56 protein-coding genes and 2 rRNA genes are annotated in these 52,184 nt (G+C 45.3%); 14 read left to right on the top strand and 44 right to left on the bottom strand.

Annotated elements, in window-relative coordinates:
• The first annotated feature begins 184 nt into the window (after window positions 1-184).
• The 4 genes from VLG36_01540 to prmC all read left to right on the top strand — a co-directional run bounded on the left by VLG36_01540 (window position 185) and on the right by prmC (window position 2,803).
• A complete protein-coding gene (locus VLG36_01540; GenBank protein ID HSW77464.1) occupies window positions 185-505 on the top strand; it encodes a type B 50S ribosomal protein L31 in 321 nt (106 codons plus the stop codon).
• A gap of 80 nt (window positions 506-585) precedes the next feature.
• Complete coding sequence (locus VLG36_01535; protein HSW77463.1) at window positions 586-912, top strand: hypothetical protein; 327 nt, start codon at window positions 586-588, stop codon at window positions 910-912.
• A gap of 3 nt (window positions 913-915) precedes the next feature.
• Window positions 916-1,986: a peptide chain release factor 1 gene (gene prfA / locus VLG36_01530; protein HSW77462.1), complete on the top strand. Its 1,071-nt coding sequence runs from the start codon at window positions 916-918 to the stop codon at window positions 1,984-1,986.
• Window positions 1,949-2,803 (top strand): peptide chain release factor N(5)-glutamine methyltransferase, encoded by an 855-nt coding sequence (gene prmC / locus VLG36_01525; GenBank protein ID HSW77461.1) that lies wholly within the window; start codon window positions 1,949-1,951, stop codon window positions 2,801-2,803. Before prfA ends, prmC begins: the two co-directional genes overlap by 38 nt.
• Here the strand turns inward: prmC and VLG36_01520 are convergent.
• Genes VLG36_01520 through VLG36_01510 form a run of 3 tightly spaced genes read right to left on the bottom strand, consistent with a single transcriptional unit; the run spans window position 2,800 to window position 6,531 of the window.
• Window positions 2,800-4,029, bottom strand: coding sequence for a trypsin-like peptidase domain-containing protein (locus VLG36_01520; GenBank protein HSW77460.1), 1,230 nt, complete (start codon window positions 4,027-4,029; stop codon window positions 2,800-2,802). The two genes, prmC and VLG36_01520, sit on opposite strands and share 4 nt — an antisense overlap.
• A 36-nt stretch (window positions 4,030-4,065) precedes the next feature.
• Window positions 4,066-4,845 carry a hypothetical protein gene (locus VLG36_01515; protein ID HSW77459.1) on the bottom strand — a complete coding sequence of 260 codons (780 nt, stop codon included), beginning with the start codon at window positions 4,843-4,845 and terminating at the stop codon, window positions 4,066-4,068.
• A gap of 24 nt (window positions 4,846-4,869) precedes the next feature.
• A complete protein-coding gene (locus VLG36_01510) occupies window positions 4,870-6,531 on the bottom strand; it encodes an LCP family protein (GenBank protein ID HSW77458.1) in 1,662 nt (553 codons plus the stop codon).
• A gap of 102 nt (window positions 6,532-6,633) precedes the next feature.
• Here VLG36_01510 and lepB point away from each other — a divergent pair, with 102 nt between their 5' ends.
• A complete protein-coding gene (lepB, locus tag VLG36_01505) occupies window positions 6,634-7,245 on the top strand; it encodes a signal peptidase I (GenBank protein HSW77457.1) in 612 nt (203 codons plus the stop codon).
• A 36-nt stretch (window positions 7,246-7,281) separates the two neighbouring features.
• On the opposite strand, the gene VLG36_01500 is transcribed toward lepB, so the two are convergent.
• From VLG36_01500 to VLG36_01460, 9 genes are all read right to left on the bottom strand, one after another.
• Entirely contained in the window at window positions 7,282-8,175 is an 894-nt protein-coding gene (locus VLG36_01500) for a ParB/RepB/Spo0J family partition protein (GenBank protein ID HSW77456.1), read from the bottom strand.
• Between the two features lie 27 nt (window positions 8,176-8,202).
• Window positions 8,203-8,967, bottom strand: a complete 765-nt coding sequence (locus VLG36_01495; GenBank protein HSW77455.1) for a ParA family protein — start codon at window positions 8,965-8,967, stop codon at window positions 8,203-8,205.
• A 50-nt stretch (window positions 8,968-9,017) separates the two neighbouring features.
• The gene (locus tag VLG36_01490) at window positions 9,018-10,817 is read right to left on the bottom strand and encodes an ABC transporter ATP-binding protein (GenBank protein HSW77454.1); all 1,800 of its coding nucleotides are present in this window, start codon (window positions 10,815-10,817) and stop codon (window positions 9,018-9,020) included.
• A gap of 72 nt (window positions 10,818-10,889) precedes the next feature.
• Window positions 10,890-11,198 carry a 50S ribosomal protein L21 gene (gene rplU / locus VLG36_01485; GenBank protein ID HSW77453.1) on the bottom strand — a complete coding sequence of 103 codons (309 nt, stop codon included), beginning with the start codon at window positions 11,196-11,198 and terminating at the stop codon, window positions 10,890-10,892.
• A 66-nt stretch (window positions 11,199-11,264) separates the two neighbouring features.
• On the bottom strand, window positions 11,265-12,092 hold the full coding sequence (locus tag VLG36_01480) for a sugar phosphate nucleotidyltransferase (GenBank protein ID HSW77452.1): 828 nt from the start codon (window positions 12,090-12,092) through the stop codon (window positions 11,265-11,267).
• A 12-nt stretch (window positions 12,093-12,104) separates the two neighbouring features.
• Window positions 12,105-13,001 carry a CAP domain-containing protein gene (locus tag VLG36_01475; GenBank protein ID HSW77451.1) on the bottom strand — a complete coding sequence of 299 codons (897 nt, stop codon included), beginning with the start codon at window positions 12,999-13,001 and terminating at the stop codon, window positions 12,105-12,107.
• Window positions 13,002-13,073: 72 nt separating this feature from the next.
• Entirely contained in the window at window positions 13,074-14,387 is a 1,314-nt protein-coding gene (locus VLG36_01470; protein HSW77450.1) for a hypothetical protein, read from the bottom strand.
• A gap of 121 nt (window positions 14,388-14,508) precedes the next feature.
• A complete protein-coding gene (locus VLG36_01465) occupies window positions 14,509-14,886 on the bottom strand; it encodes a metallopeptidase family protein (protein HSW77449.1) in 378 nt (125 codons plus the stop codon).
• Between the two features lie 32 nt (window positions 14,887-14,918).
• The gene (locus VLG36_01460) at window positions 14,919-15,125 is read right to left on the bottom strand and encodes a hypothetical protein (protein HSW77448.1); all 207 of its coding nucleotides are present in this window, start codon (window positions 15,123-15,125) and stop codon (window positions 14,919-14,921) included.
• 476 nt (window positions 15,126-15,601) lie between these two features.
• Here VLG36_01460 and VLG36_01455 point away from each other — a divergent pair, with 476 nt between their 5' ends.
• On the top strand, window positions 15,602-15,868 hold the full coding sequence (locus tag VLG36_01455; GenBank protein ID HSW77447.1) for a hypothetical protein: 267 nt from the start codon (window positions 15,602-15,604) through the stop codon (window positions 15,866-15,868).
• 265 nt (window positions 15,869-16,133) lie between these two features.
• Here the strand turns inward: VLG36_01455 and VLG36_01450 are convergent, their stop codons facing one another.
• A complete protein-coding gene (locus VLG36_01450) occupies window positions 16,134-16,319 on the bottom strand; it encodes a hypothetical protein (protein ID HSW77446.1) in 186 nt (61 codons plus the stop codon).
• A gap of 341 nt (window positions 16,320-16,660) precedes the next feature.
• Between VLG36_01450 and VLG36_01445 the strand changes: the two genes are divergently transcribed.
• On the top strand, window positions 16,661-17,344 hold the full coding sequence (locus VLG36_01445; GenBank protein HSW77445.1) for a hypothetical protein: 684 nt from the start codon (window positions 16,661-16,663) through the stop codon (window positions 17,342-17,344).
• 101 nt (window positions 17,345-17,445) lie between these two features.
• Here the strand turns inward: VLG36_01445 and VLG36_01440 are convergent, their stop codons facing one another.
• The 16 genes from VLG36_01440 to ftsA all read right to left on the bottom strand — a co-directional run bounded on the left by VLG36_01440 (window position 17,446) and on the right by ftsA (window position 34,060).
• Entirely contained in the window at window positions 17,446-18,594 is a 1,149-nt protein-coding gene (locus VLG36_01440; GenBank protein ID HSW77444.1) for an LCP family protein, read from the bottom strand.
• On the bottom strand, window positions 18,587-19,063 hold the full coding sequence (locus VLG36_01435) for a VanZ family protein (GenBank protein ID HSW77443.1): 477 nt from the start codon (window positions 19,061-19,063) through the stop codon (window positions 18,587-18,589). Before VLG36_01435 ends, VLG36_01440 begins: the two co-directional genes overlap by 8 nt.
• Before the next feature lie 109 nt (window positions 19,064-19,172).
• Window positions 19,173-20,450 carry a flippase gene (locus VLG36_01430; GenBank protein HSW77442.1) on the bottom strand — a complete coding sequence of 426 codons (1,278 nt, stop codon included), beginning with the start codon at window positions 20,448-20,450 and terminating at the stop codon, window positions 19,173-19,175.
• Between the two features lie 25 nt (window positions 20,451-20,475).
• Window positions 20,476-21,423 carry a glycosyltransferase family 2 protein gene (locus VLG36_01425; GenBank protein HSW77441.1) on the bottom strand — a complete coding sequence of 316 codons (948 nt, stop codon included), beginning with the start codon at window positions 21,421-21,423 and terminating at the stop codon, window positions 20,476-20,478.
• Between the two features lie 8 nt (window positions 21,424-21,431).
• Window positions 21,432-22,604, bottom strand: a complete 1,173-nt coding sequence (locus tag VLG36_01420) for a CDP-glycerol glycerophosphotransferase family protein (GenBank protein ID HSW77440.1) — start codon at window positions 22,602-22,604, stop codon at window positions 21,432-21,434.
• Window positions 22,594-23,466: a hypothetical protein gene (locus VLG36_01415; GenBank protein HSW77439.1), complete on the bottom strand. Its 873-nt coding sequence runs from the start codon at window positions 23,464-23,466 to the stop codon at window positions 22,594-22,596. Before VLG36_01415 ends, VLG36_01420 begins: the two co-directional genes overlap by 11 nt.
• 397 nt (window positions 23,467-23,863) lie before the next feature.
• Entirely contained in the window at window positions 23,864-24,532 is a 669-nt protein-coding gene (locus tag VLG36_01410) for a sugar transferase (GenBank protein ID HSW77438.1), read from the bottom strand.
• 83 nt (window positions 24,533-24,615) lie between these two features.
• Complete coding sequence (locus VLG36_01405; GenBank protein ID HSW77437.1) at window positions 24,616-25,560, bottom strand: Wzz/FepE/Etk N-terminal domain-containing protein; 945 nt, start codon at window positions 25,558-25,560, stop codon at window positions 24,616-24,618.
• A 248-nt stretch (window positions 25,561-25,808) separates the two neighbouring features.
• On the bottom strand, window positions 25,809-26,354 hold the full coding sequence (locus VLG36_01400) for a prepilin-type N-terminal cleavage/methylation domain-containing protein (GenBank protein ID HSW77436.1): 546 nt from the start codon (window positions 26,352-26,354) through the stop codon (window positions 25,809-25,811).
• A gap of 126 nt (window positions 26,355-26,480) precedes the next feature.
• Window positions 26,481-29,345, bottom strand: a complete 2,865-nt coding sequence (gene ileS, locus VLG36_01395; GenBank protein HSW77435.1) for an isoleucine--tRNA ligase — start codon at window positions 29,343-29,345, stop codon at window positions 26,481-26,483.
• Complete coding sequence (locus VLG36_01390) at window positions 29,342-29,863, bottom strand: GNAT family N-acetyltransferase (GenBank protein ID HSW77434.1); 522 nt, start codon at window positions 29,861-29,863, stop codon at window positions 29,342-29,344. Before VLG36_01390 ends, ileS begins: the two co-directional genes overlap by 4 nt.
• A gap of 337 nt (window positions 29,864-30,200) precedes the next feature.
• The gene (locus VLG36_01385) at window positions 30,201-30,818 is read right to left on the bottom strand and encodes a vitamin K epoxide reductase family protein (protein HSW77433.1); all 618 of its coding nucleotides are present in this window, start codon (window positions 30,816-30,818) and stop codon (window positions 30,201-30,203) included.
• On the bottom strand, window positions 30,811-31,068 hold the full coding sequence (locus VLG36_01380; protein ID HSW77432.1) for a hypothetical protein: 258 nt from the start codon (window positions 31,066-31,068) through the stop codon (window positions 30,811-30,813). Before VLG36_01380 ends, VLG36_01385 begins: the two co-directional genes overlap by 8 nt.
• A 5-nt stretch (window positions 31,069-31,073) precedes the next feature.
• Entirely contained in the window at window positions 31,074-31,523 is a 450-nt protein-coding gene (gene nrdR, locus VLG36_01375; GenBank protein HSW77431.1) for a transcriptional regulator NrdR, read from the bottom strand.
• Window positions 31,524-31,536: 13 nt separating this feature from the next.
• Window positions 31,537-32,754 (bottom strand): cell division protein FtsZ, encoded by a 1,218-nt coding sequence (ftsZ, locus tag VLG36_01370; protein HSW77430.1) that lies wholly within the window; start codon window positions 32,752-32,754, stop codon window positions 31,537-31,539.
• Window positions 32,755-32,818: 64 nt separating this feature from the next.
• The gene (ftsA, locus tag VLG36_01365; GenBank protein HSW77429.1) at window positions 32,819-34,060 is read right to left on the bottom strand and encodes a cell division protein FtsA; all 1,242 of its coding nucleotides are present in this window, start codon (window positions 34,058-34,060) and stop codon (window positions 32,819-32,821) included.
• 90 nt (window positions 34,061-34,150) lie between these two features.
• Here ftsA and VLG36_01360 point away from each other — a divergent pair, with 90 nt between their 5' ends.
• Window positions 34,151-34,798, top strand: a complete 648-nt coding sequence (locus VLG36_01360; GenBank protein HSW77428.1) for an aspartate/glutamate racemase family protein — start codon at window positions 34,151-34,153, stop codon at window positions 34,796-34,798.
• Here the strand turns inward: VLG36_01360 and map are convergent.
• From map to VLG36_01340, 4 genes are read right to left on the bottom strand one after another with little or no spacing between them, the layout of a single operon-like run.
• Window positions 34,784-35,536 (bottom strand): type I methionyl aminopeptidase, encoded by a 753-nt coding sequence (map, locus tag VLG36_01355; protein ID HSW77427.1) that lies wholly within the window; start codon window positions 35,534-35,536, stop codon window positions 34,784-34,786. The two genes, VLG36_01360 and map, sit on opposite strands and share 15 nt — an antisense overlap.
• Before the next feature lie 10 nt (window positions 35,537-35,546).
• Complete coding sequence (locus VLG36_01350; GenBank protein ID HSW77426.1) at window positions 35,547-36,092, bottom strand: nucleoside monophosphate kinase; 546 nt, start codon at window positions 36,090-36,092, stop codon at window positions 35,547-35,549.
• A gap of 16 nt (window positions 36,093-36,108) precedes the next feature.
• Entirely contained in the window at window positions 36,109-36,561 is a 453-nt protein-coding gene (locus VLG36_01345; GenBank protein ID HSW77425.1) for a GatB/YqeY domain-containing protein, read from the bottom strand.
• A 3-nt stretch (window positions 36,562-36,564) separates the two neighbouring features.
• Complete coding sequence (locus tag VLG36_01340; GenBank protein HSW77424.1) at window positions 36,565-36,780, bottom strand: hypothetical protein; 216 nt, start codon at window positions 36,778-36,780, stop codon at window positions 36,565-36,567.
• Between the two features lie 232 nt (window positions 36,781-37,012).
• On the opposite strand from VLG36_01340, the gene VLG36_01335 reads away from it, so the two are divergent.
• Entirely contained in the window at window positions 37,013-37,657 is a 645-nt protein-coding gene (locus tag VLG36_01335) for a PH domain-containing protein (protein HSW77423.1), read from the top strand.
• Between the two features lie 70 nt (window positions 37,658-37,727).
• Here VLG36_01335 and VLG36_01330 read toward each other — a convergent pair whose 3' ends face one another.
• The 3 genes from VLG36_01330 to VLG36_01320 all read right to left on the bottom strand — a co-directional run bounded on the left by VLG36_01330 (window position 37,728) and on the right by VLG36_01320 (window position 40,456).
• Window positions 37,728-39,422: a DHH family phosphoesterase gene (locus tag VLG36_01330; GenBank protein HSW77422.1), complete on the bottom strand. Its 1,695-nt coding sequence runs from the start codon at window positions 39,420-39,422 to the stop codon at window positions 37,728-37,730.
• Complete coding sequence (locus VLG36_01325; protein HSW77421.1) at window positions 39,422-39,721, bottom strand: winged helix-turn-helix domain-containing protein; 300 nt, start codon at window positions 39,719-39,721, stop codon at window positions 39,422-39,424. The genes VLG36_01330 and VLG36_01325 overlap by 1 nt, the downstream gene beginning before the upstream one ends.
• A 78-nt stretch (window positions 39,722-39,799) precedes the next feature.
• On the bottom strand, window positions 39,800-40,456 hold the full coding sequence (locus VLG36_01320) for a hypothetical protein (protein HSW77420.1): 657 nt from the start codon (window positions 40,454-40,456) through the stop codon (window positions 39,800-39,802).
• A gap of 29 nt (window positions 40,457-40,485) precedes the next feature.
• Between VLG36_01320 and priA the strand changes: the two genes are divergently transcribed.
• The 3 genes from priA to fmt are packed head-to-tail and all read left to right on the top strand — an operon-like array spanning window position 40,486 to window position 43,884.
• Window positions 40,486-42,426 (top strand): primosomal protein N', encoded by a 1,941-nt coding sequence (gene priA, locus VLG36_01315; protein HSW77419.1) that lies wholly within the window; start codon window positions 40,486-40,488, stop codon window positions 42,424-42,426.
• A gap of 32 nt (window positions 42,427-42,458) precedes the next feature.
• Window positions 42,459-43,034 carry a peptide deformylase gene (gene def / locus VLG36_01310; protein ID HSW77418.1) on the top strand — a complete coding sequence of 192 codons (576 nt, stop codon included), beginning with the start codon at window positions 42,459-42,461 and terminating at the stop codon, window positions 43,032-43,034.
• The gene (fmt, locus tag VLG36_01305; GenBank protein HSW77417.1) at window positions 42,994-43,884 is read left to right on the top strand and encodes a methionyl-tRNA formyltransferase; all 891 of its coding nucleotides are present in this window, start codon (window positions 42,994-42,996) and stop codon (window positions 43,882-43,884) included. The genes def and fmt overlap by 41 nt, the downstream gene beginning before the upstream one ends.
• Here the strand turns inward: fmt and VLG36_01300 are convergent.
• The 5 genes from VLG36_01300 to VLG36_01280 all read right to left on the bottom strand — a co-directional run bounded on the left by VLG36_01300 (window position 43,872) and on the right by VLG36_01280 (window position 49,427).
• Window positions 43,872-44,309, bottom strand: a complete 438-nt coding sequence (locus VLG36_01300) for a DUF5663 domain-containing protein (GenBank protein ID HSW77416.1) — start codon at window positions 44,307-44,309, stop codon at window positions 43,872-43,874. The genes fmt and VLG36_01300 overlap by 13 nt on opposite strands.
• Before the next feature lie 41 nt (window positions 44,310-44,350).
• Window positions 44,351-45,874, bottom strand: a complete 1,524-nt coding sequence (locus VLG36_01295) for a hypothetical protein (GenBank protein HSW77415.1) — start codon at window positions 45,872-45,874, stop codon at window positions 44,351-44,353.
• Window positions 45,875-46,037: 163 nt separating this feature from the next.
• The gene (gene infB / locus VLG36_01290; GenBank protein ID HSW77414.1) at window positions 46,038-47,810 is read right to left on the bottom strand and encodes a translation initiation factor IF-2; all 1,773 of its coding nucleotides are present in this window, start codon (window positions 47,808-47,810) and stop codon (window positions 46,038-46,040) included.
• Between the two features lie 66 nt (window positions 47,811-47,876).
• Window positions 47,877-48,953: a S1 RNA-binding domain-containing protein gene (locus VLG36_01285; protein HSW77413.1), complete on the bottom strand. Its 1,077-nt coding sequence runs from the start codon at window positions 48,951-48,953 to the stop codon at window positions 47,877-47,879.
• Between the two features lie 99 nt (window positions 48,954-49,052).
• Entirely contained in the window at window positions 49,053-49,427 is a 375-nt protein-coding gene (locus tag VLG36_01280) for a hypothetical protein (protein HSW77412.1), read from the bottom strand.
• A gap of 86 nt (window positions 49,428-49,513) precedes the next feature.
• Here VLG36_01280 and VLG36_01275 point away from each other — a divergent pair, with 86 nt between their 5' ends.
• Together VLG36_01275 and VLG36_01270 are read left to right on the top strand one after the other, a co-directional pair.
• Entirely contained in the window at window positions 49,514-50,329 is an 816-nt protein-coding gene (locus VLG36_01275; protein HSW77411.1) for an ROK family protein, read from the top strand.
• On the top strand, window positions 50,301-50,765 hold the full coding sequence (locus VLG36_01270; GenBank protein HSW77410.1) for a hypothetical protein: 465 nt from the start codon (window positions 50,301-50,303) through the stop codon (window positions 50,763-50,765). The genes VLG36_01275 and VLG36_01270 overlap by 29 nt, the downstream gene beginning before the upstream one ends.
• A gap of 48 nt (window positions 50,766-50,813) precedes the next feature.
• Here VLG36_01270 and VLG36_01265 read toward each other — a convergent pair whose 3' ends face one another.
• The 3 genes from VLG36_01265 to VLG36_01255 all read right to left on the bottom strand — a co-directional run.
• Complete coding sequence (locus VLG36_01265; protein ID HSW77409.1) at window positions 50,814-51,053, bottom strand: hypothetical protein; 240 nt, start codon at window positions 51,051-51,053, stop codon at window positions 50,814-50,816.
• Window positions 51,054-51,466: 413 nt separating this feature from the next.
• Window positions 51,467-51,576 (bottom strand): 5S ribosomal RNA (gene rrf, locus VLG36_01260).
• 206 nt (window positions 51,577-51,782) lie between these two features.
• Window positions 51,783-52,184 (bottom strand): 23S ribosomal RNA (locus VLG36_01255); the annotation flags it as partial.

The following is a 52,184-nucleotide window of genomic DNA, read 5'->3' as shown; positions in this document are numbered from 1 at the left end:
GACAAGGCAGTGAGCGGTCGCCCGAAGCAGTACCCCGAATATTCGTAAGCTATGCTCTAAAATGCGTAGTTTTTTTGTTTTTATAAACATCCGCACAAATTATTTACCCACTCCATTACCAACTCGTTTGCACCAAGCATTACCCTTTGACTTTTCCCCCAAAAACAGATACAATAGTCGGGATATGAAAAGCAGTATACACCCAACTAACTACCGCCCGGTCGTATTTAGCGACGACGTGGCTGGGTTTGCCTTCCTTACACAAAGTACAGCGCAAACCAACGAAACTATTAAATGGGAAGATGGCAACGAATACCCACTCGTTAAAGTCCACATCTCATCAGCTTCTCACCCATTCTTTACGGGCGAAGAAAAGATCATCGACACCGAAGGTCGTGTCGACCGCTTTAAGGCTCGTTTTGCTGCCGCTGAAGCTCGCAAGGAACAACTTGCGTCTAAGGCTAAAAAGCTTAACGCCCTCAAAAGTAAAAAAACCGAAAACTAGCGTTTTTACCTTAAGGAGACCTCACTACTGATAAAGAGGTCTCTTTTTGTTACAATATAAGAGAAGATAACCAAAGGAAGATGATGCAACCACAGCAAGACCAGTACAATCCGCCAGTACCACAGCCGCTCGAACCATCAAAAAAGCGTAACGGGCGCAAGATCGCTGGCATAACCTTGCTTGTCACACCTACGGCACTTATTATCGTAACGGTTATTATATATGCGTTGATGAACTTTGTTTTTGCCGGAAATTCTTCAACCGACAGCGAACTGTTCGGTAGCCAGTCAGCGCTTACAACCGGCCTTAACGTACTTCTCTTCCTCACAGGTACCGTGGGAGTTTTAACCTGGCTTCCCGCGCTTATCATTGGAATCGTCCTTTTAGCAACCCAGAAAAAGCAGTAAATTATGCCAAGTATTACCCTCAATATCCCAGACCTCCAAGCCGAAAAAGCCAAATTGGCTGATTTTTTGGCATCGCCAAGTGCATACAATGACCCGGAATTTTCTGCAAAAAACCGGCGTTTTACCGAACTGGACGGGATTTTAGCACTCGCCATTGAGCGTCAAACGCTTGAAGCTCACCTGGTAGAGGCGCGCGAGTTAGCAAATGGTAACGATGAGCTTGCAGAGCTCGCTAAAATGGAAATTAGCGAGGACGAAGCAAAACTCGCCAAGCTTGAGGACGACCTGTTTATAAAACTGGCACCAAAAGACCCTAACGACGAGAAGAACGTCATTATAGAGATCCGTGCTGGTGCGGGCGGCGATGAAGCTAGTTTATTTGCCGCCGAGCTCTACCGTATGTATTTGCGCTACTGCGAAATGCATAGTCTAAAAACAGAACTCATAAGCGAAAGTGCCAACGACACGGGTGGCTATAAAGAAGTTGTCTTTAAAATTAGCGGCGATTCGCCCTATGCGCAACTTAAGTTCGAATCTGGTGTGCACCGCGTTCAGCGCGTACCGTCAACCGAATCTCAGGGGCGTATCCACACCAGTACGGTTACCGTGGCAGTCCTACCCGAGGCCGAAGAGACAGATATCGAAATTAATCCAAACGATCTGCGCATAGATATTTACCGCGCCAGCGGCCATGGCGGGCAGTCGGTCAATACAACCGACTCCGCGGTACGTATTACCCACATTCCAAGTGGCATGGTTGTAACTAACCAGGATGAAAAATCACAAATTAAAAACAAAGAGAAAGCTATGGGTGTTCTTCGAGCTCGTCTCCTGCAGCAAAAAATCGACGCTGAACAGTCTAAGCTTGCCGCCGAACGCCGCAGCCTCATTGGCTCAGGCGACCGCAGCGAAAAAATCCGCACCTATAACTTTCCTCAGGATCGCATTACAGATCACCGTATCGGATACTCGCGCAGTAATATTCCCGCTGCAATGAACGGCCAAATTGATGACCTAATAGAGCACCTACAAAGTTATGAACGAGAACTCGCTGCTAAAAACGCAAGTAATTAAAGACTGGCTGTTAGCAGCCGCCGCCCGTCTCAAAAACGCGGGCATTCCGACACCTCGCCTTGATGCTGAAATCATTTTAGCCCATACCCTTCGTAAAAGTCGGACGTATCTGCATGCTCACGACGATGAGCAGCTTGAGTCCAGAAACCTCGAGATTGCTGATGCTCGCATAGAACTACGGCTTGATCGTACACCAGTAGCCTACATCATAGGTCATAAAGAATTTTATGGTCGACCATTCAAAGTAACCCCGGCAACACTAATTCCCCGCCCCGATTCGGAAACGATTATTACTTTGCTAGATGAACTTTTGCCACCAGCCTTTTCACTTATTCACGACATACCAAAGCGGCTGGTAGATATCGGAACTGGTAGTGGCTGCCTCGGTATAACTGCCAAGCTCGAACATCCAGAACTCGACATTACTATTTGCGATATCAGCAACCATGCGCTTAATGTTGCAAAGTCAAATGCAAAAGCTCTAAAAGCCGAGGTCACACCTATCTTGAGTGATCTTTTGACTGATTACCCATTCTCCCCCGACATCATTATCGCCAACTTGCCTTACGTTGATCCGGAATGGGAGCGTTCGCCCGAAACCAACTACGAACCGGCTCTTGCCTTATTTGCTGATAACGATGGCCTTGCTCTGATTTATAAATTGATCGACGAGGCTTCCCCGCGCATTACCGCGAATGGTCTTGTATTTCTTGAGGCTGATCCTCGTCAACATGCAGCAATCAGTACCTACGCAAAAACCCGCGGCTTTGCCGTACGGGCAAAGCGCGGGTTTATTATCGTGTTAGAAAAACTTTAGCTTCCGCTGTTTCCCGTATACTCAGAAAGAGTTACGTTAACGGTAAGCGTCTGGTCACCGCGTAGGATTGTCAGCTGAATTGTATCACCAGGTGCATATTCCGCTACAAGGCTTGATACATCGCCACGTGCCCCAACACCTATACTACCAACTTTGGTAATAATGTCTTTATCTTTAATACCAGCTCTATCTGCCGGACCACCACTTACAACAGCCGTCTTGCTATCACCATTAAAGACATAGCCGCCTTGCTTAACTGATAAGTTATAGTGCTTTGCAACGTCGGCAGCAATAGGAATATAGTTCACGCCGAGAAAGGCACGGTGCACGCCTTTACCGGCTAGCACACCCTTCATGATTCCCTTGGTGGCATCAACCGGAATCGAGAATCCGATACCCTGGGCGTCCTGAATGATTGCCGTATTAATACCGATGACCTGACCGCTTAGGTTGAGAAGCGGACCACCTGAGTTGCCAGGGTTAATTGCGGCATCTGTCTGGATAAGGTCCGTCAGATTTTCAACCGTACTACCAGATTGTGCAGAGATAGGACGGCCGGTTCCCGAAATAATTCCGCTCGTAACCGTATTCTGATACTGGCCGAGTGAGTTTCCAATTGCTATGACCTTTTGACCTACTTGAATAGTCGAAGAATCTCCAAGTTCTGCTGGTGTCAGATTATTCACGTTAGGTACTTTCAGGAATGCTACGTCATTGAGCGGGTCACTGCCAAGCACTTGTACGTTGTCATATGTAGTACCGTCAGAAAGCGCGATACTCACCGTTGTAGCACCATCAATCACATGCTTGTTCGTCAGGATGTAACCATCTTTGCTAATAATGATGCCCGTTCCAGCACTTTCCTGAGTGGCATAGTCTGATGAAGTACTTGGCGATGTAGTAAGGATTGAAACCACACTTGGCGAAACCTTACTAACAACATTAGCAATATCCGTCTCTTCTTGTGTCACTGGCTTATTTCCATCATTAGCAACTGTTTGGTGTTGCGCTACATTAGATGCCTGATTACCAGCAACGTACGAATAGATTTTCGCACCAACGATACCTGCGATAATACACAGTGCGATAATAAGAACGATAATAATGGCGATGAGCTTACGAGGTGATCGTTTTCGTGCGACCACTACTGATTCTGTTGCATGCGCCTTAGGTGTCACAGACACTACCGTTTCTTGTTCTTTGTGTTTTGTATCGTTCTCTTCCATCACCTTTTAGCCTACCCTCCTAAACTGAATCAATGCTTAAACTGCGCCAACATTTACCGTATTAAAGAAAACAACCAAAATAAGAATGACGCTGACTGATAATAGTAGAGGCATGATCATATCGTTCGAGTGAACAGAGCCATGCTTTTCGTAACTAGCATAGGCCCGCTCGGCCACAAAACTGAGGGCAATCGTAATGAGTGCTCCCTGTGGCAGTTTTACACCACCCGCACCGGGAATGCTATATGCGAACGTCCAGTGGTAAAACAACCAACCAAGTTCAGCAAATATAAGTCCCCATGCAAGGCTATAGAATGAGACGTGCGCTTCTTCATAGCTACCAAGTACGTGACGAGCTGCGCTGTATCCTATCACCCACATAAGTAGCACAACAAGTGACGACCACCAACCATACGATACAGTCATGAGGGCTGTGACGCCTAAAAAGGTTGCGGCACCCGCTTGTACAGCGACAAATGATCTCTTGGAACGTGGCTTAATAAACAGCAACCAAAATGCATACAGAAGCGCAATAAGGACTTGTACGACGAGTGCGCCATTTGCAGCATACAACAACACCACGATACTAAGACCTACAATAATGTCGACAATGTTAGACTGTAGGTTGGCAAACCAATAGCGGGGCCTCACTGCAAGAACGCGCCACTTACTTAAAAGTATAAGAAGGAAAGCTACCCAAGGTGTTTCTATCGCCCATACAACTCCCAGAATAGCCGCGGCAAGTGCAAGGTTTAATCCGACATAGATGATCTCACTAAAAAGCGAGCGTTTGTTTGGTAATCGTAAAAGCTCCATAATCTAGTGCCTATTATACATCATCTAACCAGCATTGGTCGATGAGCTAGAGGCAGCAGATGGATCTTTGCCAAAGATGACCACAAAGTTTACACCAGATGGAACGGTTACAGGAGGAGCTGACGTCTTAGTCTTTACGCCAAAGGTTGATTCTAGTTTTGCTTTTGTAGCGGTCATGCCGTCACCAATTTGGTAAATCTCGACTGCGTCGTAATTCCCCGCTGGAGCTGTATCAACGTTACCGACGATAAAGCCTGCACTTGTGAGTTTACTAGCTTGAGTCTGTGCAACACCAGCAACACCCGATCCATTAAGAACTTCGACATTTGCACCTTCACGAGTAACAGGATCACTGCTGAGTTTTTGCTTCAAGAAAGCCTGAACTGCTGAGTAATCAAACTCACCGGCAGAAGGTACAACGACACTCGCCCCACCATAATTACTATCCGTAAATAGCGAATTATCGCCAGCATCAAGACTAATACGGTTGATGTTCTCTGGTTTAACATCACTTCCAAGCTTCATAAGTGTGCGAATTTCTTTTGTTTGGAAGTTCGTTCGTAAATTGTCGCCCAGCGCATCTAGTAAACTAGAAACCTTAGTGGGATCAGCGAACGTGCCAGTACTGACGGCTTTTTGCTTCAAGGCAACGATGATTTTTTGCTGATTAATTTCACGATCAGGGTTAGATTTTGCAAGCCCGTATGTTGGAGCACTATCACCACGAGCCTCGGCAAGGAATAATGCGTGGATACCGTCCAGATGTTGAACGCCCGGACTATATTTTACATAGAAACACTTGTAGCTACAGCGCCAGTCAAAGTTACGATCAAGAATACTACCAGGTTGCACACCAGCCGGCACCGAACCGTCACCTTCAATATCAACATCAACCCCACCTACGGCGTCTACAGCTGCTTTAATCACAGTGTTATTAACGTGGACGGCGTACTGGATATCCATGCCAAAGATGTTGCCGATAAATTGACGTGTCTTTGTAAGACGATCCTGTTCAGCAGATGGACTCGTCATGTCGGTGTTACTACAACTATAATACTCGTTGATCTTGCCTTCGTAACCACTGTTGCAAGCCATGCCGTACTTTACATAGAGATCACGCGGAATACTATACATGTCTACGATTTTCTTGTTCTGGTCGATACTCATAACCATCATAGAGTCAGTCAGGTACGCGCCACCATGTCCTGGGTCATCTTCAGATGTTCCCAAAATGAGAATATTGCTCCGACCATTGGCATCCTGCCTAAGTGGCTGATTTTGAATGATATCAAGGATACTTCCCTGGAAGATATTACCCCCAGCATGTAATGCTTTATATACCAAAAAGCCTCCAAGACTTAGAATAGCCAAAAGGATGACAATAATAGTCCACTTGATGATACGGCGTTTTTTACTCTTAGGCTTCTTAACTTTACGACCACGCTTGCCCTTCTGCGGCGGCATGTCGTTCATGTCAATACCGCTTAGCGAGCTCGTTATATCGTCTCGAGCAACGCCCAGTTCGGCGCGGCCAGGAATAGCCAATTGGTCTTTTGGCGCATCACCATCTTTATGAACACTCATAAAACGAGATGGAAGTTCATCTGATGGCTTGCCAATGCGACGCTCCGTGCCACCAGGGCGACGCGGAACAAATCCGTCTAGTGAATGTCGTTGCTGTCTCATAAATACTTCACTTACTATATATGATCCGTGTCATTTTTTGAACCTAAAAATCATAACTGTTTTGCTTTTACAGAGGCCACGAAAAGGTGTATAGTTAGTCTAATGGAAGCCACATTTATGCAGCGCCACCCTCTTTTTAAGGATGCACTCAATATCCTTATCTTTATCGTCTGCGTACTAATTGGCACACTTCTTATTAATACATACGTTTTTCGTAGCTTTAATGTACTTGGTCCCAGTATGGAGACTACGCTATATACTGGCGATCGCCTCATCGTTAATCGCCTACCTGTTACATGGGCACAATTACAAAACAAAACATACATTCCAAACCGCGGACAAATTATCGTATTTAAAAACCCACAATACAATGCCGGTACTGGCGATGAATTTATTGTAAAACGTGTTATTGCCTTCCCGGGTGAGCGAGTCGTCGTAAAAGACGGCGTCCTAACGGTTTATAATCAGCAAAACCCCAATGGTTTTCAACCAGATAAAGCTCAGGCAAACGACACTACGAGCCATCCCGGTTCGCCAACCAGTGGCAATGTTGATACGGTCGTAACCGACGGTACGCTATTCGTTTCAGGTGACCACCGCGAAGGTGATTATTCATACGACTCACGAAGCGGTCTAGGACTTATTCCCTTTTACGATGTAGTTGGACCCGTAAATATGCGGATCTACCCATTTACAAAAGTCCGGTTCTTCTAGAACCGGACTATCAATTTCATAAAGTATAAAGGACTATCAGCTATCGCCTAGAAGTTTCTTGATACGCTTAAAGTCAAGATCGCTCTTGAATCTAATAACGATTTGGCCAGCGCCCTTAGCATTTGTCTTCACGCTCACATCAGTTGAGAAGCGTTTAACAAGCCGATTCGTTTCATCTTCATATGGCATAGCCGCCACTTTTTGGCGCTGCTCATTCTCAATTGGCGACTTAGCAGCTTTTTTAATCTGCACGATAAACTGCTCTATCTTACGTGCGCTCCACTCCTCTTTAAGGATACGTGGCAAAATTTCTTCAATCACATCTGCATCAAGGTTAATCAGCGGACGAGCCTGACCCTCACGAAGGCGACCATCAAGTAGCGCTTCACGTACAGATTCTGGCAAGCGCAAAAGACGCAAGGTATTACTAATGGCACTCACCGATTTGCCGCCAACACGTTGACCAATCTCATCAAGCGTAAGATTAAACTGGTCGCGTAACTTGAGATATGCCGTGGCTGTCTCGAGAGGATTAAGGTCGCGGCGCTGTAGGTTTTCAATCAATGAAAGTTCTAGCTTGTGCTGGTTAGACAAGGTGCGTACGAGAGCTGGCATCTTATCAAGACCCGCCATCTTAGCCGCGCGATACCGACGTTCACCGGCTACAATCTGGTAGCCATTTTTTTGTGGTGTCACCACAATTGGTTGCAAAATGCCATGTTCAGTGATGGAAGCAGCAAGCTCCTCAAGGGCAACCTCGTCAAAAGCACGACGTGGCTGATCAGGATCAGCAGAAATCTCCGTAATTTTAATATTACGTAGTTCGCTGACGCGATCGTCCTGGGCTGCCGTTGGATCAAACGATTCGTCCAGAAGTTCCGTTGGGATCAATGCGTCAAATCCGCGCCCCAAACCTTTTTTCACGCCCATGTTACTCCCTCCATCTTATTTCTCTATCTAACTAGCCCGCTCTATAAGTTCTTTGGTAACTGCCTTGTAGGCCCTCGCGCCCTTAGAGAACTTATCGTATGCGCCCACCGGCAAGCCGTGGCTTGGAGCCTCTGCAAGACGGATGTTACGTGGAATTGTCGTCTTAAATACTTTGCCAGGAAAGTGCTTTTTAATCTCCTCGTGCACCTGACCGCTAAGAGTCGTACGGCCATCTACCATTGTTGGCAAAACACCGATGAGATCGAGCGTAGGGTTCATACTCTTTCGTACGAGTTTCATTGTCTCAAGTAACTGTCCGAGTCCTTCAAGTGCATAGAACTCTGCCTGTACGGGGAGAAGCACATACTGTGCTGCAATCAGCCCGTTCACAGTTAACAAGCTAAGGCTCGGTGGACTGTCGATCAAAATAAAATCATAGCTCTGCGGTAAAGTTCCGATCGCGTTTTTAAGCCGTGTAAAACGACGATTTGCCTGAGCCAGCTCTACTTCTGTATTTGCAAGTTGCGGCGTAGTTGGTGCAAGATACAGGTTTTTATGATCGGTCGCTATGATAATATCAACCAACTGCGTTGTCTCTAAAATAACATCGCTCATAGTAGCCTCAAGCGACTGCTTATTGATCCCTAGGCCGCTCGTAGCGTTTCCCTGGGGATCAAAATCAATCAACAGTGTCTTCTTACCCTGCTTTGCCAAATAGTATGCAATATTGACCGCACTGGTCGTCTTGCCTACACCACCTTTTTGATTGGTTACCGAAATGACTGTCGTCACTGTTTATTACTTCCCTCTTTTACCCTATTGTAGCATGAGCACGAAGGAATTTAATCGGTTTCTTCTTCTACCAACACATTTCCGCTCTGGTGCTGCCATAGACGATAGTAGCGGCCTTTTCTCTCAAGGAGCTGTTTATGTGTTCCCTGTTCAATGAGTCGACCTCCGTCCATAACAATAATCCTATCCATATGGCGCAGAGTTGATAGGCGGTGGGCGATTGCAATGACCGTTCTGTCGTTCCAAAGACGTTCTAACGCTTCCTGCACAAGCACTTCGGACTCGCTATCAAGCGCGCTGGTTGCCTCATCTAAAATAAGGAGCGGCTTGTCGTCGAGAAATGCCCGCGCAATAGCGACACGTTGGCGCTGGCCCATCGAGAGCTTAATGCCGCGTTCACCAACAAGAGCCTCGTAGCCACCAGAGGTCTGAGTTATAAACTCATGGGCATGAGCTCGGCTTGCTGCCCGTTCAATTTCCTCTTGAGTTGCGTCTTTATCTGAACCATACGCGATATTTTCGCGAATCGAGCGATGAAACAGTGGCGTATCCTGTGGTACATAGGCGATCAAATCAACTAATTGTCGATTGTCGACAGGCTGGCCATCGATCTCAACCATTTCAGTAGGTAATTCGTAATAGCCAAGTAGTAATTTAATAAGAGTCGTCTTGCCACTTCCACTTGCACCTACAATACCAACCTTCTCATTTTTCTTAATCGTCAGATCAATCGAACTCAAAATCTCACGCTCCGGTTTGTCCGGGTATGAAAACGTCAGATTTTTAAAACTCAAGCTTTTATCAAACACGAGCATATCGTGTTTTTTTAACTGGTGTTGCCCGTTAAAATGCTCTGTCGTTACGTTACTATCACCAAATAGGTACCGATAAGCCTCTTCTATGCGTCCGAGTTTTATCGTAAACTGTGACACGTTCCAGATGACCATCCAAATATAGTCAGAGAAAATCAGTAACGTCGAAATAAATGTCGTTATCCGTGCAACACTTATTTGTCCATGCATGAACAGATAGACATTAAGTAAGATCGTTGCCGGCCATATAACCCATCGCACCATAAGGCTCATTGCACCCCAGAAGACGATACTCCAAAAAAATGCTCGGCTTGACGCATCGGCCACTTCCTTACGCCGCTTTACGATTTCGTTAAACTCCGATCGCTCGCGACGAAATGCCTTAACACTTACAAAGTTGCTAATAACATCAATGGAATACCCATCAAGGTTTGCACCAATGTCTGTAAGATCACGTTCAGTACTTACCGCACGACCAACAAGTTTGCGACCCGCAACAAACATTATGACAATCGAGACCACAAAGACTACACCCGTAGTCACATTAACACTAAACATAATACCCGCAATAATCGGCAGTTTTACGAGCAAATCAGCATACTGGTAGCAAAGATTATTAATAAAATCCCTGAACTCACGCCCTATTAGTGCAACATAGCTACTTATTTTACCGGTAAATTTATCAATAAAATAAGGATACGGCTTGCTCATAACAGCCTGGAAAACGATATTCTCAAACTCATAGCCTTTTGCGTTGATAAGCTTACGGAAAAACAGCTCCGCACTGCGCCAAAGCACGTCATGGCCAACACTGATAGCAATCAGAATACCAACCAGCCAATATAACGTATTTTTTGAGACTGGCTGAGTACTCAATGTTGCAACAAACTCACCAATAAATACTGGCAAGACGGCAAGTAATACACTTGAAATGACGAAAAGGCTAAAAACCGCAATGAAGCGGCCCTTAAATGTAGCTATAAAACGGACATATGCCCGTAGCGAAGCAAAACGCTTCTTGGATTCAATTGTTTTCATGAGGTTTCTCGATTTTAGGATTATATCTTGCGGGTTACCACCATACCCTAAAACCGAGAAACTATTGATGTTCTATTTAATAGAAACGATTTCGATCTTTGAGTATTTTTGGCGGTGTCCCATTTCTTTGTGAACACGCTTTTTTGCCTTGTAGCGAATGGCACGGACTTTATCGCCCTTTACTAGTTCTTCAACTACCTTGGCGGTTACTTTTACACCCTTTACCGCTGGTGCGCCGACGGTGGTTGTATCTCCGTCAATAACCAACAGTGCGTCTAAGGTGAGCTCTTTAGTGCCTTCCTGGAGGAGGTCCACCAGTAGGGTCTCTTTTTCGGCAACAATAAACTGTTTGCCACCGATCTTAACGACTGCTTTTGTCATAGATATCCTTTAAAATTATTAATCAATCTTGCTCATTGTAACAGATGAGCGCTTGTTTAGCAACAGTTACTGAGCTGCTGACGTTCCGTGTACGATATTATTGGCATGTAACCAACCCTCAACACTTCCGCCATCAAGATATTGACCATGCGCCGGAACAACCACCACGCTTCCGCCAGTAGCAACGTATTGGTTAATTGGTTCAGTAATATAATATTCACCTGAAATCGGTACTGCCGAATAACTCGTGATTGCCTTCATAACATCGTAGTTCAACACGTACTTACTGACGTTAATGAGCGTGCTTGGTGCATCCTCTGGTCGTGGCTTTTCGACAATCCGAACAAACTCATGACGCTCGTTAAGGTCAAGCACACCGTAGTGGCTCACTGCACCACGTGGAACATTCACTCCGAGCATGGCGTTTCCACCTTCTGGTGTTGCATCAAGCAAACGGCGCACTTCACTACTTCCATCGGCATTATATATAAAATCATCGCCCATCAGTACTACGACAGACTCACCTACCTCGAGTTTGGGCATAACCAGACTGACCGGGATAGCGGTACCGTATTTGCCGTTGGTATTTTGCACAATAAAATGGAATGATACATTCTGCGGTGGTCGTACAAGTGACAGCATCCCCTCTTTGCCGTTGCCGATAAGATACGCATCCAGCACACCGTTATCGCTGTAGTACGCTTGTAACTGCGTCATCCACTCACTTACCACAAAGTAGATATCAGTGATACCCGCGGCAATGCAATCTTGCACCACATAATCAACAAGCGGACGGTTTCCGATTGGCAACATACATTTTTCAATTGCTTTGGTAATCGGTAGGCGGCGTGTGCCCCATCCTGCAACTGGAATAACGGCTTTTGAAATCTTCATTACTCTAGGATACTAGATCTGGCCGCCGCTGTACAAACTTATAAACACAACAGCAAGCGAAATGATACTAACGAACTTGTATGCACCGTGGTGACGATACCATGTTGTGCGGAACATCTTTGGTAATTTATTACGACTAGCTTGTGTCAACAACGCCACACCAGCCATGATCGTCAAAACTATCAAAACCATGACTGCAGCAGGCGTAAGTGATTCTGCCATCATGGCAACTCGGGTCATAATACTAATCGAACCACTGGTTGAGGCCTTTAGTGACGGTTGAGCAGAAGCTGCGGCAAGCGTTGCAACTGGCTCTCCATAAAGCACCACAACAAGTGTTGTTGGTCGACCTTCAAGTGAACCATCTACAGTTGCAATCCCCATCTCGGTATAGTGTGCGTCTAAGATGTTAGCCCGATGATCTGGCGAAGCCATCCAGGCAGTTGTCACTGCGCCAGCCGTAGAAAAATCTTTAGCCAAATTTTCACCCGCATAGGCATAGTTGTAACCTACTTCATTAAACCAATACCATGGTGTTTTACCGTCCGGCGCGGTATGCGCCCAGTACTGCTGCTTGAACATGTCCTGTGCCTTCATGAATGCCGCTCTAGACAGCGCGTCGCTTAGCTTTAGTGACTGAAGATTGTTACTCGAGCGTTGCTGATTTGTTTCACTTAAAAGATCGTTCGGTGTAATTGGTTGTTGCGCGCCAAGAACTGTACCGTTGGCTGAAAAACTCAAGCTAACCTGCATAATAAAAACAAGAACCGCCACGAGTAATAAACTGTGACGGCGAATGAGATGCGGTCTATATTGATTGGCTCCATGTGGTACGAGCGCCATTTTAAGATGGTGCCGGAGCCATTTTTGAAGCCGCGTGACTTGTGTGTTTTTCTTCTTTGTCTTCACCCTTGTCCCAAAGTATAAACAACTTTTGCTAAAAAAGCGAGAGTCTGGTTTTATATGTATATTATGCGTAGCTTAAGCAGTTTGGCGACGGCTTTTTAGCGCCGAAGTCGTCCACATAGAACCTACCCCTATCGCTAATGCCAGTAGCCACCAGTACCAGGCTATTCCTAGTAATTTCCAGCCAGTTTCACTTGGTGCGACAACCGACGGCGTCGCGGCCACGTTGGCGTTGCTATCATCTTTAGATGTTTTCGCACCTAATACCGCTTGGTCGTTTTGACCAGCGGGCGTTATTGGTACCGCCGGCACAATGGTAACTGTCTGGGGCGGCGCTACCAGCTGCGGCAGTGTTTGCGTCAACGTAAGCGGTGCCACGTTACCACTACCGACGGGGGGAATATAGGCGCTCACACTTACTGATACAAAGGAGTCTGGTGACGATATCTTAGTACTCGCATTCCCGTGGCTATCTATGGCGACAACTAGAAGAGTATGCGAACCTTGCGCAAGTCCACCGCTTAGTGTGTAGGCCCAACTACCCACACTGTCAATATTTTTTATAAGATCAGCGGCTTCGACTCCATCAACATAAAGCTTGAATGACTGCAGATCAGAATTATCTACCGTACCCGCAAGCTTTATGTCTGTGCTCGCCATTGGGTTTGCAGTACTCATAATAGCGACCGTTGCAACAGGCGCGATATGGTCTACCGTAAACGTTTGCTGTGCCGCATTTTGAACACTCGCATTACCAAGCATATCCACGCTCCATATCTTTACCGTATAATCTCCACTTGCAAAACCACTGACATCAACTGGAGTCACCGAACCGTCACAAGCGAACGAAACCTTGCTTCCGTCAGCTGGTAGAACCACGGCGCCAGTACTGTCAAAAATCTGATATTGACAACCTCCAACGCCGCTTACATCGGTTGCCGTTGCCGAGAGATTAAACGTTGAACCTACAACTGGCTTGTCGCCGGACATCGTAACGACGGGAGCCGAATTATCGACAGTCACCTTCCAGAGCGGGCTCCAGTCGCTTTCAGCACCGCTCGTCGCTACTGCCTTGACTCGCCACCAAAAAACCGTACCATCAGTCACATTCGTCTCTGTTGTGCTCGTTGTGGCGTAGGTCGCCGTATGTCGCATGCTTGTTGCTGCAGCATCGTTGTAGCTTTCGTAAATATAATTTGTTGCATCTGTTACTGACTGCCACTCACTCGTGATCGTCGTGCCGTTTACGATTGCATTATCTGTAGGAGACAAGAGTTGTGGTGTGCTAAGAGACACAGTGGCCGCGTTCGCAACTTGCGACGAAACTAAGTTATATAGCGGTTGCGACACAAACGCAGCCACGCCAACTAGAATACCAATGATGTACACGGATGCAGATGATCTGCGCCGTAGTTGTAACCCCATTTATCCTCCACATGTGCATGTCTCATGACGCTCACATATACTCTAAGTTTAGCACACCTCAAATAAGCGTAAAAATTTTTACGCTTTACGTGTGTCTCTGAATAGCGTGGATGCGATCATGATTAAGGCCATAATAGTGAGCTATTTCATGCCACAGTGTTCGCTTAATTTGTTCAAAAAGTCCCGCCTCGTCGTGTACGACGGCAAGAATAGAATGTTTGAACAACGTAATTTTATCCGGCAACACAAATGTATAATTATTGCCACGTTGCGTTAAGGGAATGCCTTCGTAAAGACCTAACAGTATATGGTGTTCGTCGAGATGGTACTTTTGTTTTTGTTCTTCGGTTGGCTCATCTGCATATGTAACGACAACGTTATCGAGACCTTCAATATACTTTTGAGGCAGCTCATCCATTGCCTGTGAGATAAGATGGTCGAATGCTTCGTCGGATAAATGCATACTACAATTCTACTATAAAAAGTATAGTAAGGCTAGTTGTCTTCAGTAAAATGAAACCACTCAGGATCGTGTTCGATGTCATCTTCAACAGAATGCCAATAGCGATCTAACTGGTCTTCGTCAACATTTTCCTCAAGCGTGATAGCATTAGGCTCGGATTGCTCCTGAACAATCTCCTCACGGAGGCCATCCCCTAGCGGGTCGATTTGTTTGAATGAGATATGGTGTTTAAACAGCATTATTTTTTTGTTTTAGTGTTTTCCTGATCACATTTAAGCATAAAAACAATAAAATGTCAATCGGACTTTGGTCACAGAAATCCAGCACAAAGGCTGAAACCCACTTGTCTCCTTGTGGTGGCCAAGAAACGCCCGAATGTTGCGATCCGACGCTTTGCCGACGTCTTGGTAACATTCCTGACGGCGGTCGCCTTGAGATCGAATGTGCCGACATCTCACCGAGGTTCCTGTAGGCGTATGCCCATCTCGTAATAGTCAAAATATACAACTCTACCGAACCCTCGTATATATCTTACTCATAGTAGTGGGTGGGCAAAAAATGTAAACATGAAGTGTAGGATAATGATAGAAAAGCAACTGCTTGTGTATGGCGCACAAGCCTATTTAATATCATAGTACTCTCTCCTAATAAACGACAAGGTATATGCTATTATAATCACTGTCCTACGTCAAACACTATACATGATGGGAAAATTGTGCACGATTTTGATATGCGCGTCCTCAACGAGTTGCGGAGGATCGCTACCCCGGCGGACAACCAGGCCATCGACGGCAAGAAGGCGGGGTTGGTTGGTCCTCGGATGAAGAACGAATCCGTTTCAGTCCGCATTCTCGTAGCGTTGCTGGATGCGAATCAGAGGGCCACTCTCCCAGGAGTGCTCGCGTCGTTTGGTAGCCTGAAGAGACAAAGGCTTCTCTTGAATGCTCCAGGCAAGGGCTACTTCGTCGTCATGAGCGACTAAGTAGACTTCATAGCTAACCCGCATAACTTGCGGGTTAGCTATGAAGAAAATAACTGAAAGTATCAATATTATAATAAGATGTTTAACGTTTTATCAAGAAAGACAACATTAGGAGTAAGACATGGTCCTACAATCTTTAAGTGCAACAGAGACGTAGCCTGTCCTTTTGTAGCCATTGGGGGCGGGGTATTATTCTTTTGACAAGTAAATAGCCCTGCATCTCATCGATGCAGGGCTATGACTATTCACTGGAGCCAGAAGTACTCTATTCCGGAAAGAGTCTTCTCAGGCTATACCCCTTTAGGGCCAAGATGGCAGATAGTGCCTTGAGGGCCTCTCCCGGGCTCTCCTTGCGAAGATCGTTAGCGAGATCGTTGTCGATCACCCCAATCTCAAGAGCCTTGGCAATTATCTCCTTGACTCTTTCGTCATTTGGCAGTGAGTCGCTCATGACTACCTCCTGGTCGTTCTTGTGAATATGTCAACTCATATATTTTAAAAGATAAATTACATTAAACCAAATTAGTTTTAGTTTCAGCCGCAACTTTTTAATGACCCCCCAGCTTACGCCAGAGGCATCATGGGTTCAGTCGAGCCGTAGGCTCGACTGTCCAGTAGCTTCCTCACCTTGATTTTGGATAAGAGTGGCGAACCGCCTTCTTCTATGCGGCTACGACGCCAGTCGTAGCCGGAAGAGCTTTCTACACTCAGATATGATGAGTCCAACCTCAAAAACCCTCCTCACTAGCCGAATATTGCCTTAAGTAGTTTACGATACTATTATCGTCATATATGAACGACAAAAAATATACAATCAACTGGATTCAAGAGAAATTAGTAACTGAACATTTCAAACCGCCATTTACTTTATACGACACCTACCAAGCGACTGTGAAGAATATCAGCTTTACCTATCCAACAAGTTGGTATGAGGGCATCAATGTCTGGAATGAGCTTAACGGTCAGCCAATTAACTATGAGTTTGGCTACGTAGGCACGAATGGTTGGGAGACAGACCCGAGTTCACCAATCGGTTTGTGGTTCTTTGTTGGCGAGATACCTATGCCCGTTGTCTGTAATAAAGATGCTATTCTTACCGACATCGTATCTATGACTCCGGTTAAGATTAAGGGGCTAGCACAGTCTGTATATTACTGCGAAACGATCGCGAGCCCAATGTATGATAAATCGAAGTTCATTGCGAACAGTGGACTTATCTCGGTTCATTCCGCCAAGCCATCTACGCGCTTTTCGATGAAAGAATACTTAAAGTGTCATCCTCTGACCGATGATTGGTATGTTTATGATCCAGCAAACCAACAGAAAGTGCTGTTTCAGTTTAGTGCTCGTAGCTTTGGTCTCGTGGCAAGCGAGGCAGATCAAGCTTTTAGTTCCAAAAGTGATGCACTCAATTTTTTTACGTCCAGTTTTTACACTCAAGCTAAGCAGATCGTTTTATCAACCACTGTTGGATAGCTTACAAAGCTATTATCAATTCGGAATCCGAGATATAACCGTGACTCCCTCTACTCTAACCTTGACACTTAGGATAGTACTCCCTGGCACTTCCTAGATACTTATTGCGATTTGTACTGTTGTATCTCAGTTCTGGCGGCTACTACTGAGGTCATGTCGGGCTCCATGACATACAGCATGGTAGTTGGCATACTGTACGTGTAATTATGGCTGTCTGATCCATTGACGCTCGTAGATCTGACCTGCCACTTTGCCATACTATCTAGTTGGTATCTAATCAGCCTAGCCATGTCACTAGAACTCATATTAGTCTGGAAACTATTCTGAAGAGATCCTAGTATGTCTGGATAATGGAGCAGTAAGCTCGAGCCACTCATTTTTGATATAATGGCTTCGATGACTCTTTGCTGGTTTTCACCACGAGTTCGGTCACCTTCTTCAAATGAGTATCTATCGCGAGTGAATTCTAGAGCCTTCTTTCCGTCCAAATGATTGCTGCCAATAACAAAATTGTCACTACCAACCTTAAAATTATATGCCGAGTCAACATCGACCCCACCCAGTACATCGATTATGTTAACTAGCGACGTAAAGTTGATTCTTAAATAATAGTCAATCGGCGTCGCATATAGATCCTCCATAGTTTTCACCGACATATCTATACCGTACAGACCACTATGCGTTAACTTATCCCGAAGACCAGTTGTACCATGCAACTGAACGTAATAATCCCTGGGGGTATTTACTAGTAAGATTTTATGTAATTTCGGATTCACCACCGCCAGTATATTAACGTCACTTCTTGATACAGTATCAATTCCACCATACGTATCGATACCACTAATGTAGATAGAAAACGGTTTTGTCTCGTCAAGTTCCGGTAATGCACTCTGGCTCGTTCCTCTACCAACTTGAATTCTATCCAAGAAGTTAGATGTGGTAAAGCCAAGGAAAGAAATACCTACATTTATAATAATAAACAGTCCAGCTAGCACCATATAAACAATACCCCTACGAAGACTCATCTTTCTCCATACTAGTACTAGCTCAAGTAAGGCAACTGCGATTACAGTAATGAACCCACTTATAAGTAAGTACTTGGTAGGCACTAAACCCGTCCGAATAATAGAATACTCAGCAAGGCCATAGCTAATAGCTAGGACCGCCCCGATGAGACGCTGCAACACACGCCTGTTCTTTAAAATGGCGAGACGCGTCGTGATCGCTCGTATATTTATCTTTTTATTCATTATCCTGTCCCTTTCCGTATCGTGTGGCAACAAGCAAATAACCGCCGACTCCGACGCTGCTAGCAATCGTATCAATTACCACGTCACTTACCAAGCTTCCTCTTCCAGGAGTAAATATCTGATGAAATTCGTCGCTATTCGCATATGCCATGCACAGCAGAATACTTAATAACACAGCTAATCTCAAATCCCCTGCCCGCTCTCCATTACCGCTCTTGTTATACTCCTTCACTACATTAAACATTAGTATTCCGAGTATGAGATATAAGAACGTGTGCGCAGACTTACGAGTAATAAAGTTTACTAAATCATTACTCGCCTTGACGTGAAATGTATGTGTCACTACACTCACAATAGCTTCGCTTCGAGCATGTGATACGCTCCTCACTTCGCTAGAAAATGAGAATATTACGAGCATCCATGCAACGAGTAGTAGGTATTTATATCTTAGTTTCAATTTGTTCTTCATATGGTTCCTGTTTTGAGGTTAAATTTTACATTTATACAACTTCATGCCGCATGTCAACATCGATACTCACTTTTCACTGTCCCATCGGTCCGTATAAGTCTCAAAAAAGCTATAGTCTATGCAAAATAGCGTCAATCACTATCCTATTGTGCCGACGCGTTGATTTGTATAATAACGGAGCTAGAAAAAGCGTTACGATTTCAGTAATAATAGTGGCAACAGCAGCGCCCGCTATGCCTTTACTCGGTAGCCACAGGAGGTTGAGAGCCACATTAACCACCACGCCATATGTCAAGAAATATTTCGTATATTTGCCATTGTCTTCACTTACCAGCCATACGTTTCGAGCAGAGCCGAGCGTAGAAAGTGGCATGAACCAGACCATGACACTAGTGACGAATGCAGCATCTTTATACTCAATGCCAAATAGTACGTTGATTAACAAAGGCGCCGATATAGATATAATCGCAGAAATAAAGACACTCACCCAAAAAAGAATAAAGTATAACTGTTTAAGTTTCTTTAGATATGCATCCTCTGAGTATTGTTTGGCATGAAATATAGAGGGTCGTATAGAAGTTATTATTGCTTCTTGCAAGAAACCCCATGCTACACATATTGTATAGGCTGCTGAATATATACCCAACTGTACATTTCCGAGTAGATTAACGATCATTATCTTATCAATCTGCAGATAAACTGACACGATTATATTGGCTATAATGAAATGATGACTCTTACCCAGCAAATACCTTGCAGTTTCTGTTGAAAATGTCAGATCTTGTCCTTCATTTTTTTTATAGAAATATAGCAGCATGAACGAAATAACTAAACTGCTAATGGAGAGACTAAACGCAAACCATAGTACGCCCCTACCAGATATCAGGAGGTAGAGACTATACATAAAGATAAATACCGAGGCAAAGACTTTTGCTATTGAAACATATTTTGACTCAAGCCGTGCTTGAAACCAATAGTCAAGTATATAGAAAGCCTGAAATATCAGCATAATCGCCTGTGCTGCAGCAACAGCTTGTATTAATGCGCTGTTGTGATTCAGTACAAATATCAGGATTGATATCATCATGATTGACATAAAGCCTGAAATAAGCCTAAGTCTCACGGATGTACCCAGTATTTCACCTTGTTTGTCTTTGTGCTTTATTAATTCATTGACGATTATCGCATCCAACCCTAGTCTCATTACTCCCAAGAATAATGTAACGAAAGATGCTCCATAGCTAATAATTCCGTAGTTCTCAGCGCCAAGATGTCGCGCAGCTAAGATGGTGACTATGGTATTGAGGCCAATACTAACAATACGCTCCGAGATAATCCATGCGCTGTTTTTAACTGTTCTATTCTTCGTTAGTCGAAGAACCTTCATACCCAATTTTGACCTAAAAAGCACTTTAATTACCACTCGCCAGTCTTGACATTATGCGTATGAAAATACCCTTGCCGATTAGAGATAACAATGCGATCAGCCGATATTTTATTGGTGAGGAAATATCCATAATGACAACCGTGCGATACCTCCTCATTGCATTCCACACCCTATTCTGATCTCCGGATGAGATATTGTTTTGCGACAATATGTAATAGGCATTACGCCAATAGTAGCACTGTGCAGCAGCGCGAACTCCATCATTGACCGCCTCCCTGATAAATGTTTCAGATAGTGCAAGCGACTCCAACCTTTGCTTTCCTGAGGAGTCTTTTGTTATCCCACTAGTATCTTGACTGTAGAAATAGCCCACAAATTGACTAATAAAGACCTGCAAATCCTGCCGCAATAGCCTAAGGAGAAAGTCAGTATCTTCTGAGAATGACAATCTCTCATCGAATCTAGTCTTCGACAAAACTTTAGAGCGGTACATTTTACTCCAAATATATCCATCATAACCTTGGCTTCCGAGCAGCATACCTTTTGCATAAAGGTTGGCTGACACTCTACGGTTCATAAGTTTGCTATTATGTTCCCTTCCCAACGCATCGATAGCATACTTTTCATAGTTAGCTACAACAATGTCAGCTTCATTTTTATTCGCTTCTGTATATAGGCGCTGGATTAGGAAACTGTGTACGAAATCATCAGCATCGACAAATACTATGTAGTCTCCTAGCGCTAATTCAATACCTACATTACGGGCTCTTGAAACACCAGCTTCTTTGATATCCATAATTCTTATTCTGGAGTCCGTGGATTCAAGTTTTTTACATATCGCCCTGGATTGATCAGACGAGTCGTTAAGTACTATTATTATGTCTAAGTTAGTATATGTCTGTGATTGTATCGATTTCACACATCTAGCAACATATTTCTCGTGGTTTCTCACCGGTATAATTATGCTGACCATCAGGTCTTTCATTTCTTTTTTTCCTCTGATAATATTGCAAAAATTCTCTGCCTATTCTTAGTATCTTCATACGGGTAAAAGCCGTCTACCTCTCTAGCAGCTTGCTTAGGTAGTCTATAATGGCTCTTGATTATTTTGCTTAAAGTATCTATTACGTCTTCTTCCGATACAAGATTGATTGCTAAGGGGTAGCTTCCGGATTGCTGGTAGTGTGTCCCTAGTACTTCATTCTTGTCGAACTGATACACTATGGCAGGTTTCCTCATATACATAAAGTCATAATACGTACTGGAGTAGTCTGTTATCATCAACTTTGCGCTTCTAAGTAACTGCTGTATGTCGTAATCATTAGGATTACCAATCGTAATGATGTCGCTAAAAGCCCATAGATGATTAAAAACTTGCATCTGTCGATGAGGGTAGAAAATTACTCTTAAATTATTTTTTGCTACAAGGTCTAAGAATCCAATATTATTCAGCAAAGAGTTCCAGTTCGCATAGAACGTGGAAGATATAAAATCATTATCGCTCACAGTGTGAGACAGATCGTGTAGATATGATCGGAAGGTGGGCATAACTAGCAGTATGTTTGAATCCGACGATGCGTCTGTAAGATTGTCAAAACGAGCCAGGCCGGTCTGTTTAAGGTTTTCTGGTCTCTTGTGACCAGATTTCAAGAACAAATCTTTCTCGCTATCTGTCGTATATATAGTAACCCCATTGTACCCACGAAGATTAATAACATTAGCTAGTATGCCATGCTGTAAAAATACCTCTTCCTTCTTGTACATAAGAGGCAGAAAAAGTCTGCAGAAGTATCTTCCAGGACTAGCCCCGTATATATGCGTACTAATAGATCTTACGCACGAAACATGTGCCAGATAATGCTTAAACGAACCGTACTCGATCACCCTCTTTTTATTAGACAGCTTATCATAATCCGGGGAGCTCCGTTTGATAGCATAGTAAACATTTATCTCGGGGTGATCCTCGCTAATAAATTGATAGAGCCAGTATCCATTATCTCTAGCCTCGTTAGGTAGTTCTGCTATCAGCCATGCGTCTTCATATTCACTTCCTAACCTAAGTAACCTAGTTGCCACTATGGCACAAAAGTTCACCACGGAATATCGAGCTGCCCACACACCATAGCTAATAATGGATTTTGCCTTACTTATCACGGAAAGTATCTCCAACAAAAAGATTCATCTTCTGGCTTACCGCATATTTACTAAAAATAGGTACCATCATAATCAGCAATACGACATTCCTCCCGGGGTTTGACATAATTCCGTATTCCGAGAAGCCATAGAGCAATGTTACTAACGTCCCAAGTACTAACATTCTATTCTGTAGTCGTTTAGACCATAAGCGAAAAAATACGAAAAACACTAACAGTATGAGTAGGCCATTTCTAAACCATATCCTTAAGAAGAAACTATCTAGTGGCGCCGAATCTTGCCCTTGCGCGTAGTTTGTCGCGAAAGAATCGGCATTTCCAAGTAAATTTGACAGCTCACCATCTTCTACACGTATACCCCACCAGTAGGGCCGGTTTGACATTAGATCGTTTATGTTATCACCCATTTGATTATTATGCATAGCCAGAAATACGCTACCGAGAGTAAGGAGGATGAACAGTATAGGTAATACACGCTTAATTTTTCTCCAAGACATTGCCTTGTTAAAGTGACCGAAAGCTATTACTAATAGACAGCACAGGAGACCAGTGCGGGATAATGTTTGATTGTATATGATAATAATGGAAACTAATGCGAGAGTCGTAAATAGAATCTTGTTTCGTGATGAGCTACCCAGCAAGACATAGCCTGTAATAAGAATACTAAATAAATACGTAAATGCCCCGTTCGGATTACCAAACCCTAGTGAGTGAGATACGATCTCGATTCCATCCACTTTCTGCACCACATCTCCTCCATTCATAACCCCAAGCACATGCAATACTACTATGCCGACAAACAGAAGAATTGACCAAGATAGGTAGTATTTTAGTAATAATCTTAGATCACTTGCCATTGCCATTACCGCAAATAGCATGGGTACCAGAAATATTGTCGTCCCTGTCAATAAGGTGACAACGGCAGTTAGTAATATGAGAATTAATATTTTTCGACTACCAAAGATCGCTGGATATATAATCTTCCTACCCCTATATATAATTAGCAATGACGTAAGAAAGAAGATAGCTATCGATGAATTCGATAGAGCAGAGACGTTCAGTGCAGTGGAGCCTACCTGTATACTACTGAGGTAACAATACACTAATAGGGCGAGCATATTCAAACTGCGCATGCTTAGAATTTTGACTATCAACATCTAGAGATCCCTTTGCCTCTACTGTTCACGCATAAACGCGCAAAACATTGGTTGGACCATTCGGGCCGCTCATTTTTATAGACCGACAGCAAAACGTAAAATTTCATACCACCACACCCTCATCAAGTTCGCCACCTGGGGTTAATTCTCTTTCTAGATGCATACTGTCACTACCATCATCGTCAAACTCGTAACCCTCACGATGACCCCTTGTCAGAAAAACAGCAGAGATAGTCTTAAGGAGACACTTAGCATCAATCACAAAACCAAAACTTGCGGCATAGATACCATCAAGTTTAGCCTTTTCCGCCGTACGAACTTCATCACGACCATTTACTTGAGCCCAGCCAGTTATACCTGGCCTGCATGCGTTTGCACCATACTTTTCACGCTCAGCGAAAAGGTCTTGTTCTTGTAATACGACAGGCCGAGGTCCAACTATGCTCATTTCGCCACGCAAGACATTAAATAGCTGCGGCAATTCATCAACTGATATTTTACGCATTATCTTTCCTGAGCGAGTAATATACGTGCCGCTATCACGTAGATTCCTTGTTGCGACATTTCGAGGTGCCCAAGTTTCCATAGTCCGAAACTTATACACGGTGAATGGCTTCAGATCCTTACCAGCTCTCTTTTGCTTAAATAAGACAGGACCACGAGAGTCAAGCTTAATCCAGGCCGCAATTATGGTAAACGGGATAAATAAAAATGATAGAAGAAAAAGGGCGGATATCAAGTCAAATGTTCGTTTTAAGAAGTTACGGTACATCTAGAGTTTTCTTCGTTATATTTGGTAATAATAATGAACTGTTAGTTTAATTGTTTCCCAAAGCGACCATACGCTGGATATTGTTATGACTTAGGTTTTCTGTTCACTTTCTTTTTAATTTGCGACGTTGGCTGTTTTGTAGTAGCAGCCTTTACTGTTGATTTTCTAGGGGACACCTGCGCTTTAGCGCCTGTCGTCGCTTTGGTTTTTTTACTACGTGTCGTTTGGCCATTCTTCTTGCCTACCTCATAGAAAAAGACACTGCGCATAACCTTACCCGTCTTCTCCTGTCGAGCAGCTCTTTTAGACAAAGACTTTTTGATATAATTTCTTTTAATTTTTTTAATCTTATTTTTAAAACGAGCAAAGAGTCCCCTAGATCCACTTCTTTTCTTCAACTTAACATTAGTCGTGCTGAAAGTATCATCGCCTTGATTACGATTAAGATTGAAATCATATACGAAGAATAGAGCTATGACAGACAATGCCAGTCCAGCAGCAGCGCCTAGGGCGAGTATCATCATTTTACGTACATTGTATGGCGCATTAGGCAGATTGGCATCGTCAACGACCCTGACATTATCAGTAGCATAAAGCTTCTTCACCTGCTGCTTAAATGACCCTATGGCACCTTCGGCTAGCTGCTGACTAACACGAGCGTCCTTCGTGGATATAGAGACCTTGATAACCTGAGTGCCTTTGTCATTGACGGCATCCACGAATCCAAGGAGCGTGTCATAAGACACGTTTGCCTTTTGCTCATTAACGACCGGCTCGAGAACGCGACGAGACTTGAAAAGCTCAATATAGTTATTGATCAAGGTAGTGTTCTGGGCCGAAGCACCATCATTAGGCGTAACAACAAGGAGTGTTGCGTCACTTTTATAAAGAGGAGTTTGAATATAGTTGTTATAGACAAAACCAGCTACGACGCCAAGTATGGTTAGTGAGAAAATCCATCCCCATTTTTTTACATAAAATCTAAGTAAGTGATACAGATTTATTTCCTGCACAGTTTTTTCTTCCATTTGGTTGTCCTCTCTATAAACAACTTTGTGACTATTGAGCTTTTGGATACAAAAAAAGACGATACCCTCGTCTTCCTTTCAAATCCACATTCCACGCTCTGAATCTAAGCTCATAGTATCACTTATGTGCACGATTGTAAAGTAAATTGTTTATATATGTACTTAGCTTACAAAAAAGCACATGTGACAAGATATGCGGATAGAAACAGAGGCACTCTCCCCACGACGATCGCGCTATCTATCGTCAACTAATAGTTCGTATATGCACCCGTAACCCAGCCACCTTCAGTGTTCCAGTTGCGTCCCGAGCATTGAAAACCTAGAGATGAGCTAAGCTGACCACCGACTGCAGACTCGGCAGAACCTACGACCAATACATAATAAGCCCCTCTCGCAGGATCACATCCATTCGTTCCAGCATTATAGCGATAGTACCTATATAAAAAGCCCTTCAGATTAGAAGTACTATTATTTATAGGATCTACTGGTATAGCCGTAGCTACGCCTGCTGTTTTCAGTGACGAAAGAAATTGACTAGGATTAATAGAGCTAACCTCCCAACTTGCAATAGTATTAGTACTGCTAGCAGCCGGATAGTTGCCGGTTTGTATCTTATACATCTCAAGGGCCTTGACGATCGCATCCATATCATTGACACGTTGCGAATCACGAGCCCGCCCCTGTACGCCACTATACGCCGCCACGCTAGTAGCCGCCAAGATAGCAACCACAACAATTACAATCAGTATTTCAACTAGAGTGAATCCTTGCCGAAGATACATAGTGTTGCGCATGATTTCTAGTATACCATTAGCAATATGGGTATCAACCCTATTTTTACACACAATATGTGTTGTGCTTATATTCTCTACAGGATCACCTGGCCATACGGGGACTCATGGGAGCATCTCTACACCTATCTACTTCTTCTTTTGCAATGAGAGTTTCAATGGCATTGATTCTACTATCACATCAGCCTCATACGAGTACACTGAGTCTGTTATCTTCTGGGCAAGCGTTTCAGCTACAATCGTTTCCTCGAACTCTTTTATTGCTTTATATAGCTCATTACTATCACTTACAAGACTCAATTCAATTCGATCATCAACATTAAGTCCAGCTTGCTTGCGAGCATTTTGTACATGGCGAATCACCTCGCGAGCCAACCCTTCACGTTTAAGCTCGGGCGTTACCGTGAGATCGAGTGAAAGCTCTCTGCCCTCTTTAACCTTTTTGATATTCAACTCTTCGGTCAGGATATCTTCAAAATTCACAAATTCACCAAGCGTTGGAACCGTAACACTTGCAAGTGGCTGGCGAACCTTAAGGCGCTCCTTGGCACGAATACTCAGACCAGTATTCACATACTCCCTGACCGTTTCCATATCTTTTGTAACTAGTTCGTTCACACGTCCAGTAGCCGGCCAATCAAGAAGATGGACACTCTCGTCACCCGTTAACTTTCGATACAGCTCATCGGCAAGAAACGGTGTAAACGGCGCCATGATCAATGAAAGTTGTGTCAGAACATAATGCAGCGTACGATAGGCGTTATTTTTATCAGTATCATCACCTGATTTCCAGAAACGACGACGACTACGACGAACATACCAGTTTGAGGCATCCTCAATAAACGGCAAGATTGGTTTGACGGCGTTTGGCACATCATAGCCATCCATATTCTTTTCAACCTCTTGATTAAGCTGGTGAACACGACTGACGATCCATTGGTCGAGCGGGTTTTCGAGCTCTTCGCTCGGGTCGGAAAGATCACCCTTGAACTCCCAACCATCAACCTCAGCGTACATCGTAAAGAAATCGTACATATTCCAAACCATACTCAGTTTGCGTGCTACGTCGGCAACATCTTTATCGATGAGCGCAAAATCCTCACCATTAAGCAGTGGCGATTGTAGTAGCAAGAAGCGGAGCGAATCGGCACTGTACATATCCATCAACTCGTTCGGATCGGTAAAGTTACCGTAGCTCTTGCTCATTTTGCGACCGTCGTTACCAGCAACAGTACCGGTTACGATCACATTTTTAAAGGCATTCTGACCGAATAAACCAATATTAACTGCGTGTACGTAGTAGAACCACGCGCGCACCTGACCAACATATTCAACAATAAAGTCACCAGGAAAGTTGGCTTCAAATTTTTCGACGTTTTCAAACGGATAGTGGAACTGAGCGAATGGCATACTGCCAGCCTCAAACCAACTGTCCATCACCTTGTCAATACGAGCGTATTTTACACCGTCTATCTCGAACGTAACATCATCGATCCATGGACGGTGGTAATCGTTAAGACGCTCGCCCGAAAGTTGTTCAAGTTCATCAAAACTGCCCACGACCTTAACACGTTCTTTGCCTTTTTCATCGACACCCTTCCAGACAGGCATCGGTGTTGCCCAAAAACGGTCACGAGAGAGATTCCAGTCTGGCGCCGTTTGTACTGTTTTTTCAAAACGGCCATGCTTGATGTGCGGAGGGAACCAGTTAACATGCTCTGTGTTTTCGACAAGCATTTGCTCACGTTGATCGGCAATATTCATGAACCAGCTTGGGTGTGCGCGATACATTAACTTAGTGCCACAGCGATGACAGTGCGGATAACTGTGGCGAACATACTCAACTTTCCAGACGATACCGCGCTCATGCAAGGTTTTAGCAATCGTCTTGTTAATATCCCATACATATTCGCCCTTCCAATCGCTCTCAGTGAAGTGACCGGTTGCATCAATCGTATGAACGACGGGGATTCCCTTTTGTTGTGCCAACACAAAGTCTTCTTCACCATAGGCGGGTGCCAGATGAACGATACCTGTACCATCTTCAGCACTAACATAATCAGCCGCCCATACTTTGTGAGCGTTTTCGCCACGATCAACACCAAGAAGAGGTTCGTATTCTTTGCCTACTAAGTCTTTGCCTTTTAGTTCTCGTACAACTTTATATTCAAGAGGCTGATGTTTTTCGTCAGTCAGAACTTTTGCAAGTAGATCTTTGGCGATAATCATCCGCTCACCATCTAGCTCCACCTCGACATACGTAAAGTCTTTGTTAACTGCAACAGCAGTGTTGGCAGGAAGTGTCCATGGTGTCGTCGTCCATGCAAGTAGATAGGTGTTTTCGCCCTTAAGTTTAAACTTCACAAATACACTCGGATCAGTAACATCCTGATACGCACCGCTGTCCATCGTGACTTCGGCCTTTGAGAGCGGTGTGGCATCCTGAGTACAGTACATAAGCACCTTTTCGCCCTCATAGATTTTCTCTTTTTCATATAGAGTCTTGAACGCCCACCAGACACTCTCCATGTAGTCTTTGTCCATGGTTTTATAGGCGCCCTTAAAGTCAACCCAACGACCGATACGATCAATCGTGTCTTCCCAGGCAGCGCTAGTTTGGTTCATATTATCGCGAACAGCGTTGATATAGTTTTCGAGACCGTAGTCTAGGACCTCTTGCTTACCTTTAATGCCGAGCTTTTTTTCGGTGTATGTTTCAGCAGGCAGACCATGACAGTCCCAACCCCAGACACGCTCAACACGTTTACCTTTCATAGTTTGATATCGTGGTACGGCATCTTTTACGATCGAGCTAAGGAGCGTCCCGTGGTGTGGAACACCGGAAATAAACGGAGGACCGTCGTAAAAAACATACGAGTTATCAACCGGTCGCATCTCGACAGACTTTTCGAACGTTTTATTCTTCTTCCACTGCGCAACAAGGTCTTTTTCGTATTCTAGAGCGCGACGGCGAGTGTTTGATTTGAATTTCATTGCTTGTCTCCTTTTCTGGTCATTACTATTATGGGAATTACATCTTCATGAAGCATTTTAGAATCGGGAATTTCTTCGAATCCCCATTTGCGATAGAAAGCCTTAGCGCGTTCATTATAGGCTGCAACACTAAGAACAATTGCCTTTGTTGGGTCAGACCATGCAATTATTTTCTCCATTAGCCTTCCTCCGATACCCGTTCCATGCCAAGCTTTGTCGACATATATAGACCCGACATGTTGTACGCCATCCGCATCTGCGTAGGGAGTTGCGACACCAATAATCTTTTCATTCTCATCTTTTGCAACCCACCCGACAACTTTTGCAGTCTTAAATCGTTCAAGACGTGCAGCTACTTTTTCTGGTGATAGTTGCTGCTTATTACGAGCCTCAACCCATTCGCGGGTTACGCCTGCCTCGTTATTCACATAGGTATCCAGCCATGACTGCAAACGCATAGCGGTAGCAGGCTCTATATCAGCTTCGGTCATTGGAGCAATAGTGAATGTTTGTTGCACGGCGGCATATCCTTACTTATTATAGGATTTTTACAAAACAAAAATCCCTTCTTAGAACACTGGAATCCGGGTTGCCTCGGACGGTACCATCCAGTTTCTAAAAAGGGATACTTTTTAGCACTCATTTGCCACTGTAACGCCGTGGATGCGTTGGATTCTACTAAGCTCTCACCGTTCTTTCCAAAAACTTCGCGGGCGATAACCGCTCACTCGCTATATAAAGCGAAGTGTTTCTATGGCTAGTTTACTCTGTTTCTTGCTTTTATTCAACCACATAATCGTGAGGGATTCCCAGTCGTTCTAAGAATTCTTCATGATTGACACCATTTTTTGAGATTTATCCGAACAAGCCATCGTGATACTTGAATAAGATAATGAAGATCAAAACAGCAATAATACTTGCCGTCAGTAGACGGTCATAACCGCTTGCGATCCATTTTTTCAGGTATACATTATGTCTCTCGGAAACATACAAGTTGTCTTCACGTATATTGTAATGAAGCATAGACATGAATACGAGCGTCGTGGAGAGTGTGACAAGTAAACACCACGGACACAGTGCGCCAATTTGAAATGCACTTACCGAGAAGAGATAAAACGCGAATATAAGTCCGAGTCCATAAAACGCCTGAGCTACCGCCATAAATGCACGCGGAAACCGCACACCGGCAAGTCCAGCAATGGCTATAGTAATGACCACTGGTTCAGCCATCAAACCGATATAGCTGTTTGGAAAACCAAACATTTCAGCACTTGGATGCTTCATCACACTTGCGCAATTAATAACCGCATTGAGGCTGCAGCTCAGCACAGCGTTCGGATTTTTAGCAATCTCTAGTGAATCAACCGAAAGTACAAAAGCTGCAAGCAGGCTCAGTGCCGCACCTACCAACATTGTAGAGAAAATCCACACATCCGAACGCTCACGGGCATGTTGAAACAATTTGTTATACATAGTAACTCACTTCGCTAATAGTAGGAAGCGGCAAACCACGCCATAGATTTTGCATCACACCATCGTCGCTTATGGCAACGAGACTTGGATATTCAACAATGTCATAGGCACGACAAAAATCTGTGCCTTCTTTTGTTCGAGGATCGAGCGTTTCGAGTTGGTGGCCCGTTTGTCTTGAAAAGTCACGAAGGTATTCATTTACATCTCGTGCAGATTCAGTGTCGTCTTCATATACAACAATTGTTTTCATATGCTTTATACCTTACGGCGTTGTTTCAAAATTTCTTCAAACTCGTCGAGTGTTTTAAACTCGTGATACACGCTTGCAAAACGGACGTAGGCGACTTCATTAAGACCGGCGAGTTCGTCGAGTACCAAGTCTCCGATCTGGCGCGATGTTACTTCTGTTTCGTTGAGACTATAGAGCCGATCTTCAACATTATTGATCATCTCTTCAATCTCCAACTCAGATGTGAAGAACTTGCCTACTGAACGCTTAATAGCTGTAGCTAGTTTATCGCGATCAAAAAGTTCACGCGAGCTATCTTTTTTGATGACCGCAAGGTTTGGTCGTTCAATTCGCTCATACGTCGTAAAACGATATTTGCCATCAAGTGACTCACGGCGGCGGCGAATAGTCATGCCATCGGCAGCCTCACGCGACTCGATCACGCGACTATCACCAATCTTGTATTTTGCGCTCACACTAGCTCCTTTCTTAGGATTCGTCAGAATGCTTGTTCTTCTTGCGGCGGCGAAGGAACGCAGGCGTATCCGACTCGTCATCGTCTTGTGGAGTGCTCCAGATATCATGGGTTGGTTCTTCAGCAAATGCTGCAGCGGCATCAGACTGATCAAGATCCATGCTAATATCTTGTACGGCTTCGTCTACTTCTTCAGAGATTGGCTTAGCAGCGGCCTTAGTGTCAGCAACAAGACCGGTTGGCGTCTCTAGTTGAGCTGCCTGCTCGTGGAAGTACGCACTATCAAAACCAGTTGCGATAACAGTGATGATGAGTTCGTCTTCAAGTTCCGGCTTGAGTGTTGCACCAAAAATAATGTTAGCATCGGGCGAAACGGCGCTGGTAATAATTTCAGCAGCCTCTTGGATTTCGCTCATGCTCATATCGTAGCCACCAGTAACGTTGAAGAGAACGCCCTTAGCACCATCAATTGATACTTCGATTAGCGGTGATTCGATAGCTTGCTGAGCAGCCTGTGCGGCACGATCGTCTCCACTCGCACGACCAATACCCATAAGTGCAGACCCTGCGTTGCTCATGATAGCCTTTACATCGGCAAAGTCGAGGTTAATGAGACCATGTTCAGTGATAAGCTCGGAAATACCCTGCACACCCTGACGAAGTACATCGTCAGCAATCTTAAATGTCTCAAGAAGCGGCGTGCGGCGATCAATCGTCTGCAAAAGACGGTCGTTCGGAATGGTAATAAGTGTATCAACTTGGCGACCAAGCTGTGCAATAGCCCACTCTGCGTTCTGACGGCGCTTTTCACCTTCAAAACTGAACGGCTTTGTTGCAACACCGACAACTAGAATACCCATCTCACGAGCAATCTCAGCTACTACGTGCCCTGCGCCGCTACCAGTACCGCCACCAGCACCAATAGTAACAAAGACCATGTCAGCACCTTCAAGTGCATCACGGATATCGTCACGTGATTCCTCGGCGGCACGCTGTCCCTGTGAAGGATCGGCTCCGGCACCAAGGCCTCCTGTAGTATTGTGACCTAAATGAATTTTAGTATCTGCTTTAGAATTATGTAGTGCTTGCGCATCCGTGTTCATTGCAATAAATTGAACACCGGTTAGGCCGGCATCCTTCATGCGGTTTACAGCAGAGCCGCCAGCACCACCAACACCAACAACTTTAATGCTGGCAAATGTCTGTATCTCGCTTGGTTTTACTTCAGGCATGGAATTATAGTCTCCCCCGATTTCTATTCATTCTTTAGTATAACATTTATTGTTCAAAAACAAATCATGCCTTAAACTTGTCCAAAAATTTAGATATCATGCCACCGGCATTCTTAAGTGCTTTCTTGCTATTTGCACCCGCATGATGGTTTGACGTGTTTTGCGGTGCGCTCTGAACGTCTAGAAGCATCAGTCCAACCACTGTCGCAAACTGTGGTTCTTCAATATTTTCTGCAACACCACCGTAGCCTGATGACTTACCGACGCGTGCCGCGAGACCAAGCTTTTCCTTAGCGTACTCAGTAATGCCTTTCATCTTAGCAGTGCCACCAGTTAGCACAACGCCACTTGGCAGCTGACCAGCGCGACCTGCTTTTTTAAGCTCCTTTGCAACTGCATCAAAAATTTCGTCAAGCCGTGCTTCAACGATTTCATCAACCTCACTTGAGTCAAAGCTAAATGTTTCTTTGCCTTGTTTAATGGCGATACGCTCATCGTTCTTGCGTGCCACCACCGTAGCGTGACCAACTTTTACTTGTTCAGCAACCTCTGGATCAGTCTTAAGACCGATAGCCAGGTCATTCGTAATATTCACACCTCCAACGGGAACAACAGCCACATATTGCAGGTCTCCCTCTTCAAACACCGCAACGCTTGTAGTTGCGCCGCCCATATCGACAACAGCGACACCGTTTTCAATTTGTTGTTCACTTAAAACAGCACGGGCCGCAGCGAGTACTGACGGTGTGATCGTTCGTGGTGAGACCTTAGCCATCTCAGCTGATTTTTGTAGATTAGCGAGGTGCGGTGCGAGTGCCGAAACAACATTAGCGTTAATTTCAAGCCGTGTACCCGTCATACCAAGCGGATCCTTTATGTTATCTTGACCATCGAGCCGATAGCTATGTGGCACAACCTCAAGAATTTCGCGGTTTGCCGGTACTTTACCGAGTGTCGCGACTTCTTCGATGCGCGCGAGGTCTTCATGAACAATTTCGTGATCCATCGCACCAACAGCAATCATGCCATCGGCTTTGGTACTTAAAATGTGTGCGCCATTAATACTTAAAGTGGCGGCATTTACCTGATAGCCACTCATACGTTCGGCTTCACCCAGTGCATCGTCAATGGCTTGAGCTGGACCAGTTAAATTAGCGACCACACCTTTTCGCATGCCGCTATTTGGTGCCTGTCCCATTCCTACGATCGTCGGCGTTCCTGTTGTGGCGTCGATATGACCTACAACACAACGAACAGTTGTCGTTCCGATATCAATACCGACAGCATATCGAGATGTTTCTTGCATACGTAAAAGTATAGCGCTTATGGACACATTTGCCTAGCGCTCACGCGCTCTTTACCGCCCTAAATAATGCCTAGTGCTATACTAAGTGTAATGAAATTAGGCGTATTTGATTCTGGCGTGGGTGGTGAAGCGGTAGCCGCTGCCCTGCAACAAACATTTCCAAAAGCCGGGATGATCGTCGTTAACGATCATCAGCACGTTCCCTATGGCAGCAAAACACCCGACGAGATTATTCGTCTAACCGACACAGCTATCCAACCGCTTCTTTCGGAGGAATGTGATGTTGTGGTCATTGCATGTAACACCGCAACGGCCATTGCCCTGCCTACGCTTCGCTCCCGTTACCCCCAACAAAAATTCATTGGCATTGAACCAATGGTAAGAACCGCCTCACAGTTAACAAAAACCGATATAGTTGCCGTTTGCGCCACTCCAGCAACCCTAGCTAGTGATCGGTATAACGCGACAAAAAAACGTTTTGCCAGCAACATCACCGTACTTGAACCTGATTGTCACGATTGGGCATACCTCATTGAGAACAATCAAATCAACCGACAACACATCCAGACAACTATCCGCCAAGTTTGCGACCAAGGTGCTGATGTGATTGTACTAGGCTGCACTCACTATCACTGGATTAAGGACGTCATTTCAGAGATCGCAAATGGCGATGCAAAAGTCATCGAGCCGTCCGAAGCTATCGGCCGGCGAGTTGCCCACTTACTAGAGCTGGGTTAAGATTTCTGCGCCCGTTTCTGTAATGAGCACGGTGTGTTCAAAATGAGCGGCAAGGCTACCGTCGCGCGTGCGAATTGTCCAACCGTCAGCATCAGTTGTAATGCGTTCCTTACCAAGCATCGCCATTGGCTCAATGGCGATCGTATCACCAGGTCTTAGAAGAACGCCCGTGCCTTTTCGCCCATAGTTTGGAATCTCGGGTGGCATATGCATCTCCTGCCCTACACCGTGACCAACAAGATCACGTACAATACCCAGTTTACCGTCATTCAGAACCTTCTCAACTGCAGCGCCAATATCGCCTGTATAGACGGATCCTTTAATCACATCAATCCCTGCATATAGACTACGCTCTGTCGTGTTGATAAGATGTTTTTTAACACCTGTTGGCTGTTCGTCAATTATCATCGTAAATGCGGCGTCTGTCTTCATACCCTTGTAGGTAATCACAAGATCAAAACTCACGACATCGCCTTCTTCAAATACATAGTCAGTCGGAATACCGTGCACAATCGCATCATTCGTACTGATACAAATCACACCAGGGAAATTAACTTCAGATGTCTTGTAGGTTGCGATTGCTCCTACTTTTTTAATCTCGTCTGATACCCAGGCATCAACCTGTTTTTCGCTCATACCGGCATGAACATAATTTTTAAGCCTATCGTAAATACCGGCAAGCAATTTGCCGCCTTCACGCATAGCATCGATTTGAGCGGGAGTTTTAGATGGTTGCATTACATTACCTCTAAACCAGCTGATGTGCCGCTAGTTCATCCATAATACGGTCATGGACCTGGCCAACCGTACCTGTACCATCAATATGAGCAACATTAACACCTTGCTCAGTGAGGAATGTTAAAATAGGATAGATCTCTGTTCGATAAATACGAAGACGCTCATCAACAGCCTCGGGCGTATCATCAACACGACCCCTCACTTCAATACGTTTCAGAAGCTCACTCTTTGGAACTTCAAGAACAACCACTAATTGAATAGAGCGATCATATTGTTTTTGAGATTCAATAAGCCATTTAGCTTGTGATAGCTGTCGTGGATAACCATCCAAAATAACATGATCGACTTTTTTAGCACGTTTCAGCGCGTCGACCATTAGCTCGTTAACTTTCTCTGGAGTTACAAGACGACCGGTCTGCATTTCTTTGATAAGCTCAATATCACGCGTATCGCGTAGTAATTGACCCGAGCTTAACCAACGCCAACCATTGCGCGCAGCTAGCATTTGTCCCTGCACGCTTTTACCTGCGCCCGCGGGGCCAAAAAATACGATCATCTCTTCTCCTTTTTATTTAGCTAAGAACTTCTTTAACAAGTTTTGAAACCATTGCGCCGTCAGCTGTATTGCCGACGTCTTTTTTGACGGCTCCGATGACTTGACCCATCATTTTGATATCCGTAGCGCCAAGTTCGGCAACTTTGGCGTCAACTACGGTCTTAAGTTCAGCTTCTGAGAGCTGTTTAGGTAAGTAGCGACTAAGAATTTCAGCTTCACGACGTTCATCGGCAGCAGAATCCTCACGTTGGTTTTGTTCGTAAATCGCCGCTGATTCATTGCGCTTTTTGACTTCTTTCGCAATGATTTGCTCAATCACCGCGTCTTCAAGTCCTACATCCCGCTTGTTCTGGGCTACTTCTTCGTTGAGAACAGCAGCCTTTAAACCGCGCAATGTCTCCCCTACAAAACGATCGCCGCCTAAAAGGGCGGCTTTCAAATCGCTTTCAATGCGCTGTTTAAGCGCCATAAATTAGCGGATCCCCAATCGGGCTTTAGCTAACTTATCAGCTTTGCGCTCTTTGCGAATAATCGCCTTTGCACGACGCTCAGTCTTGCTGAGTGACTTCGAGAAGCGCATTGCTGCTTTAGCTTCAGCGAGGACACCGCTCTGCAATACTTTGCGGTTGAAACGACGGAGAATGTTCTCGTTCGCTTCGCGTTCATCTTTACGTGTTACTTGTACCATATCGCCTGCTATTGTAACAGAGAAATCCCTCCGGTGCAATACAGATTACACTGTGATTGCTAGATATATCATTTTATTATATAGTTTTACTTGTCTTAGAGAACATCACTCAAGATCGCACATCTCACACCGGGAGGTGCATGAAAACGTTTCGTCGATAGTCTCAGATGGTCTTGGCAAGTCCCAAGAACCCGAGAAGTCCCCTACCATTACAGGATGGATGTGAACAATCATGGCTTCAAGCCTCGTCATTGGGCTGATCGCCCTACTCCTCACGCTCATCGGCTCCCTCGTCATTCTCCGCTTCTTCAGAGGCGGCTGGAAAGAGGCGCGCTTCACGCAAACAGACCTGGAGCTTTTCAAGCCTCGGGTTCCAAGCAAGCGCGTCAAGGACGCTCTGGGCGGCAAGAAAGGTGCTGCCTTTCAAGCTGAGGAGATCCTCTGGGAGACCAGAGAACATCCCCTCAGCCTTTGGGCTTGGTGGGCTGGTCTCGCTGGCGTCCAGGTGGGTTGCATCATAGCCCTGGTCACCGGCATGTCTCCACTCGTCATCGCTCTATGGGCCGCGGCAACAGCAACTGTCGTAGTTCGCGTGTGGATGTGGGACTTCACTCGTATCTGCGTCACAAACAAACGACTCCTCGTCGTGAGCGGCATCTTCAACGTCAAGTTCAAGGAGATGCCGCTCAGCAAGCTGACCGATAAGACAACAAACTTCTCACGAGTCAGCACGATGCTGGCTATGGGACGGGTGATCCGTACCGAGTACGTCACGCTCGTTGTCGAGTCGGCCGGACAGAAGCAGGCGCTCGAGGATGTCTTCTTCATCCCCCGCGGTTACGAACTGAACCGGCTGGTCGTCGGACTGGTCGAGTAGTCCCTGTGTAGAGATGGGCGTTCTCCTGGTGGCGAAGTATTTCGCTGCCAGGAGAACACATCAACAGAATCTATTCATTTTCCAGCTCAAGGTGCAATAATCGCCCCTCAACAGATCGCCTGCCTTGCCATTCATTTATTGTTGGCTGAAACCAGACGGTTACATACTCACCTGGTTGAACAAAAAAATTCTCTGGTGCATTAAACGCCAAAAATTGTACCGCCCTCCGATTCATATCCTGCAGTTCCAACTTTACATGCTGCGCATCTGCGCCCATTCGCCGCTGATTGATCACTAGAACTTTTTCTATTTTTAAAACAGGTTCAGGATTTCCATTACCAAACGGTTCTAGTTGTGCCAGTTCTTCAAGCAAGTGCTCGTGAAGGTCGGTAAAATCGAGTAGCGAAGTGTCTGCCTTAGGGAGTAGGAGAGCTTCTTGATTGAACAATTTTTGTGATCGATAAAATTCGTTCACTCTTTGTCGAAACGCAGCAATATTTTCCGTGGGTAGTGTTACGCCAGCCGCAAGTTTGTGGCCACCACCTTTTGTAATAATATCGTCTGCCGCTCGAATAGCATCAGCCGCGCTAAAGTCACCGTAACTCCGCGCCGAGCCTTTGCTCTCCGAGCCCATCTCTTGTAGTACATACGCCGGTTTCTTATACTTCTCTAGCAGCTTAGCTGCCACAATCCCAATAATTCCATGATTCCAATCGGGGTGACTCACTACCAAGACCGGATCGCTTAGAAACTGCCCTGCCTGTAAAATAGCAGCCTTAAAAATCTTATCCTGGTCGCTTCTGCGGGCTACATTAAGCGTATCGAGCTGCTGTGCTTTCTCAAGTGCCGCCATGCCCTCTTTTGCACGGAGCATATCAAGCGCATGCTGAGCAGTCTCTAGCCGGCCAGCGGCATTCATACGTGGACCAAGACCAAAGCCAAGATGCCTGGCATTCACTTTTTCGGGCTCGATGCCAGCCACAGTCATGAGTGCCTGCAGACCAGGCCGACGCGTTTTAGCTAGTACTTTAAGTCCCCAATAGACATTTACCCTATTTTCATCTATAAGCGTCACCACATCACAGACCGTACCAAGAGCAACTAGATCGAGGAGCCACTTTTCTTGCCCAATCGGTAGCCCCTTAAGTCGAGTCTGCAAACCTTGCACTAATTTAAACGCCACGCCAACACCTGCAAGATCGAGAAAAGGATAGATCTTACCCTGATATTTTGAATCCTGCCTTAAAACATAGTGATCGTATTCTTCTGGGTACTCCATAAGCAAGCGCTTCGGGTTGATGACAGCAATAGCCGGTGGTTGAATTGGTGCTACATTATGATGATCTGTAACGATAATATCGACACCGAGCTCGTTGGCTCGAATAATCTCTTTTTCACTTAAGCTACCACAGTCAACGGTCACGATAATCTGCGCACCCATCTTCGCAATTCGCTCTACTGCATCAACCGTCAGCCCATAGCCTTCGACAAAGCGGTTGGGAATAAACGCCTCGACACCTTTAAAGCCAAAATTCTCTAGAGCGTCCAACAAGACTGTCGTAGCCGTAAGACCATCAATATCATAATCGCCATAGATCATAACTCGTTCACCGGAATCATGAGCCTTCACGAGCCTCTCTACAGCCGGTTCCATATCGGGAAGCAAAAATGGATCATGGCGTGATTCATACTGGGGCGATAAAAAAGACGTCCGCGTTGCTCCGTCAAGTCCGCGTGACGCCAAGATATCTTCAAATAGAGACATTAGAGATCTGCAGAAGGCCGCTTAGGCCGTGCAGCCTGTTGTTGAGACTTAATGACAATGCTCTGGAGTTCTTTAAAAATTGGGAATTGCTTATTTGTAGAATAGATTTTAGTATTACCCTGCTTATCGCTAGTCAAAAAACCAACTTTCTCAAGCCGCTTCAGCTCACGCTGAATATTACCTGGATCTTCTTTAATTAGCTTAGCTAGGCCACGCACATGGGTGTGAAAATCCGGATATTTAGCATATACAACTACAATTTTGCGCCGGACTCTCGAGGTAATAAAAACGTCTAACATATCTTCCCTTATTTAAACTCACTGACTCTTCCGTTGCTTTTTATTCTACACTTTTTACCATCATTTTGGCAAGTTTGTTTAGCGCCAATTAAGCACGATTTGGTTAATTTTAGCTATCGTTTCCTCATGTGAAGGAATATCGTTCTTCTCGTAATAATGATCTATGCCCATAAAGTTCTCCTTAACATCCAAGATATGCAGCTCATCGGCAACAATGTGCAACTTGTCTACCATCGGTACGGTTGCAAACGGTGTCGCAACAATAAGTTTTGTAACCCGAATTGGTTTTAGAAAATCCATAGCAACATCTATAGCTGATCCATTATCAAGACCGTCAGAAACCAGAATAACTACATGATCACGAAGCATGTCGCTATCAATAATGCCGCCATCACCAAGAAGACGATTCATTCGTTGAAACGCTTCACGTTTTTGCTCTTCAAGATAACCGTGAAACTCTCCGGTATATTCCTCAATCTCGCCCGCGCTAAACATGCCATTATACGTAAAACCACCATCCTGAGAAACACCGCCAAAACTCATGTTCTCTCCAGGCACTGGGATTTCTTCAACCAAAAGCATGGTTAATATGCAGTGCAGAGCGCTCGCAATTTGCTCCCCAACTTGAACAGCCCCATCACTTAACGCGACGACAGCACAGTTCTCATATCGATACTTCTCCACCAACTCCGCAGCTAAAACCTGCCCAGCCTGTGCGCGACTTTCAAAATACATATGCTTATTTTACCAGTATAATGAAAGATATGCACTATTATGAGGTGGCTCCAACGCAGATTATTCGCGCAAACAGCGCTGCCTTTACCTATGCCTCAGAGACGCCACTTCCTATTGGACAGATCGTTACAATAGAAGTGGGCAAAAAAATCCTTAGCGGTGTCATTACTAAAAAAGTGCAGCAGCCTACCTATGACACAAAGCAAATCAGTAGTGTCATTGAAACGAGTCCGTTGCCAGAGCCTCTTGTTAAATTGGCAGAATGGATGAGTACCTATTATGCGACCCATCTTGCTATAGTGCTTCAAACATTTCTGCCTCGAGGTCTGCAAAAAACCCGCCGCAGTACTGTTAAGGCTGCACATATCGCACTTCGAGATCGAACAAAAAATGTGTTCAATAAAGATCAGCGAGCCGCCTACGACACAATCATTAACATGACGCCCGGCTCGGCACTCTTACACGGTATCACCGGTTCTGGCAAAACAGCCGTCTACATAGAACTCGCAAAGCAAACCATGCAATCGGGCAAGTCTACTATTATTCTTGTCCCTGAAATTGCCCTCACCTCCCAGGTTGTCGATGAATTTTCACATCATTTTGAAGACATTATTTTAGTCCACTCACGCCAGACGGAGGCCGAGCGACACAAAGCATGGCTCGACGCGTTAACGAGCACAACGCCCCGACTCGTTATAGGGCCACGTTCGGCATTATTTACTCCACTTACCCACATCGGTCTTATTGTCATCGACGAAGCACACGAGCCCAGCTTTAAGCAGGAACAATCGCCTCGTTATTCCGCACTGCGTGCTGCAAGTATTCTTGCAGGCCAGCACGATGCAAGAGTCGTTTTTGGTACAGCCACACCGTCAATTGCCGACTACTATTTGTTTGAACATTCTGGCCGCCCTATTATCAAAATGGATACGCGCGCCCGGCTCGATGCCGTCTCGCCTACTATCACGCTTATCGATATGACCAAACGTACACATTTCAAAAAACACCGTTTTCTATCTGACAAGCTATTGTCCCAAATTGAACAAACCTTGAGTGAGGGAAACCAGGCTCTAATATTCCATAACCGTCGCGGTAGTGCCAGTACAACACTCTGCGAAAACTGTGGCTGGTCAGCTATTTGTCCACGTTGTTTTGTACCATTCACACTCCATGCGGATAAACACCGCCTAGAATGTCATATTTGCGGACTACGTGAAAAGGTTCCTACCAGTTGTCCGGAGTGTGGAGCTGCAGACATCATTCATAAAGGTATCGGTACAAAACTCGTAGAATCAGAACTTAAAAAGCTCTTCCCTAAAAAAATTATTGCACGTTTTGATGGTGATAATGAAACCGGCGAATCCGTCGAGGAGCGCTATAAAGAGCTCTATGATGGTGATATCGACATTATCATTGGTACTCAGGTTATCGCGAAGGGCCTCGACCTCCCTAAACTGCGCACCGTTGGCGTCATCCAGGCAGATGCCGGCTTAAGCCTGCCTGATTATGGTTCGTCTGAACGTACATTCCAGCTCCTCGCTCAAGTTGTCGGCCGAGTCGGACGATCACATCATCCAACAAGCGTTATCGTTCAGAGCTACCAGCCTACACACCCCGCCGTTACGAACGGCCTTGCTCAGAATTACGCTGATTTTTATCAAACAGCGCTCTCGCAACGCCGCCAAGGTGGTTTTCCACCGTATACATACCTTCTTAAGCTCACTTGTATTTACAAAACAGAGGCTGCAGCCATTAAAAATGCACAAAAGTTTGCCGCCGATCTCCGTTTGCAATTACCAAAAACCGTTCAAATCCTTGGACCAACTCCAGCTTTTTATGAGCGGCAGCATGATACATACCGATGGCAGCTCACCCTTAAATCATCGAAACGAGCCGATCTAACGAGCGCTCTGCAATATCTACCTCCCACGCATTGGCAATTTGAACTCGACCCTACAAGTTTGCTATAACGGCACGCCCGTATCTGTTATAATAGAGCGTGATGAAAAAAGAAGACATTATTACGCTGCCCAACCCGCATCTACGCAATAAATCTGCCAAAATACGGGCTATCGATGACGATGCTATCAAATTAGTCGAAGACATGACCAGCGCTTCGCTCGACTGGGAAGATTCTCGTCCTCACGAAATTAGTGCTGCCCTTGCTGCTGTTCAGGTTGATCACAACGTTCGCGTTGTGATTGTTCGGAGTGATTTTGAAGATAAGGCCACTCGCGATTTTACTCCTCTTATCAATCCAGAAATTGTTAAATACGAGGGCGAGATTGTTAACGATTACGAAGGCTGCTTAAGCGTTAATAGCATCTACGGCCTCGTACCTCGCCATACCAAAATCCGCGTCAAAGCACTCGACATTGATGGCAACGAAGTGCGTTTTAAAGCCGAAGGCTTTTTAGCGCGTGTTATTCAGCACGAAATCGATCACACTAACGGCGTTGTCTTTATTGATCATATTAAAGATCAAACAGAAGCTTTCTTCACGCTCGACGAGAAAGGCGAGCTTCAACCACTTGATTATGACAAACACGTCAAAAACAATCATATTCTTTGGGACTGAGGAGTTTAGTCTCGCCAGCCTCCAGGCACTTATTACCGCCGGTTACCATATTGCCGCTGTCGTCACTAAACCTGATAGTAGAAAAGGACGCGGCCATCAATTAGCACCTCCGAGTGTTAAGGTTCTGGCAGACCAGTATAATGTTCCTGTCTGGCAACCTACTAAGGTGGCTGAAATCAATCAGCAAATCCAGGCACTTCACACACCAGTCGCTGGCGTCTTGGTTAGCTACGGTAAAATCATTCCGCAGAGTACTATAGATCTTTTTACACCCGGTATTATCAACGTTCACCCCTCTTTGTTGCCAAAATATCGAGGCCCCTCACCTATCGAATCTGCCATCATAAACGGTGATGCACAAACAGGTGTTACCATTATGCAACTCTCTGCAGCTATGGATGCCGGCCCCACGTATGCGGTTCAGATTCACCCATTAACAGGCAACGAGACGCGTCCTGAGCTCTATCGTACACTCGCAAGCATCGGAGCAAAGCTTCTTATAGACACATTGCCGTCGATCTTGGATGACACCCTCAAACCAGAACCACAAAGAGACGCCGATGCCACCTACTGCAGTCTCCTCCAAAAAAGCGACGCAGAGCTTTCCCTACACGATCTGACCGCCATTGAAGCTGAACGACGCATTCGTGCGCATCTTGGCTTTCCTAAAAGCAAAGTTATGATAGGCAACAATCCTGTTATCCTGACCAAAGCTCATGTATCAGATCAACAAAAAACACCGCTCGACCTTATATGCCGAGACGGTGTTTTTTTATCAATTGACGAGCTACTTGCTCCTAGCGGCCGTCTAATGAATGCCGCCGATTTTCTTCGCGGTTACGCTGCCTGAGCAGTTTCGTCACCGAGGATCGTACCCTTGTTAGTAGTGATCTCTTGTTTTAGCTCTTCAAGAACTTGAGAGACAACATCGCGATAGTTGGGCCTATTAAGACCCAGCCATTTAAGCGAGGCGTACTCTGCTAGAACAACAACATCGTCTGCACCCTCAGGAGCGTTTTGTTTAAGTTGTTGATAGCTTGGATCGTTTGGATAGTCGGGTGCGTTTTTTGTAACCCATTCCTGAACCTTAGTATCGTCACGATCAACGAAAGATTCGAATTCCTTCAACTGGTCATCGCTGAGGCCATCTGATAGGCGAACACCGACACGTAACTCTAGTTCATTATAGATATGATCTAGAAACGCTTGCTTTTGATCCTCAGGAAGTTGATCGAGACCAAGATCCTTCAGAAACTGTTCATCAAGTTGAAACATTGTTTTCCCCTATTTACTTACATCTATTGTACAAGGAATTACTATGAGTTTGCAAATGGACGAAGTATATCTATGACGTCCTTTGTGCGGCTCACGTTGTCAATACTTACCCACTTGTGTGTTCCACTACCGTGCCACTGAACATCGTGACCAGCCTTAGCAGCTTCTTTGCTTAGACCTTCTAACCAAGCTTCTGCCTTATCAGGACCTACAACTTTTTCGGCCCAGTTCCAAGGATACGCAGAGCCATCAGCACTTGGTAGCTCAGGCTTTTTTGGTACTACTGGAGGAATAACTTCTCCGCCAGTATGACCACCATTACCGCCGCCTTGGTTATTAAGAACCTCCTGATGTGCTCCGCCGCCACCGCCATGACCAAAGGCACCAAGACGCCATGCTGCAAATGCACCAACAACCGCCAATGCACCAACAACGGCAGCAACCTTTTTCTTGTCAGATGAGCGGAAGCGTTCCATCGTATTCGACACACCGTTAGTTGCCCGTACTACGCCTGAGAGGTAAAAATCATGCAAACGGCTGAACGCACGCTTCAACCAGGGACTCTTAGTAGGCTCTTTATCATCACCAAGATCAGCCTTCACAGGAGGGTTATCAATAAGATCTTGAAGTTCCGCGTCCGTAGGTTTTTCCGTACCAAGATCGGCCTTTTCAGGAGGCGTAAGGTCTGGCTTTTCGTCATCGCCAAGATCCGCCTTCTTGGGAGGGGTTAGATCGTCGCCAAGATCAGCTTTCTCAGGAGGCGTAAGATCAGCCTTTTCCTTGTCATCACCAAGATCAGCTTTTTCTGGGGGTGTGAGGCCGGAGTCATTGAGATCCGCTTTTTCTGGTGGCGTAAGCTCAGCTGCACTTGCAAGCGCTTCATCCAGCTGCTTCTGAATCTCACGAAGTTTTTCGTAAACACCAAGTTTCTTAGCACCTTCTGGGTTCTCGTTAATGCCCTTTATAACAGCCTCTAGGGTCGCAAGTTCTCGCGCGTTGTCGGAATCCTTCTCTCGCCCTTTATCGACGTCGTAAGGTGTACCTTCACGCTCTTCGTACTCGCTATAGGCGGTTTCGAGAGCCTGGTCTTTATCCATCTTTGTTTCATCTTCAAGTTGGCGACGAGCGTCATTTACAAAGCTTGTAAGATCAAGGTTATTCATGTCGTATACAGTGCGGAATGCGCTTGTGTCACCAGCAGCTTCAAGTGCTTCGCGAATTTTAGTACGACGATCACCAAATGATTCGTTATTATCGTAAGCATCAATAATAGACTTGAGCTCACTTACGCGACGTTCCTTAACTTCACCTGACGCACCCTCGACAAAAGAGTTTAGTTCGAGATTGTTCATGTCATACACACGACGAAAAGCAGCTTGGTCGCCAGACTCTTCAAGTTTCTCCCGCACAGCAGTACGGAGATCACCGCCTGGCGTCGGAGAGTCAGGGTCGATAGATCCTTTTGCCTCTACAATCGCATCAAGGGTGGCGCGATTCATACCTTCGTATGGGTTAGAGACTTCTTGCTTCTCAGGTTCGCTCGTGGTGGACAGCTGTTCTGACATGTTTTTCTCCTTCGGAGTGTGCTTAGTGATTTTCGTGTGTTTATTTTTAACTAATAGTGAAATACTAGCATACTTTCTCTGTTAAGTCAAGTATAAGCGACTCAAAATGGTAACCAAAAATGCTCCGAGATATCGGAGCATTCGGACGAGCTATTATTTATACCTACTTAAGCGTTCTTTTTACAAGTTCACGGGTAAAGAACTCGAGCTTGTCACCCTCTTCAAGTTGGAATTTTTTCTCGATTTTTAGCGAAAGACCACACATTTCGCCTTCAAAGACTTCTTTTGCTTCTTGCTGCTGGCGTTGAACGCTCAAGACTTCTACCTCTGAAACTTGTTCATCACCACGTTTTACACGAGCAAGCACATTAGGTACAGCTTTACCGCTCGTGACTTCACCACCGGCAATAATCTGATCTTTCATCGTACGGAAAATACCTTTGATGGTCAATTTCCCGAGTTCAGTCTCAACAACCTCTGGAGCAAGCAATGCTTCCATAGACTGGCGAGCATCGTCAAGCAGTTCGTAGATAACTTTGAAGAGACGTACTTGGATTTTTTCGCGCATAGCCAAGCGCTTTACGGCTGGTGAAAGCTCAACGTTAAAACCATAGATAATAGTGTTATCACCTTCAGCAAGACGAATGTCGTTTTCAGAGATATTACCGACTCCGCTGCCGATAATGCGCATATTAACTTCCCCGCCGGTATCAACGAGACGAAGGCTGTCCATTACAGACGTCAGAGACCCCTGCACGTCGGCCTTCACGATGACATTCACCTCTTGGGTATCATGCTTTTGATTCATCATCTTAAGAAGGTCAGCGCCCGTTACGTTAGTGGTTGCCGCGCTCTTTTCACGATCAATACGAGCACGCTCCGAGGCGTGACGAGCTTCTTTTTCGTTCTTAACGATCACAAAGACATCGCCAAACTGAGGTAGTTCTTTAAAACCAGTTACCGTTACCGGAGTTGATGGACCAGCCTCTTTAAGTGTGCGGCCTTTAAAGTCAAGAAGTGTGCGGATTTTACCATAAGCAGTGCCGGCAACTAAGAAATGACCTGGTTTAAGCTTACCCTGCTGTACGAGCAGACCGACTACAGCACCACGACCAGTCTCCATGTGAGATTCGATAACAAGACCTTCCGCAGGGACGTCGATATCCGCTTTAAGCTCTTCAAGGTCAGCTACCAAAAGGACCATATCAAGTAATTTGTCGATATTTTGGCCAGTTTTTGCGCTTACCTCAACCATCACCGTATCACCACCCCATTCTTCTGGGTTAAGGTGATGCTCGGTTGCAAGCTGCGTTTTAACCATCTGAGGATTAGCGGTTTCTTTATCCATCTTGTTAATAGCAACAACAATTTTAGCGTTGGCATTCTGGGCAAAGCGGATAGCCTCCACTGTCTGTGGCTTTACACCATCGTCAGCCGCTACAACGATAACGACAACGTCAGTAAGCGTCGCGCCATGTTGACGTAGCGCAGCGAACGCCTCGTGACCTGGTGTATCGAGTAGAGTAATAGAACGGTTTTTGCGAACCGTCTGATAAGCACTAATGTGCTGGGTAATACCGCCTGCTTCACCTTCGGTCGTTTTTGTACCGAGAATGGCGTCTAAAAGGCTAGTTTTACCATGGTCAACATGACCCATGACTGCCACGATAGGTGGACGGTCAACAGCCTTATCTGATAATTGATGAACTTTACGCTCAACTGTTTGTGAGTTTTCGCGTTTTTCGAGCGTCACGTCGAGACCGAGCTCTTCTACAATGATAGTTGCTGTTTCAAAATCGATTCGTTGGTTAATTGTTGCAACGATACCGTTCTTAAAAAGCTCGCCAATCAAAGTGGTGACAGGCAAATTGAGCGTTTCAGCCAATTCGCCAACAGTAATCGAGTCAGAGACAACAAGTACTTTTTCTTGGCTCATGCGTAGCTCCTTTCTGCCCGCCACCTCTTGGGCGAACGTAGTTCCTTGTAAATTACATAGGAAGGTTTATTTTTTCTTGTCAGCAAGGCTCAAAGAGATCTTGCGATTGTCCTTGTCGATATCAAGAACAGTAAAGCTCTTGCGCTCGTTCAGGGTAAAGACCTTCTCAGGGTCTACATCATTACCGTCACCAAGTTCACTGATGTGCACGAGGGCTTCAACAGCAGGGCTAATCTGCACGAATGCGCCAAACGGAGTGATACGAGTAACCGTACCTTCAACTTTGTCGCCAGCCTTGAACTGCTCAACTTCATCGAGCCATGGGTCTTTGGTAAGCTGCTTGATACTAAGGCTCAAACGATCTTTGTCGATTGAAATAATCTTAGCTTCGATTGTTTGACCAACCTTTACATAGTCGCTTGGGTTGTTCACACGCTCCCAGCTGATTTCTGAGATGTGCACAAGACCTTCGATACCTTCAACGTTTACAAATACGCCGAAGTCTACGACGCCGGTTACAACACCAGAAACAGTATCGCCAACCTTAAGTTTTTCAAAGCGCTCAGCGAGGCCTTCTTTAACAGCTTCTTTTTCACTAAAGATAAGCTTGTTAGCTTTGCGGTCGCTATCAAGGATACGAACCTTAAGATTTTGACCAACAAGAGCATTCAGGCGCTGGAGGATTTCATCTTTGTCGCTTGAACCAACACGTGGGTAGTGTTCAGCTGACAATTGCGAAACTGGTAGGAATCCACGGACACCTTCAAACTCTACAAGTAGACCACCACGATTTGCATCGTATGGTGAGACTTCGATAATGTCGCCAGTCTCCATCTTTGCAGCTACTTCTTCCCAGCCACGATCCTTAGCAGCCTTACGAAGTGAGAGGAGCGAGTAACCGTTGTCGAGTTCAGCGTCGACAACGCTTGCAGTGACTTCATCACCTTCTTTAAGTGCACGAGAGAACCCAACCTCGCGGCGTGGTACGTAACCAACACCCTGAGCGCCAAGGTCGATCAGTACTTCGTGTTTACGAAGTGAAAGAACCGTACCTGTTACCATTTCTCCTGCTGTTATTTGCTTGACGCTGTCTTCGTGAGAAGCGAGCAAATCATCCATTGTTATTGCGGCTTTTGTTGCCATAAGTCTTAAAAGACTCCTTCCTTAATTGATATTTCTGGAGACACGCTTAAATAGTGCACCTAGATTACCTCCTATTGTACCTCATATAGAGGTAAAAAGTCAAAGCGAGAGCTCTGGCCGACGCGAACGAGCATACGATACCGCCATACCACTAAGGGCGGCTACGGCAACGATACTTCCTATAAGCTCCCTAGGTCCCGTTTGCGGTAACCGGGCCGGACTCGTGCTTTGTGTCTGCGTACTAGATTGAGGCGTCGTAGCCTGCGGCTGATCGCTTGTGTTTGAAGCACCTTGCTGTGATTTATTCGTATCAGGCGTTTTATCCTGCTGGGCAGGTGCTGGCGGCGACTGTGCCTGATCAGATTGCGTGGTAAGTTTGCGTATCGTATATGCTCCACCAATAAGCAAACCAGCCAGTACAAGCGCGACGATCACAAAGCTCAACACCGAACCACCCTGATTTGTTCGTGTCATATCTGTTATTCCCTCACTTACTTTTCTTTACTATAACTTTTTATAGGCAAAGGCGCAACTCGTGAATTGTATGCTAAACTACGAATATGTTAGTAGCGGTAGATACAGGGGCCACAAAAACGCTCATCGCCGGCTTCAAGCGCGATGGAACGCTAGGTAAAACCATAAAGTTTCCGACACCTCGTCGAGAAGCTGAATATGTAGCTCTTTTGCGCCGCACATTGCAAGAAACCTATGGAGGCGAAAAGATAGAAGCCGTCGTGGTTGCACTACCCGGCATTATTAAAGATGGTGTGGCCATATGGTGTAATAATTTAGGCTGGAAAAACTTCACCGCACAAAAGGCTCTCTCAGGAGTCTTTGGCAATGCTCCCGTGTTTATAGAAAACGATGCTAATCTGGCTGGACTAGCTGAGACTCGCGTATTAACGCCAATGCCAATCTCATCTCTCTATGTCACGATTAGTACTGGTATCGGCACAGGTATTACTACAAATGGCAAAATCGATCCCGGTCTTCGCTATAGCGAAGGCGGACGTATGCTCGTTGAATACGATGGATTAGTGCAGGAGTGGGAGCGTTTTGCCTCTGGTCACGCCATTGTAGAGGTGTATGGCAAGTACGCTCGCGACATTACAAGCAAGCGAACTTGGAATCAGATTGCCGATAGAATCAGCCGAGGGTTTCTCGCGATCGTACCACTCCTACAGCCAGATACCATCATTATTGGTGGTAGTATCGGTACTTATTTTAAGCAGTACGACGACCAACTAAAAGCCATTCTACGAGAGAAACTACCTCCGCACATTCCCTGCCCTAAATTCAGGCAAGCAAAACACCCCGAAATGGCCGTCGTGTACGGATGCTATTACTATGCAATCGATTACCTTACTGATAAATAGACTACAGTCGGCTTATCCTGACCTACTTTTTGACGCTCGCAACGAGTTCCATTGGTCACCAGAGAACGAAACGATCACCTATCCTAAGGATACAGACGATACCAGTTCGCTACTCCACGAAGTGGCGCACGCCGTTTTAGAACATGCTTCGTATACCCGCGACATAGAGCTAATCAAGATGGAACGCGCTGCTTGGCAATACGCACAGACTCACCTCGCACCTTTTTACGAAGTAACCATACCAGATGATTTCGTAGAAGACTCCCTGGATACCTACCGTGATTGGCTCCATGCGCGAAGCTTATGTCCCCAATGCAGCGCTACGGGAATTCAAATAAAAACAGCTGAATATAAGTGCGTAGCTTGCCACGCTCACTGGCAAGTCAATGAAGCCCGTATATGCGCACTGCGACGTTATAAAATTACGACAAATTAAATATCGCCTCTCTAACGAGGCGATATTTAATTTTATAACTGGTTCCGCTTAAGCGGCCTGTGCTATATCTTCATCAGAAGTTGTCGTTGCGACCGTAGTGTTCGCTTTTTTACGGCGAGAGATACGGCCACCCTTAGCGCCGGCAATACGAGCCAGGGCTGGGTTAGCGGCAAAACCACCCGTACTACCATTACGGCCACCTTTAGCGCCAATTTTAGCGTAAAAGTCAGGGTCTTTTGCCAAGTTCTTAGCAGCAGCCTTCTGGCCACCAGTTTTAGTTCCTGCCATAGGAATAGTTCTCCTTTATTACCTCACACGTGATATGTGTATGTACTCTAATATAGCATAGCTTATGCTTTTTGTCAATATTTACATGAGCGTTATATTATTGTATTCATAATATTGCCTATATCCATCTGATGCGATACTATAGAGTACGCACCTGTTTGAGCCCTAAAAACCTGACTCAAACTAAACGACCACCCCCATAAGAGTGGTCGTTTTATATTCTATCGCCCCAAGGGAACACCTGTATAAGACGTCTCACAAGCCTACGATAGCTTGTTTGTTCCAAAGATGAGTATGTACTCATCTTATATCAATAAGTCCTGTAGACGCGGAGATAGGGGGTACTTTTTATTAATAGCATAAGCGGTTTAAGCCAAAGAAAAAGGACTTCCTATTCGGAAGTCCTTTTTATAATTCGGCACCGTGCTAGTTTCCCACTTTTGGCAGTATAATCGCCGCTGCTGAGCTTGACTTCTGTGTTCGGAATGGGAACAGGTATTTCCTCAGCGCCATGGGCACCGAAGCAAGGCTTGAGATCACTGGTTCTACTATAAAAGTAGTGTGATCAACCCTTGCTTCGATGTCCATTTTGGTCATCTGCAAAGCAGAGTTCCAAAAAGGGCACGGTATGTAAGTTGTAAAAACTGACATTGGTGATAAACACCAATTACTAGTCAAGTCTACCTCATCACCGGCGTTACTGTCAAGCAGTAACAGAGGTGACAAGGACATAAAAAGGCAATGGGACTATTAGTATGCTTCAGCTCCATGTATTGCTACACTTCCACCTTGCACCTATCAAACAGATATTCTTTCTGTGTCCTCATAGGGAAATCTAATCTTGAAGTTAGTTTCGCGCTTAATATGCTTTCAGCGCTTATCTATTCCGAACATAGCTACTCGACAATGCAGCAGGTGGCCACAATCGATACACCAGAGGTTCGTCCGCCCCGGTCCTCTCGTACTAGGGGTAGATCTTCTCAAATTTCCTAACGTCCGTACCGGATATAAACCGAACTGTCTCACGACGTTCTGAACCCAGCTCGCGTACCACTTTAATCGGCGAACAGCCGAACCCTTGGAAGGTGCTCCCCCTCCAGGATGTGATGAGCCGACATCGAGGTGCCAAAC

The organism is Candidatus Chromulinivoraceae bacterium (assembly GCA_035478595.1).
Classification (GTDB): Bacteria; Patescibacteriota; Saccharimonadia; order Saccharimonadales; family Saccharimonadaceae; genus CAMLKC01.
This window is presented reverse-complemented; position numbering and strand designations above follow the sequence as displayed.

Coding starts and splice junctions, on each gene's coding strand:
- VLG36_01540 (HSW77464.1), top strand. CDS start 185: ATGAAAAGCAGTATACACCCAACTAACTACCGCCCGGTCGTATTTAGC.
- VLG36_01535 (HSW77463.1), top strand. CDS start 586: ATGATGCAACCACAGCAAGACCAGTACAATCCGCCAGTACCACAGCCG.
- prfA (HSW77462.1), top strand. CDS start 916: ATGCCAAGTATTACCCTCAATATCCCAGACCTCCAAGCCGAAAAAGCC.
- prmC (HSW77461.1), top strand. CDS start 1,949: ATGAACGAGAACTCGCTGCTAAAAACGCAAGTAATTAAAGACTGGCTG.
- VLG36_01520 (HSW77460.1), bottom strand. CDS start 4,029: ATGGAAGAGAACGATACAAAACACAAAGAACAAGAAACGGTAGTGTCT.
- VLG36_01515 (HSW77459.1), bottom strand. CDS start 4,845: ATGGAGCTTTTACGATTACCAAACAAACGCTCGCTTTTTAGTGAGATC.
- VLG36_01510 (HSW77458.1), bottom strand. CDS start 6,531: ATGAGACAGCAACGACATTCACTAGACGGATTTGTTCCGCGTCGCCCT.
- lepB (HSW77457.1), top strand. CDS start 6,634: ATGGAAGCCACATTTATGCAGCGCCACCCTCTTTTTAAGGATGCACTC.
- VLG36_01500 (HSW77456.1), bottom strand. CDS start 8,175: ATGGGCGTGAAAAAAGGTTTGGGGCGCGGATTTGACGCATTGATCCCA.
- VLG36_01490 (HSW77454.1), bottom strand. CDS start 10,817: ATGAAAACAATTGAATCCAAGAAGCGTTTTGCTTCGCTACGGGCATAT.
- rplU (HSW77453.1), bottom strand. CDS start 11,198: ATGACAAAAGCAGTCGTTAAGATCGGTGGCAAACAGTTTATTGTTGCC.
- VLG36_01480 (HSW77452.1), bottom strand. CDS start 12,092: ATGAAGATTTCAAAAGCCGTTATTCCAGTTGCAGGATGGGGCACACGC.
- VLG36_01465 (HSW77449.1), bottom strand. CDS start 14,886: ATGCATTTATCCGACGAAGCATTCGACCATCTTATCTCACAGGCAATG.
- VLG36_01460 (HSW77448.1), bottom strand. CDS start 15,125: ATGCTGTTTAAACACCATATCTCATTCAAACAAATCGACCCGCTAGGG.
- VLG36_01450 (HSW77446.1), bottom strand. CDS start 16,319: ATGAGCGACTCACTGCCAAATGACGAAAGAGTCAAGGAGATAATTGCC.
- VLG36_01445 (HSW77445.1), top strand. CDS start 16,661: ATGAACGACAAAAAATATACAATCAACTGGATTCAAGAGAAATTAGTA.
- VLG36_01440 (HSW77444.1), bottom strand. CDS start 18,594: ATGAATAAAAAGATAAATATACGAGCGATCACGACGCGTCTCGCCATT.
- VLG36_01435 (HSW77443.1), bottom strand. CDS start 19,063: ATGAAGAACAAATTGAAACTAAGATATAAATACCTACTACTCGTTGCA.
- VLG36_01430 (HSW77442.1), bottom strand. CDS start 20,450: ATGAAGGTTCTTCGACTAACGAAGAATAGAACAGTTAAAAACAGCGCA.
- VLG36_01425 (HSW77441.1), bottom strand. CDS start 21,423: ATGGTCAGCATAATTATACCGGTGAGAAACCACGAGAAATATGTTGCT.
- VLG36_01415 (HSW77439.1), bottom strand. CDS start 23,466: ATGGCAATGGCAAGTGATCTAAGATTATTACTAAAATACTACCTATCT.
- VLG36_01410 (HSW77438.1), bottom strand. CDS start 24,532: ATGTACCGTAACTTCTTAAAACGAACATTTGACTTGATATCCGCCCTT.
- VLG36_01405 (HSW77437.1), bottom strand. CDS start 25,560: ATGGAAGAAAAAACTGTGCAGGAAATAAATCTGTATCACTTACTTAGA.
- VLG36_01400 (HSW77436.1), bottom strand. CDS start 26,354: ATGCGCAACACTATGTATCTTCGGCAAGGATTCACTCTAGTTGAAATA.
- ileS (HSW77435.1), bottom strand. CDS start 29,345: ATGAAATTCAAATCAAACACTCGCCGTCGCGCTCTAGAATACGAAAAA.
- VLG36_01385 (HSW77433.1), bottom strand. CDS start 30,818: ATGTATAACAAATTGTTTCAACATGCCCGTGAGCGTTCGGATGTGTGG.
- VLG36_01380 (HSW77432.1), bottom strand. CDS start 31,068: ATGAAAACAATTGTTGTATATGAAGACGACACTGAATCTGCACGAGAT.
- ftsZ (HSW77430.1), bottom strand. CDS start 32,754: ATGCCTGAAGTAAAACCAAGCGAGATACAGACATTTGCCAGCATTAAA.
- ftsA (HSW77429.1), bottom strand. CDS start 34,060: ATGCAAGAAACATCTCGATATGCTGTCGGTATTGATATCGGAACGACA.
- VLG36_01360 (HSW77428.1), top strand. CDS start 34,151: ATGAAATTAGGCGTATTTGATTCTGGCGTGGGTGGTGAAGCGGTAGCC.
- map (HSW77427.1), bottom strand. CDS start 35,536: ATGCAACCATCTAAAACTCCCGCTCAAATCGATGCTATGCGTGAAGGC.
- VLG36_01350 (HSW77426.1), bottom strand. CDS start 36,092: ATGATCGTATTTTTTGGCCCCGCGGGCGCAGGTAAAAGCGTGCAGGGA.
- VLG36_01345 (HSW77425.1), bottom strand. CDS start 36,561: ATGGCGCTTAAACAGCGCATTGAAAGCGATTTGAAAGCCGCCCTTTTA.
- VLG36_01340 (HSW77424.1), bottom strand. CDS start 36,780: ATGGTACAAGTAACACGTAAAGATGAACGCGAAGCGAACGAGAACATT.
- VLG36_01335 (HSW77423.1), top strand. CDS start 37,013: ATGGCTTCAAGCCTCGTCATTGGGCTGATCGCCCTACTCCTCACGCTC.
- VLG36_01330 (HSW77422.1), bottom strand. CDS start 39,422: ATGTCTCTATTTGAAGATATCTTGGCGTCACGCGGACTTGACGGAGCA.
- VLG36_01325 (HSW77421.1), bottom strand. CDS start 39,721: ATGTTAGACGTTTTTATTACCTCGAGAGTCCGGCGCAAAATTGTAGTT.
- VLG36_01320 (HSW77420.1), bottom strand. CDS start 40,456: ATGTATTTTGAAAGTCGCGCACAGGCTGGGCAGGTTTTAGCTGCGGAG.
- priA (HSW77419.1), top strand. CDS start 40,486: ATGCACTATTATGAGGTGGCTCCAACGCAGATTATTCGCGCAAACAGC.
- def (HSW77418.1), top strand. CDS start 42,459: ATGAAAAAAGAAGACATTATTACGCTGCCCAACCCGCATCTACGCAAT.
- fmt (HSW77417.1), top strand. CDS start 42,994: ATGACAAACACGTCAAAAACAATCATATTCTTTGGGACTGAGGAGTTT.
- VLG36_01300 (HSW77416.1), bottom strand. CDS start 44,309: ATGTTTCAACTTGATGAACAGTTTCTGAAGGATCTTGGTCTCGATCAA.
- VLG36_01295 (HSW77415.1), bottom strand. CDS start 45,874: ATGTCAGAACAGCTGTCCACCACGAGCGAACCTGAGAAGCAAGAAGTC.
- infB (HSW77414.1), bottom strand. CDS start 47,810: ATGAGCCAAGAAAAAGTACTTGTTGTCTCTGACTCGATTACTGTTGGC.
- VLG36_01285 (HSW77413.1), bottom strand. CDS start 48,953: ATGGCAACAAAAGCCGCAATAACAATGGATGATTTGCTCGCTTCTCAC.
- VLG36_01280 (HSW77412.1), bottom strand. CDS start 49,427: ATGACACGAACAAATCAGGGTGGTTCGGTGTTGAGCTTTGTGATCGTC.
- VLG36_01275 (HSW77411.1), top strand. CDS start 49,514: ATGTTAGTAGCGGTAGATACAGGGGCCACAAAAACGCTCATCGCCGGC.
- VLG36_01270 (HSW77410.1), top strand. CDS start 50,301: ATGCAATCGATTACCTTACTGATAAATAGACTACAGTCGGCTTATCCT.
- VLG36_01265 (HSW77409.1), bottom strand. CDS start 51,053: ATGGCAGGAACTAAAACTGGTGGCCAGAAGGCTGCTGCTAAGAACTTG.